Here is a 55086-nt window from a genome sequence, read left to right as displayed (position 1 = left end):
AAAACGATCCTCAGAGTGCCCCCGGTCATGTCCTCAGCCTGGCCGCCGCCGATAGCAGACAGATCAATGCCGGGTTGAAGGACGGCGGGAGAGCCGCCCGCCATGCCTCCACCTCCGATGATCAGCTCGAGAAACGCCTGATCAGGATCATCAGCCGGCGCTGGTGATCCTCGCGGCGGAGCCTGCCGTTGCGCATGAGCGTGAGGAGCCCGTGCAGCCCGCTCCAGAAGGTCTCGGTGAGCATCTCCAGATCGTCGTCCCCGGCGAGCGGCCGCATGGTCTCGCGCAGCTCGGCGAAGGCCTCGTGCAGCGCGGCCGGTGCCTGGGGACTGGCGAACGGCAGATCGACGGCGTGGGTGAACATCGCGTCGTACAGCGCCGGTCGTCGCTCGGCGAACGCGGCGTACGCCGCGCCGACGTCGGTGAGGGCCTGCCGCGGGCCGGTCGCCGAGGTGCGGACCGTGCGCAGCTCGGCGGCGAGGTCGGCGAAGCCTTCCACCGCGACCGCGGCCATGATGGCGTCCTTGCCCTTGAAATGGCTGTAAAGGACCGGCTGGCTGTATTCGATCTCCTCGGCGAGCCGCCGCGTGGTCACCGCGTCCCAGCCCTCCGATTCGGCCAGCTCCCGCGCGGCCGTGACGATCAACCGCTCCCGCTCCGCTCGCTCGCGCTCTCGGCGCGTCTGGATCGACATGACTCTGATTCTAGCCGCGCTAGCGTTCCTGTCGAGGCTATGTTAGTTTCGCTCTCGATTCTAGCGCTGCTAGCACAAGGAGAAGATCATGCTCACCGCCCTCGCCTACGGACTGGCTGTCCTGCTCAACCTCTTCATCATCTTCATCGGCGTCCGGTTCTTCCTGGTGCCCCGGGCCGCGGCCGCCGGCTACGGCGTCCCCGCCAAGAAGGGAGGGGACGCCGCCTACCTGACCATCAAGGGCCTGCGCGACTCCAGCTACGGCGTCCTCGGCCTCGCCCTGCTCGCCTTCGCGGGCGCCCACGCCGAGGCCTGGTACATGCTGGTCGTGGCCCTCGTCCCGCTCGGCGACACCGTCATCGTCCTGCGCCACGGCGGCACCAAGGCGGTCGCCTTCGGCATCCACTTCGCCACCGCCGTGGTCGTGCTCATCAGCGCCGCCCTCCTGTTCGCCGTCTGAGAGCTGGATGTACTCGGTCATGAGGTTGGTGACAGTCGGCTGATCGGTGGAAGACCGTCGAGTGCGCTGTGACGCCGTCGGGTGTTGTAGTAGTCCATCCACGGGCCCAGCGCCTGGGCACGCTCGGTGTTGCCGGTGAGGACCCGCTCGATCCGGTCGATACCGCGGACGGCGAAGAAAGCGGGGCGCGGTACGGGAACGCGGCGCAGGTGGCGTCTTTGTCGTCGGTGTGGATCTCGGTGTAGGCCAGGCGGGAGTGGTCGTCGACGGCGGCGTGGATGTAGTCGTACCGGTGGCGGACCGGGCCGGGCATCGCCGGTGTGTTTGTGTGCGATGCCCGCCCGCCGGGTCTCCGTCAGCCGTGCGAGTCGGCCCGCGAACCCGAGAAGGTGTTGTAGCAGGACGGGCCGTTCGGACCGCCGATGCGGACGGAATTGAAGAAGTCGCGGTAGGCGGTGAAGAAATTGCCCTTCCCGCCGGGGGTGGTCAGGGCCGAGCAGCCGCCGTAGTCGGCTTCGGAGTAAAGGTGGATGTAGGAATCTGTGCGATTCCAGTCCGACTTGGCCCGGCCGGCCATGTTGAGTGCGGCGAGATCCGGCGTATCACTCTGGATCTCGATTATGTCGCCCGTGCCGTCAAGGCCGGAGAACAGGCAGTAGTGGTCGTCATGGCATCTGTTGTAGCCATCGGCCGCCTGGGCGGGAGCGCTTGCCAGGGTGGCCAGCGTGACGGCCGCGATCGGTAGTGCCAGCATCTGAAGCTTCTTGCCCAATGTTCCTCCATTGGTGAAACTTTCTTTCGATGACCGGACAAACATACATGTCTCGATCTTGCTGAGGAAGGGGCGATCACCTCTGACTTCGACGCCGCGCCGACGCCCTCGCGCTCCACGGCGCCCCGGCCGGATCGGCCGGACGCCGCCGGGGAGGCGCCGCTCACGCGTCGCGCAGCCGTAGCAGCACCCCGCCGCCCAGCAGCGCCGCGGCGGTCCAGGCGGTGAGCACGCCGAGGCCCGCCCACGGGCTGAGGGGCAGCTTGGACAGACCGGTGGTCGCCTGGATGGCGAGCCCCGCGTTCATCGGTGAGATCCGCCACAGGAGCAGCTGCCAGTCCGGGTCGGAGATCACGAAGGGGAGCACCGAGAGGACGTAGAGCAGGCCGAACACGGCTCCGATGGCCGCCGCCGAGTCCCGCACGACGGTGGCGACGCCAAGGCTGAACAGGGCGATCAGCGCGAGATAGAGCACCGAACCGACGGCCGCGCGGAGCGTCGGCCCGTCGGCCAGGGACAGCGGCGGCTGGCCGTGCGCGGCGGTGAAGCCGTTGCCGGGCAGGATGAGCCGGCCGGCCAGCACGGACCCGAGCACGGCGACGGTCCCCGCGGCCGTCGTCAGGCCGGTGAGGACGGCCGCCTTGGCGGCCAGGACGGTGGTCCGGCGCGGCATCGCCGCCAGGGTGGTGCGGATCATGCCGGTGCCGTACTCGCCGCTGACCGCCAGCACGGCCAGGACGGCGACGGCCGCCTGGCCCAGCTGGACCCCGATGAGGCTCAGTTTGGGGACGTCGTAGCCGCATCCCGCCGGCGGGCAGGACACGGTGGCCGCCGCCGCCGCGCTCGCCGCCGTGGTCAGCGCGATGAGGGCGAGCAGCAGCCAGCCGGTGCCCGGCACGGTGCGTAGTTTCGTCCACTCCGCGTGCAGTTGTTGTCTCACGCGTCCCTCCGGCGGAACCGGAAGACGGCCAGGCCGAGGGCGAGCGCGGCGTAGCCGCAGAGCACGGCGAGACCGGCCCACGGCGCCAGCGGGTAGTAGCCGGCCTGCGGCACGTAGTTGCCGAGCACGTGCGAGTACTCGGGAATGCTCTGCTGGACCGCGAATCCGGCGGCGGGGGTGAGCCGCAGCAGCCACTGCGCCACGCCCGCGGGCAGCACGGAGGCGGTCGCCAGGATGTGGGGCAGCACGATCATCGCGATGGCGGCGGTGACCGCCGGGGCGCTGCGCCGGAACAGGGCACCGAGGGCGAGGGCGAAGACGGCGGCGGCGGCGAGCAGCGCCGCGAAACCGGCCACCACGCGCACCTCGGTGAGCGCGCTCACCGGAAGGACGTAGTTGCCGTTGGCGCGCAGGATCCGCGTGCCGATCGCGACCGACGCCGCGGCGGCGGCCAGCCCGGCGACGAAGGTCACCGCGGCGACCACGACGGCCTTGGCCGCCAGCGTCCGGCCGCGCCGGGGGCCGGCGAGCAGGGTGGTGCGGATCAGGCCCCGCCGGTACTCGGCGGTGATGAACAGCACCGCCACGACGATCACGACGATCAGCCCGGCCAGCGCGCCGGAGAAGGTGTTCTCGATGCGCTGGCCGTTCTCGTCCGGCCCTATGTCGCCGACCCCGGTCACGGTGAACCTGCCGCCGGACTGCTCGGACCTGCCCGGATGGTGGGGCGATCCGTCGAGCTCGGTGGTGACCCCGATGTCGTCGTGGCTCCACGCGCCGCCGGATGCCCGTCCCCCCAGGCTCACCTGGTCGAAGACGGCGGTGGCCTCGGCGAAACGCTCTTCCGCGATGGTCCCGCCGAAGTCGCCCTGGGTCACCGTCAGATCCCCCGGGGAGGCGGCGAACAGCCCGATGCGCACCGTGGAGGGCAGACCGGCCAGGCGGACCGCGCCGACTCTGGTCCACCGCCTGCCGTCGACCGATTCGTAGCCGGTGAACGTGTCACCCGAGCGGACCAGCCGCAGCCAGCGCGGGGACCGCGCCGAGACGCCGCCCGGGCGTCCCGCCGTGTCGTGGACGTAGTTGTGCTGCATCCGCACCCCGTGCTCGTCGGTGACCATCACCGCCGCGTACGGGGAGCCCTGCCGGGTGCTCTCCTTGATGATGACCCCGGCCTTCGCCCACGGCACGACCCCGGGGGCGACCCTCCTGACCCCCGGCGTGAGGTCGGCCAGCCGGATCTGGCCGGTCATGGAGGTCACGCGGACGGTGATGCCGCCGTCCCCCTCCAGCTGCCGGTGCACGAAGTAGAACTTGTCGCTCACCGCCTGGCCGTCCGGTCCCAGCGGGGGAGTGGGGCAGGCGACCTCGACCGGACCCTTGCTGCAGGAGGTGTGGCTGCCCGAGGCTGTGAGCAGCCCGAGCAGCACGATGACCAGCGCCGCGGCCACCATGCCGAGCACCCAGCCGCGGACCGTCCGGAACTTGGTCCACTCCGCGCGCACCAAGTGCGCCATGCCGTCGCGCCCGGCCCGCAGGCCCGAGCGGTAGGGGGTGGTGGTGCCGGCGGTCATCGTGCCGCCTCCTGCTCCGCGGCGGCGCGGAACTCCACCGCGTCCCGGGTCAGCTCCATGTAGGCCTCCTCCAGCGTCGCGCGATGGGCAGCCACCTCGGAGAACGGCACCGCGTTCTGGCCGAGCAGCGCCACGATGCGCTCGGCCGCCGGCCCGGAGACGGTGAGCGTGTCCCGGCCGTTGACGGCCACGGTGGCGCCGGCGCGGGCCAGCACCGCCATCGCCTCCGACCGCGCCGAGGTCCGCAGCGTGACCCGGCCGCGGGACGCGGTCGCGATCAGCTCGGCCACGCCCGTGTCCGCGACGACCCGTCCCCGCCCCACCACCACGAGATGACCGGCGGTGTCCTGCAGTTCGCTCATCAGGTGGCTGGAGACCAGGACGGCGCGCCCCTCGGCGGCCAGCGACCGCAGGAGACCGCGCATCCACACGATGCCCTCGGGGTCCAGGCCGTTGGTCGGCTCGTCGAGCATGAGCACCGGCGGGTCGCCGAGCAGCGCCGCGGCGATCCCGAGCCGCTGCCGCATGCCCAGGGAGTAGCCGCCCGCCCTGCGCCGGGCCACCGGACCCAGGCCGACCCGCTCGATCACCTCGTCGACCCGCTTCGCGCCCAGGCCCTGGGAGTGGGCCAGCCACAGCAGGTGGTTGCGGGCGGTACGGCTCGGCTGCAGCGCGGCGGCGTCCAGCAGCGCCCCGACATGGCACAGCGGCCGGCGCAGGCTCCGGTACGGCCGGCCGCCGACCAGCGCGCTGCCCTCATCGGCCGCGTCCAGGCCCAGGATCACCCGCATGGTGGTGGACTTTCCCGCACCGTTGGGGCCGACGAAGCCGGTGACCTGCCCCGGCGTCACGGTGAAGGACATCCCGTCCAGGGCCGTGGTCTGGCCGAAGCGCTTGCGCAGCCCGGCGACTTCGATGGTTGCTCGCATGCCAGGCAGATTAGGCAGCGGGCGGGGGCGCGGTCGTCCCGCCGCCGAGCCATCTTCGCCGTCACTGGGGTGAGGGACGTCCCGTCCCTCACGTGAGGGACGCCGGAACGCCGGACAGCCGGGACAATGGCCTCTGTGAACTCAGCGGACGACCGGCTCGGCGGATGGGCCGCCGGATGGCGGCGGATCGCCGCGGCTCCGCACGCGCCCGTCGTGGCCGGCGTGCTGCCGGCGCTGCTCGCGCTGGCCGAGTCGATCGCGCATGCCCGGGGCACACCGGCGGCGCATCCGTTCGGACACACCGTGAGCCGGCCGGTGAGCGAGACGGTCGTGCACCTCGGGAGCACGCCTCCGACCGGCAACACCGGCACCGCGCTGTACCTCGTGGTGTTCGGCCTGCTCGGCCTGGCCACCACGCTGCCGATCGCGCTGCTGTGGAGGCAGCCGGCCGCGGCCGCCGTGGCCGTCTCCGCGTCGGTCGTGCTGTCGCTCACGGCCTTCCAGACGCTGACCGTGGCGGGCCTGGGGGCACAGCTGATCGCCGGATACCGGCTCGGCCGCGGCGGACCGTGGCTGCCGGCCGTACTTCTCGCCGCGCCGTTCCCGGTGCTGGCACTGGCCGGCCCGGCAGGCGGCGAGGTGGGGGTCCGCACCCTGCTGCTGGCCTCTCTGGCGCCGGCGGCGGCCCTGGCCGGGATCGCCCGGCGCGCGCACGGCGAGGCCCTGGAGAACACGGCCGCCCGGCAGGTCATCGCCGACACCCTGCTGGAGCACACCGCGCGCGGCGAGCGCGCCCGCATCGCCCGCGAGCTGCACGACGTCGTCGCCCACCACATCTCCATGGTCGCGGTGCAGGCGGAGACGGCCCGGCTGGCCGTGCCCGGGATGCCGGCCGCCGGCGCGGAGCGGCTGTCCGCCATAGGCGACACCGCCCGGGCGGCGCTGACCGAGATGCGGCGGCTGCTCGGCGTGCTGCGCGAGGACGCGGCCGCGGACGCAGCCGACCGGCAGCCCCAGCCGGGCCTGCGCCTGGGGGAGCTCAACCAGCTGCTCGACGAGTCACGGGACGCCTCAGGGACGGGCATCCGCCTCATCCTCCACGGCGCGCCGGTCGTGCTCGACCCCGGCGTCGAGCTCGCCGCCTACCGCATCGTCCAGGAAGCTCTCACCAACGCCCGGCGGCACGCGCCGGGCGCCGCCGTCGACGTGGAGCTGCACTACACCGGCGACGCCCTGCGGCTGTCCGTCCGCGACAACGGACCCGGCCCGTCCACGGCGGCGCCCGCCGGCGGTCACGGCCTGTCCGGCATGCGAGAGCGTGCCGTGGCCGTCGGCGGCGAGCTGCGCACCGGCCCCGCCGCCGGCGGCGGCTTCCTCGTCGAGGCCCGCCTGCGGGGAAGGGCCGAGGCGGCCGGATGAGCGCTCAGTCTCCGGCGGTCCGGATCGTCGTCACCGACGATCATCCGGTGGTCCGCACCGGATTCGCCGAACTGCTCGGCACCCAGCCGGACTTCACCGTCGTCGGCACCGCCTCCGACGGGGCCGAGGCGGTGCGGATCTGCCACGAGCTGTCCCCCGACGTCGTCCTCATGGACGTCCGCATGCCGGGCATGGACGGCATCGAGGCCACCAGGCGGCTCGTCGGCTCCGCGGCCGCCGGTCCGCGCATCCTCATCCTGACCACCTTCGACCTGGACGAATACGTCTACGACGCGCTCCGCGCCGGGGCCAGCGGATTCCTGCTCAAGGATGTCACCGCCGAACGGCTCTTCGACGCGGTGCGCGTCATCGCCGCCGGCGAAGCGCTACTGGCCCCGGCGGTCACCCGCCGCCTCATCAGCGAGTTCGCCCAACTGCCCCGGAGGCCCGACACCGCCGCCGCCGCGCTCACCGCCCTCACCCCCCGCGAAACGCAGGTCCTGCGGCTCATCGCCGAGGGTCTGTCCAATCCGGAGATAGCAGGCCGGTTGACGGTCACGGAGGAGACGGTGAAGACGCACGTGAGCCGCGTGCTGGGCAAGCTCGGGCTGCGCGACAGGACGCAGGCGGTCGTCACCGCCTACGAGACAGGACTGGTCGTGCCGGGCTCCCGGACCCGGTGACCCTCCGGCCGGACGAGGTCGCGGCGTCCGAGCAGTCGGCGAGGGTCCTGGCGTCCACCGACTTCCAGCTCCCCTTCCCCCGCGGGCGCGGCAAGGCCGGCGCCTCCAGCTACGACAGCCCCTTCGAACACCGCGGATAGCCAGTCCGGCCATCCTGCGTTTAGGACGGTGCCATGGCCCTCCATCGGGGTGAACAGGCGCCGTCCTGGTGGGCGTTCGGCGCTCCGGACGTAGGGAGCTCCGGACGGACGTGGGGGAGAGGAGTCCATCACGCGGCTGAAGCGATGACTGTGCACACCCCCAGGAACGTCTCTCACGGCGGTGGCAGCTCTCCCGAGCCTCGGACGACGAGCTCCACCGGGACGGTCACCCGCTGCCGGGGGCGCCCCGGATCCCGCACCCGAGCGAGCAGCAGCTCCACCGCCATGCTGCCGAGGCGGGTGATGTCGTAGCGCACCACGGTGACTCCGGGCGTGAACACCCCCGCCATCTCGAAGTCGTCGAATCCGACGAAGGCCGGGCGCGGCCCCGGGTGGTTGCGCAGGGCCTGTATGAGCCCGATCGCGGCCCTGTTGTTGGTCATGAAGAACGCGGTCGGCGGGTCGGGCAGCGCGAGCAGCCGCAGCACCTCCTGCTCCACCTGCCAGGGGTCGAACACGCCGGTCAGGCACAGTGCCGGATCAACGGCGACTCCGGCGGCGCGCAGTGCCGTACGGTGTCCCTCGGCCCGGGCGCGTACCGAGCTCAACGGGTCGTTGTCCGAGATGAGGGCGATCCGCCGGTGACCGTAGGCGAGCAGATGCCGGGTGGCGAGCAGGCCACCCGCCTCGGCGTCGAGCAGCACGGCGTCCGTGTCGGGCAACCCCTCGGGCACGCGGTCGACGAACACCGCGGTGAGCCCGCTCGCGAGATATTCGGCCAGCCAGGTGTGATCCCCGGCGGTGGGGACGATGACCATGGCGTCGACGCCCCTGCCGTACATCGTGTTGATGAGCATGATCTCGCGGTCGGCCCGCTCTTCGTAGCTGCCGAACACCACCAGGGCCTCGTGGGCCGAGGCGGCCGTCTCGATGGCCTTGGCCAGGCGTGAGTAGAACTCGTTGGAGATGTTCTCGATCACCAGGCCCAGGGTGAGGACCGAATCGCCGCGTGCCAGTCGGCTGGCGGCCTCGTTGCGCCGGAAGCCCAGCGCAGTGATCGCGTCCTGGACGCGTCGCACCAGGTCCTGCCGCACGTGGGGCTCCTGATTCACCACCCGGGAGACCGTCTTGAGGCTGACCCCCGCGTGCTGGGCGACGTCAGCCATGGTGGTTCTTCGGCGGTTCATCCCCATCCTCTCCTGAATCGCCCGAGCGGGCTCCCCGGATCATGTTGTACCTTGCGCAGTCATGAACGGACACATCAACGACGACTGGATCTGCGGCCGGTACGGCGAGGACGGGCCCTGGATGCTGGGCGCGGTGAACCCGCCGGTCTTCGAGAACTCCCTGTTCACCTTTCCCACGGTGCAGGCGCTGTCGGAGAGCCTGGCGGACGAGGACGAGAAGTACGTCTACTCGCGCGGCACGAACCCCACCGTGGACCTGCTCCAGCGCAAACTCGCCGCGCTTGAACGGGGGGAGCGGGCCAAGTGTTTCGGGTCGGGGATGGGCGCCATCTCGGCGACGATCTCCTCGCTGGCCTCCGCGGGCGACCACGTGATCGTGGTGGGAGCGATCTACGGTCCGACCACCCAGTTCCTCCGCTACCTGGAGAAGTTCGGGGTATCGCATACGACGGTGCACACGGATAATCCTGACGTGCTTGACAGCGTTGTCAATCCGCGGACCAGAATGCTGTACCTGGAGTCGCCGTCGTACATGCGTTTCGGGATCATCGACCTCCGCGCCTTCACCGGGTGGGCGCGTGAGCGGGGCCTGACCACGGTGGTGGACAACACCTGGGCGACACCGATCTTCCAGAAACCGCTCACCATGGGCGCCGATCTGGTCGTGCACTCACTGTCGAAATACATCGGCGGCCACAGTGACCTGATCGGCGGTGTCGTGGTGGGCTCCACGCGGCTGATCCGGCCGATCGCGCTGACCGAATACCAGTTGTACGGCGCCGCCCTGTCGGCGCACGAGGCGGCGAAGGCGATCAAGGGGCTGCGTACCCTGCCCGTCCGCATGCAGGCGCACCAGGAGCGTGGCCTGCGGGTGGCGGAGTTCCTCGCCGAGCACCCGGCGGTCCGCGCGGTCAACCATCCTGGACTGCCGGGTCATCCGGGACACGAGCTCGCCCGTGCGCAGATGACCGGCTTCTCCGCTCTCTTCAGCATCGAACTGGACACCGAGGAGATCACGGAGGTGACCCGTTTCGTGGACGCCCTGCGACACTTCCGCGTCGGCGTCTCGTGGGGCGGATTCGAGAGCCTGGTCATCGCGCCCGCGCTCACCGTGCGGGAGTCCCTGCGGGCCACGATGGGCATTCCGCTGGGGTTGGTCCGACTCTCGGTGGGGCTGGAGGACGCCGACACGCTGATCGCCGACCTCGCCGAGGCGCTGAAGGCATCTTGACGGATCGCGGACGGTTCCATGTAGCATCCCCGTCATTCAGCGCTGTGACAGCGCTGTCAACGGACCATCTCTGGGGAGACCATGAGAAGACTCCACAGGCTCGCCATCCCGCTGGTCGGTGTGCTGACCATGACACCGGTCGGCTGCGGTTCCGACGACGACGCCGGCACGGTCCGGCTGCGCATGATCGAGAGCCTCACCAGCCCGGACCGCACCAAGCTGATCAGACAACTGCTCTCCGACTTCGAGCGGCAGAACCCGGGGATCAAGGTCGAGCTGGTCTCGCCGCCCCTGGAGAACGCCGACCGGAAGATCACCCAGGTGCTGCAGACCAAGAAGGACCTCGACGTGCTGGAGGTCCGCGACCACACCGCCAAGTCGTTCTCCAACAACGGCTGGCTGGCCGAGATCCCGGTGCAGGGCTGGCCCGGCTGGAGCGGGCTGACCGAACTCGCCAGGAAGAAGGCGGCCGAGGTGGGCGGCAAGCCGTACCTCATCCCCTACGGCTTCTACGAGAAGGTGCTCTTCTACCGGTCGGACTGGCTGCGCGAGGCCGGCGTCGCGCAGGCGCCCACCACGTGGCAGGAGGTCTACGACACCGCCAAGAACTTGACCGACAAGGGCAGGCGGCGCTACGGCTACTCCTTCCGAGGCGGCAAGGGCGGCTTCGACTACGCCGTCCTGATCGTCAGCGCGTTCAACGGCGACAAGGTGGACCCGGGCAGGTCGTTCTTTCTGAAGGACGGCAAGACGATCTGGTCCACGCCGGAGGCCGCGCAGGCCATGAACCTGTTCCTGAGCCTGTTCAAGGAGGCTTCCCCCGCCGACTCGGTCTCGTGGAGCTTCCCGGAGATGGTGCAGGGCTTCACCGCCAACGTCACCGGCATGCTCATCCAGGACCCCGAAGTGATCAAGACGGTCCAGGAGAGCGGCATCGCGAAGGACGGGTGGAGCACCGTCCCGATCCCCAAGGGGCCTGGCGGGTACGCGCTACAGCCCGTCGGATACGCCGGCTGGGGCGTGACGTCCTTCAGCGCGCACAAGGCCGAGGCGGTCAAACTCGTCGAGTTCCTCAGCGAGGACGCGCAGAGTACGAAGTTCGCCAAGGGCAACTCGCTCATCCCGATCGCCACGGCCGCCCAGCAGGATCCCCAGTTCTCGGGGGGAGCCTGGAAGGCGTATTTGGACGCCCAGCAGGACGACAAGCAGGTGATCACAGTTCGGCCGGTCGACTACCCGGGGTGGAGCGAGTGGCAGCAGGCCGCCGACAAGGACATCCAGTCCCTGCTGACCGGTGACAGGACGGTCGCGGACGTACTGAGCGCCTGGGACGCGTTCTGGACCGATCAGGCGAAGAAGAAGACGTCGTGACAGCGGTCAGGGAAATCGGCTCGCGCGGGCGGTCCGCCGCCCGCGCGGCCCGGCCGGCCTTCGACGGGCGGCGAGCCCGGTTCATCGCGCTCTGTCTGCTGCCCGGGGTCGTGTTCGTCGCCGCGTTCACGTACTACCCCATGATCCGGGGCGGTGTGATCGCGTTCCAGCGCTACAACCTGTTCGACCTGACGGCCACGCCGTTCGCCGGGCTGGAGAACTTCCGCGCGGTCCTCGCCGACGACCGGTTCTGGACCGCGCTCGGCAACACCGGGATCTGGGTGGCCGTGTCCCTGACCTTCCAGTTCGTGCTCGGCTTCGGCCTGGCCCTGCTGCTGCGGCGGCACTTCCGCGGTCGCGGGCTCTACCAGGCGTGGGTGTTCTTCCCCTGGGCCATGTCGGGCTTCCTCATCGGGTTGCTGTGGCGCTGGATGTTCAACGGCGAGTTCGGCGTCGTCAACGACCTGTTGATCAAGGCCGGCCTGGTCGACGAGCCGATCGGCTTCCTCTCCTCGCCGGGGTGGGCGATGACCTCGATCATCATCGCCAACGTCTGGTACGGCGTGACGTTCTTCGCCATCATGATCATCGCGGCCCTTCAGTCCGTGCCACGGGAACTGTATGAGGCGGCGGACGTCGACGGAGCCTCCCGGGTCAAGCAGTTCGTGCACGTGACGCTGCCGGCGATCCGGACCACCCTGGTGCTCATCGTGCTGCTGCGAATCATCTGGATCCTCAACTTCCCCGATCTCATCTACTCGATGACCGGCGGCGGCCCGGCCGGGAGCACGCACATCGCCACGACCTACCTCATCGAGCAGGTGCAGAACGGCGACTACGGGAAGGCGGGCGCGGTCGGCGTCTTCGTGCTCGGGCTGCTGCTGTCGTTCAGCGTCTTCTATCTCAACGCCACCCGATTCGAGAAGGCGAGGGACTGACCCGTGCACCGCCCGACCTCGCTGATCGCCCGGACCGCGAAGGCCGTCGTCCTCGGTATCTGGTTACTGATCACTGTCTTCCCGCTCTACTGGATCCTGGTCACCTCGCTGAAACCCACCTCGGAGATCTTCGCGGTGCCGTTGCGCTACCTGCCCGGCAGCGTCACGCTGGACCACTACCGCGAGCTGTTCTCCTTCTCCTCGTTCGGCACGTATCTCGTCAACAGCCTGATCGTCTCGCTGGTGTCGGGCGTCGTGGTCACCGTGATCGGCGTGCTCGGCGGCTACGTGCTGGCCCGTTTCCACTTCCCCGGGCGTGGCGCACTCATGCTCGCCTATCTGGTCACCCAGATGATCCCGCTGTTCATCGCGCTGGGCCCGCTGTATCTGATGATGTCCGGCCTCGGGCTGCTCAACCGGCTCAGCGGGCTGATGCTGGTCTACGTCGCCATGCTTGTGCCGTTCTCGACGATCATCATGCGCGGCTTCTACGAACGCGTTCCGACCGCGCTCGAAGAGGCCGCCATGGTCGACGGATGCTCGCGGCTGACGGCGATGGTGCGCGTGGTCGTGCCCGTCATGTTGCCCGGCATCGCCGCCACGTTCATCTTCGGCTCCGTGCAGTGCTGGAACGAGCTCTTCCTCGCCATCGCCTTCATCGACAGCGAGGAGACCAAGACCATCCCGGTCGCGATGAACTCGTTCATCACGCAGTACGACATCGACTGGGGTCCGATGGCGGCGGCCACGGTGATTTCGATCATCCCTACGCTGGTGCTTTTCTCGTTCGCCCGCCGCTACATCGTGGAGGGTCTCACATCCGGCGCGGTCAAGGGCTGAATGATCACCTGCCGGGGACGCCTTGGACGGTGACTCATTCGGTGAGTCGGCGGTGGCGAATGAGGGCGGATCCCGAGGTCACGGGGGCGTGGTGCGGTGGCCGCGGAAGGCGGCCTCCAGGGCGATACGCCAGTGGCGGTCGGCCTGATCGCCGTCGGCCAGGGCGCCCCGCAGCTCCAGGCTCGCCAGCCCGTGCACCAGGGCGTTGAAGTGGACGGCGACATCGTAGGGGTCGGACGGGACGAACCGGCCCGTGTCGATGCACCGCGCGACGGCGTGGACCAGGGTGTCGAACGTCCCCTGGATCTGCGCCAAGGCCGCGTCGTCGGGCCGGAAGTCCGCGATGGGACGTCCGAACATCAACTCGTACAGATGGGGGTTGGCCAGGGCGCAGGCCCGATAGGCGTGTCCGAGTGCCATCAGATCGGCCTCCGGATCGCCGTCGTGAGGCACCGTGGCGAACTCCTGGGCGAGGCGGGCGAACCCCTCCAGGAACATCGCCCGCAGCAGGCCGGCCTTGTCGCCGAAGAGGCTGTACACGGCGGTCGTCGAACTCCCCACCTCCTGGGCCACCCGCCTGGTGCTCAGCGCCTGCGGGCCTTCCTCGGCGAGCAGCCGCCCAGCGACGTCCAGCAGGTCTCGGCGCAGCTCTTCGTAGTCACGTGTGCGGGGGCGTCCCATTTGACAAGCCTATCGTAACACTGTTTTATAACGACGTTACGAAACGACTCCTCCTTCATGGACGCCGATGCGCCGTAGAGGGAACCACATCGGGAGGCCCTCGTGTCCGCTGCATCCGAACTGCACGTCGTCCTCGGCGCCGGAGGCGCCATCGGCAGCTCCGTGGTGCGCGAGCTGGTCTCCCGCGGACTCCGCGTCCGCGCGGTCAACCGCAGCGGCCGGGTTCCGGCGCTGCGCGGTGTCGAGGCCCACCGGGGGGACGTCACCTCGACCGTCGGCGCCAAGACCGCGTGCGAGGGCGCCGACGTCGTCTACCACTGCGCCACCCCCGCCTACGACCGGTGGACGCAGGAGTTCCCCCGCATGACCGACGCGGTGCGCAAGGGCGCGGCCGCCTCGGGCGCCAAACTGGTCTTCGCCGACAACCTGTACATGTACGGCCCGGTCGGCATGCCCATGACCGAGGACATGCCGTACGCCGCCCGCAATCCCAAGGGCCGCGTCCGCGCGGAGATGGCCGAGGCGCTCCTGGCGGCACACCGCTCCGGCGACCTGCGCGTCGCCATCGGCAGGGCGTCCGACTACTACGGTCCCGGTGGTGTCAACACCATCGTCGGCGCGGCGGTGTTCGGTGCCGCGCTCCGCGGGAAGGTCGCCCGCTGGGTCGGGCCGCTCGACCAGCCCCACTCCTTCAGCTACCTGCCCGACATCGCCAGAGGACTCGTGACGCTCGGTGGCGACGCGCGGGCGGACGGCCAGGCATGGCACCTTCCGGCGGCAGAACCCCTGACGGGCGAGCAGTTCCTCGACCTGGTGTTCGCGGAACTCGGCCGCCCCGGCAGGTCCGCGTCCGTCGGGCGCCTCATGCAGCGCGCCATCGGACTGGTGAATCCCACCGTCCGCGCCCTCGGTGAGACCTGGTACCAGCGCGACCGCCCCTTCGTGACCGATGCCTCGAAGTTCATGCACACCTTCGGCCCGTTCGACACCACGTCGCACCCCGACGCCGTCGCCGCCACCCTCGACTGGTACCGCGCGGCCGCCACGCCGTGACCGGGACGCCCTCCGGGCGGCCGTGGCCGGAGACGGCTCCGCCTGGGGTCCCCTGTCCCGGGTGCGGGCCGGTGGCCTCGGACGCCGGGCGCCGGGCATCGCGCCCGCCCGGTCCGGGCGGGCGCGAAGGGCTCACTTACGGCCGCTGCTGACCGCGTTGTACTGCAGGTCCTGCACGGAGAAGCTGCTCTTGACCTCCCACGGCGACGCGACCGTCACCGCGCCCACGGACGCCTTGTTCAGCCCGTAGGCCAGGGGGAAGAGCTGTGCCTGGACCCCGGCCTTGGCGGCGTAGCTCTGCTCCTTGCCGCCCACGGTCGCCTTCACCGTGGCCGCCTTGGTGAGGAACGACAGCACCTCCACCTTGTCGCGCGGCGTGGACGTGCCACCGCGCGGGTTCATGAACTTGGTCTGCGAACCCGAGGTCGGCCTGGCCGCGACGTACTGCGAGCGGTGCGTCAGATAGAGCGTGTCACGCACGATCGCCGGGGCCTTGCCGGTCTTCAGCCAGGTCAGGTAGTAGGACGAGATGTCCAGGTACGCCGAGCCGTTGTGCACGGAGGGGACGAACTGGGTGCCCTCGGAGAAGTCGTTCCAGGTGGTGAGCTGGATCCAGTCGGCGTCGCCCGAGATGGACTTCTCCCACGTCGTGCGCAGGTTCTCGGTGTTGTTGGCCTCGTCGTAGATGCCCTGGTTGGGCCGCTCGTCCTGGACCGAGACCGGCTGCATCCAGATCTTGTTCAGGCTGTGCGCCTTGGAGATGTTGGACTCGATGCCGCTCTGCTGGGCCGGGCTGCGGTTGCCCCAGTTGGAGAAGCCGTAGCTGATCGGCGCGAAGGCCGAGGCGTTGGAGGAGAAGTTCAGGAAGACCGGGACCAGCGCGACGTTGATGCCGTGGGAGCTCTTCATGATGTTCATGAAGTCCTTCCACCAGGTGGCGCTCTGCTGCTCGGCCTTGAACGGCGAGATCACCAGTCGGTTGTCGCCCAGGCGGTAGACCGACTTGGACGCGGCCAGGCCGGCCATGGCCGAGGCGAGCGTGCCGGCGTCGGTCTTCAGCGACGTCATGTCCGGCATCAGCACGATCTTGAAGCCGGGGTCGACCGCCTCCGCGGCCCTGATCAGGGTCCTGAGCCGGTCCCAGTGGGCGCTGGTGAGGGAGAGCACGTCCACGGTGAAGCCGTCCAGCCCGGCCTTGGCCGCGATCTGCACCTCCTTCTTCATGTCGGCCAGCTGCCAGTCGCCGGACAGCACCTCCCGGGGGAAGGGCCGGTCACGCAGCAGCCCGCCGTACGCCGCGTGCTTGCCGCTCTCGCCGGCGGGGTTCAGGTAGTTCTTGGTGTAGTAGTCGTCGGCCCCGGCCTTGTTGTTCAGCGAGATCGGGTACGGCGTGAAGTAGTGCGCGAACACCTTGTGGGAGGACGCGCGCAGCGTCGAGGTCGACGGCAGCTCGAACGGCAGCGGACCGGCCGGAACCGTCGGGGCCGCCTTGCCGTACGTCACCGTGAGCTTGGGCCCCTCGCCGTTGGTGGCCTGCGAGGAGTGCAGCACGCTCTGGACGTTCGAGGGGGAGGTGATGGCGAACGAATAGTCGCCGTCGCCGGTGAAAGCGGAAGACACCTCCAGCTTGACCGTCTGCCCAGCGGTCAAGCCCCTGGCGGTGGCCAGCACCGCCCCGGTGGCCGGCTGGTTGTTCCAGTTCAGGGTGGACTCAGACCATGCTCCGGTGACCGGACGCACCTCCAGGACGGTGTCGGTCGTCCTGACCGACTGCAGCTCCAGCGTCAGCTTGACGTCGGAGGCGTCCTCGGGCAGGTCCTTGAGGGTGAAACGGATGTAGGAGCGGCGCTCGGTGTCGGTCGCACCGTCGGAGGTGGCCGCGTTGGCCGAGAGCCAGGTGTGGGTGCCGTGCGGTTTCGTGGGGCCGGCCTGGCTGACGTAGGTGTCTTCGGCCGCCTCGACGGTCACCGTCTGGCCGGTGGGGGCCGCCGCGGCGGCGGGTGCGGTCACCGCCACCAGGTTGGTGGTGGTGGTCAGAGTCGCTATCAACAGCGCCATCGCACCTAAGCGGGATCGCATGGCGTCCTCCAGGAGTGACATGTTATGACATATCGACAAATCGCGATCATCATAGACAACGGAGGACGTCTTTCATCCCGATTTGCATATTCGAAGGGCGATGATGGCTCTGACCAGCCGATCTCCGCGAAGAAGGGTGGATGGGAGCCGGAGCCGTCGGGTGCCGGCGGCCGGAGGGTTTCGGACATCGGCCGTGACCGGAAGTCGGACGGGTCGGGGCGCGTGGTCGGCGAATCCGGCCCGGGCATGGGCGGGGCCGTTGCAGGCCGTCCTACAACTTTGACTGAATGATCTTGTCTGGATCGGTGATCGGTATCCGCCGCGGCCTAGACGGAGGATCGAGGCATGGAACTGTTGACCACGCTGGTGGACAAGGGGCTGCGCGGGCAGTCATCGACGAGACAGGAGGCGCTGGCCGTACTGGCGACCTCCGACGACGAACTGCTCGATGTGGTGGCCGCGGCCGGGAAGGTACGGCAGAAGTGGTTCGGCCGCCGGGTCAAGCTCAACTACCTCGTCAACCTGAAGTCGGGCCTGTGCCCTGAGGACTGCTCGTACTGCTCGCAGCGACTGGGGTCGAAAGCCGAGATCCTCGCCTACAGCTGGCTCAAACCACACGAGGCCGCCGCCGCGGCCGAGGCGGGGACGGAGGGCGGCGCCAAGCGCGTGTGCCTGGTGGCCAGCGGGCGCGGCCCCACCGACCGGGACGTCGAGCGGGTCGTCAGCACCATCGAGGCGATCAAGGAACGCAGTCCCGACGTGGAGATCTGCGCCTGCCTGGGCCTGCTGTCGGAACGGCAGGCCGCGCGGCTGCGCGAGGCCGGCGTCCACGCCTACAACCACAACCTCAACACCTCCGAGGACGAATACGGCAAAATCTGCACCACACACGGATTCGCCGACCGGGTGGACACGGTCCGGCGTTCACGCGGGGCGGGCATGTCGGCCTGCTCCGGCCTGATCGCCGGGATGGGAGAGAGCGACGCCGACCTGGTGGACGTGGTCTTCACGCTGCGGGAGCTCGATGTGGACTCGGTGCCGGTGAACTTCCTGATCCCCTTCCAGGGGACCCCGCTGTCGCAGACGTGGGAGCTCACCCCGCAGCGGTGCCTGCGGATCCTGGCGATGGTGCGATTCGTCTGCCCGGACGTGGAGGTCCGCCTCGCCGGGGGCAGGGAGATCCACCTGCGCAGCCTGCAGCCCCTGGCCCTGCACATCGTCAACTCGATCTTCCTCGGCGACTACCTGACCAGCGAGGGGCAGCCGGGCAGTGCCGACCTGGAGATGATCAAGGACGCGGGCTTCGTGGTGGAGGGGCCCGGATCCGCTACGCTGCCCGAGCACCGCGGCGCAGCCGCGCCCGCCCAGCCCGAGCAGCCCGCCCAGCCCGCCCAGCCCGAGCAGCCCGCCCAGCCCGGAGACGCGCCGGCCGCCGGGCCCGCACGTACCGACCTGGTGGCGCTGCGCCGCCGCGGCGCCGGTACCGACCTTGCGCCCAATGCCTGACCCGCGGCGATTCCTGGAGCTGGACCGGGCCCACGTGTGGCATCCGTACGCGCCGATGCCGGGCCGCGAAGTCCCGCTGCTGGTGGAATCGGCCTCCGGGGTACGGTTGCGCCTGGCAGAACCGGTCGAGGGCCAAGTGGAGCTGGTGGACGCGATGTCCTCCTGGTGGGCCGCCATCCACGGCTACGGGCACCCCGTACTGGACGCCGCGGTACGCGACCAGCTGGGCCGGATGAGCCACGTGATGTTCGGCGGGCTCACCCACGAGCCCGCGATCCGCCTCGCCACTCGCCTCGCCGAGATCGCCCCGGAGCCGCTGGAGCACGTCTTCCTCGTCGACTCGGGATCGGTCGCGGTCGAGGTCGCGGTCAAGATGTGCCTGCAGTACTGGCGGTCGCTCGGCCGGCCGGGCAAACACCGCCTGCTGACCTGGCGTGGCGGCTATCACGGCGACACCTTCCAGCCGATGTCCGTGTGTGACCCCGAGGGGGGCATGCACTCCCTGTGGACCGGTGTGCTGCCGCGACAGGTCTTCGCCGACGCCCCGCCCGCAGGCTTCGACGCCGGACCCGATCCCGCCTACACCGCGCACCTGGCCGGGCTGATCGAACAGCACGCGCACGAGGTGGCGGCCGTCATCGTCGAGCCGGTGGTACAGAACGCGGGCGGCATGCGTTTTCTCTCCCCCGGTTACCTGCGGGTGCTGCGCGAGCTGTGCGACGCGCATGGGGTCCTGCTCGTGTTCGACGAGATCGCCACCGGCTTCGGCAGGACCGGCGCGCTGTTCGCCGCGGACCATGCGGGTGTCACACCGGACGTGATGTGCGTGGGCAAGGCGCTCACCGGCGGCTATCTCAGCATGGCGGCCACCCTGTGCACGCCCCGGGTGGCGCACGGCATCGGCCGCGGTGACTTCCCGGTGCTCGCCCACGGCCCCACTTTCATGGGAAACCCGCTCGCCGCCGCCGTGGCGGTCGCCTCGCTCGACCTCCTGGCGGACGGGGCCTGGGAGGACCAGGTCAGACGCATCGAGGCGGGACTGCGGTCCGGGCTGGCCTGCGCGCGTGGGCTGAACGGGGTGCGCGATGTCCGCGTGCTCGGCGCCATCGGCGTCGTCCAGCTCGACCACGAAGTCGACAAGGCCGCCGCCACCCGCGCCGCCGTACAACACGGCGTGTGGATACGCCCCTTCAGGGATCTCGTCTACACCATGCCGCCCTACGTCGTCGACGACGCCGACCTCGGCCGCATCACCACCGCGATCGTCGCGGCGACCGCGGCCGGCTGACACCCCCGGCGAGACTTCTTCATGGCCCGTCCTGCGGGACTGGGTGGTGTGCCTGGACTGCGGCGTTCCGGCGGGTTCCGGCAGCCGACCGGTCGTGAGGGAGGCTCGGGGGCTAGACATGCCGGTGGGCCCATGGGGCCCACCTGGATTCGAACCAGGTAAGAAGGAAGCCCTCGAATGGCCTCACGACCGGCATGCGAGGAGAGCGGGAAGGCTGGATTTCAAAAGGAGTTTGAGAAGGAAGCCCTCCCATGGCCTCGCGGTCCCAACCGTATCAGGCGGGGATCAGTTCGTGCAGCGTCCCTGGCGTGTACACCCGCGACCCCGACGGCAGGCCGGCCGGAGCCTCCAGCCCGATGTAGGTGGTGTGCCTGCCCGAAGAGCTTTTCGTACGCAACAGGTCGGCCAGGTATCGCACGCGTAGGTAGTCGCGTTCCACGATCGAGCGCACCAGCAGGGAGGCGGTGACCCGGTTGCCCTCCACCCGGTTGAAGCCGGGATGCCCCTTCAAGTAGAGATGCAGCCATTTCACCCGCCAGGCGCCGTCGTCGCCGCGCAGGAAGACCAGGGGCAGGGCGATCCGGCCGGAGCCGCGCAGGTCGGACTTCATGCGTACGGTGCGTGGCTCGAACGGCCGGCCTCCCTGCCCGGCCTCTCTGGTCATGTAGCCGAAGAACGCCTCGGCGGCCTCGTCGAACCGCTCCCCGGCGTAGATGTTGACCTGGGGAATGATGATCGGCTGGGCCGCGTCGGCGAGACGGATGTTGATGAACTCCGACGCGCCATGAGGCGCCGGCGCCTCGGTGAGGTCGCCGGAGTACTCGGCGGAGCCGTTGGCGTAGTTCGTCCACGAGATGTGCGTCGGGTTGTCGTAGGAGGCGTCGAGCATGAGCGCCGACAGGTCGTAGTCGGTGCGCCGCTCGGCCTGGCGCCAGTGGACGAAGAACCTGAGCAGCTCACCGTCGACGGTCGAAAGCGAGCCGCGGGGCAGCATGCCGAGCCCGGGAGAGACGGCCTTGCCCGACAACGGCAGCGCGACGTCGAGCACGTCGGGATCGACGATCAGCTCGCCGACCTCGGGGAGGCGACGGGTGATCTCCTCATCCAGGATGGCCACCGCCCGCGACAGGACCTCCTGCTCAAGCGGCAAGCGGGAATCGGATGTCGTCCACGCCCTGCCGTACCGGTTGGTGAAGATGCGCCTGGCGGCGGGGGCGAGCCGGTTCTGCAGGTGCTCGCGCAGGGACAGCAGGACGCGACCAGAGGCGCCCGTCACGGCTTTTTCCGCGGCGTCCAGCACGGCCGACGCGGACAGGCCGGTCCGCAGCAGGTGGTCCAGGCGGCGCAGCAACGCGCCGGGCGCGTTCCCCAGCAGCTCAACGGCGTCGGCGGTACGGCCCGCCGACAGGGCGGCCTCGACGCGGCTGTCGAAGCCGGTGGCCTGGCGCGTGCCCCTGGCCACCTCGAAGACGCGGGCGGCCCGTGGGAACTGCGGGTACTCGTGAGGATGCAGCCGCTCGCCGAGCCGCTTCCACTGCTCCCGGTGGCGCGGCACGTCGCCGAGCTTGGCCGGGGTGGCGACGCCGTCCAGGGCCTGCAGCAGGGCGCGGCGCTCGGCGCGGCGCAACGAGCGGAACCTGGTGGGGGTGGCCAGGGTGACGTCGCCGCCGGAGCAGCCGCAGGCGAGCCGGAGCACATCCGTCACCGTGTCGACGAGCAGTGGTCGGCCGGCGGCCAGCCGTATCTCGTTGACGACGGCGCGGTTCTCGCGCACGGGGACGTGCTCCGGTTGATCGGCGCAGAACGACGCCAGGGATCGCAGGGCCGTCAGGTCCTCGGCGGCCAGTGGCGTCTCGGAGCCCGCCAGGGAGAAGTAGAGCTCGCGCGCCTCGGACTCCAGGCTCCCGCCGAGTTCCAGCACGGTTACGCGGTCGGCGGCCAGCGGGATCAGCTCGGCGTGCGCGGCCAGCAGGTCGGCGTAGGTGTGCTGGTAGCGGCCGTAGCCCGGCAGGGACAGCAGGTTGAGCGTCAGCGGCTGGAGGCGGGTGGCGGCGACCGGGTCGAGCAGGGTCTCACGTAGCAGGCCGGCCCAGAACTCCAGGGTGTCGGGCACGTTCTCGGGGAAGTCGATGAAGTAGGCGTTGTGCTGGACGTGGTCGCCCACCAGGCCGCGGACGGCGGCCAGGACCCGCACGCCGAGATCGACCACGCTCTCACCGCGCAGCCGCGTCAGGCGTTCGAGCAGGGCCGGCGAGCACGTGAAGCCGACGCTCAGCAGCGCGGCGTCGAGCTGGCGGGCGGCCACCTCGCCCCAGCCCGGCGCCGAGTCGATGGGGGCGTCGATGGGAACTCGTAGCCGTCGGGCGATGACGAGGCTTTCCAGACTGTCCACGAACGCACCTTATAGCCGAAACATGCCCGCACGCTGCGGGTTTTCCGAGCATGTGATCGCCGGCCGCACCCGCTCGCCAGCGGGCGGGTGCGGCCGGACGGTCCGGGCTACGTGATCGCCGATGACCGCCCGCCGTACGAGCATCGCGAAGTCCGCGCCTGGGCGGCCGGGCGACGGCACGTGATCGCGGAGGTGCCCTTCCCGCGTGGATCAGGCCCGGAGCTGGCGGGTGATGGAGGGATCGGTGATGGCGGTGTCGTCCGCCAGCAGGAAAGCCTTGCTGAGGATGAGCGCCAACCGGCCGTCCTCCTCGAACGGGAGGAACAGTCCGGCGTGGGGGTCGCGTGCGGAGACGATGCACAGGTAGGCGTCGTTGGGTTCCATCAGGATGTTCGCCGACCCCAGGTGGATCCTGTAGGTGCGTATGTCGCCCCGCACCACCAGGAAGCGGTCGGTCACGGTGCACCGGTCGGCGATGGCCGTCCGCCCGATCAGCCGGGACAGCGCGTCGCGGCGCACCTCGGCGGAGGGCGGCAGCGCCGCGAACGAGCCGGTCCGCCAGTAGTCCCGCAGCCGGTCCGGTCCGTGGTCGGCCCACCGGGGATCGGCCGTGATCGAGGTGACGGCCACGAACAGGTCGACGTCCCGCATGGCCTCGCTGAACACCAGCGCCGGGACCTCCGTCAACGGCGCCTGGTGCCACCTGCCCCCGGACAGCCGGTGGAAGCGGACCTGGCCGGTGACCGCGTGGCCCTCGTCGTACAGGCCGTGGTCAAGTGTCGCCCGCCACCGTCCGCCCGCCATCACCCGCTGGGCCTTCCCCTCGTGGCCGCCGTCCCACTGCCCCAGGAAGTCGGAGTGCCAGCCTCGCTGTTTGAACAGCGCGCGGAGCTTGCCGTAGTCCACCACGTGCCCGGCGAACCGGTTGGAGCAGGTCCCGGCCGCCTCCTCGGCGGGGGTGAGCAGGTAGACCTCGCGGAAGGCCTGCTTGTACGGCTGGCGCAGTTCCTTGCCCTGCACCACCTCCCGCCAGGCGCGCACCTCCTCCAGGGACGCGCGGGCCGGATGCCACAGCCGCACCGGCACCTCCGGCACGGTCAATCCCAGCTCGCTGCGCCACACGCCGGGCGAGACCTCGAACTCCCAGATCAGCCGATCGGTGACCGAGTGCCCCTCCAACTGCCGGTACGGCGGAGCCGTCTCGCTGGTGTACGCCGCTTCCAGCGCCCTGATCAGGGTGGCCTGCTGCTGCAGGGTCCGCTTGGCCAGCTCGCGCAGCCGCTTGACCTCGTCGGGGTGCTCCCGCCTGACCGCCGCCGGGACCGCCTTCAGCTTCTTGTCCCCGTGCCACCACGACAGCTCGACCCCGCCGTCGGTCGAGATCACCGCCGTGTGCTCGCCGACGGCCTGCCGTACCCGCCCGTCGGGCAGCCGGAACGCCACCTCCAGCCGGTTGCCCAGGGCGGGCTCGATGCGCTTGAACATGCGGTCCAACTGCTTGGGCACCCCGGCGTGCCGGGTGGCCCGGCGGGCGGCGCGCAGCGCGGAGATCGCCTCGGGAGTCGGGTGCTCCTCCACCGCGCGGGCGATCGCGAACAGCACTCCCTGGGAGGGCAGGGTCCTGGCCTGGGTGGGCGCCACCGCGATCCCGCGCAGCAGGCTGTCCAGCAGATCGGGCAGCCAGGGCTCGTCCCGCAGGAGCGCCAGCCGTACGGCCCGGCCGATGCTCGCCTTCTCCCCGTCCTCGAACGCCTTCTCCGGTCTGTACGGGATCTCGCCGGCGTGGATCGCCGAGACCCGGGCCTCGGCCGCCTCCAGGGCCGCCCGGGCGAAATCCAGGTAGCCGGGCTGGCCGCCGAGCCATTCGAGCACACCGGACGGCGGCGGGACGGCAGGGTTCGACCGCTCCCGCATCGCCTCGACGAACAGCGCCCGCCGCTCCACGTCCCAGCTGAGCAGCACCTCCATCTCGGCGACCGCGATCGGCCCGTGCCCCTCGGCGGACCGGGCGCCCACTTCGGCGTCCATGCCCGCCAGCCCCGCCGCCACCAGCACGGAGAAGGGATGGCCGCCTCGCCTCCAGTCCGGCAGCAGGAATCCGACCAGCTCGCGGGCTGACGCGGTCAGCCGCTGCTCGTCGACCGCGTACCGTGCCGATGTCGAGCCGCCGTCGCGGGTCCGGACCGGCGCGCCCAGCCCGGTGCCCAGCTGGGAGACCTCGGGCCAGTACGTGGGGTCCTTCGCGGTCCCGGTGATCAGATCGAGCAGGCGCTGCGCGAGGGGGGAGAGGTGCATGCCGGTGGTTCCTGTCAGAGGTGGATCTGGCGGGTGACGGACGGGGCGACGATGGTGGCGTCGGCGGCCAGGAGGATGCTGCCCGAGCCAAGCCGGATCCCGCAGGTGCGCGGCTCGCCGCGGGCGGGCAGGGAGGGCTCCTCCAACGTCCGGCCCGTCGCGATCTCATCGCGAAACATCACTGATGCCATCGAAAACCGTATTTCCGTGAAATGTCAGGTGGTGCCGCAATCTATAGCAGCAGCGAATGACAGAACGTCGATGGCGGCGGGCATCCATGCCAGGCAGGGGCGTCGTCCGTCGTTGAGGAGCCGCGCCCTGCCGGCCCGCCCGGGGAGACCGGCCCCGGCCGTCAACCGGCCGGCAGCGCCACGACGGCGGGGCCGAACGCTGTCCCCAGCAGATAGCACAGGTTGAACAGGCCGATCGCGGCCGGCCTGTGCTCCTCGGGGGCCGCCGAGACGGCGCGGACCGCCAGCACTCCCTGGCCCGAGGCCGCCGCGATCGAGGCGGCGGCCTGGGCGACCAGCAGGCCGGGCGCCCACGCGGTGAAGGCCGCGGCCAGGGCCGCCGCGACGCCGGTGACGGCCAGTGCCGCGATCATCAGGCGGGGCCGCACCCGGGCGGACGCCGCCACCACGGACCACGACAGCATGCCGCCGAACAGCAGCGGCCACACCATGGCCAGACCGATCTGCGCGGACGACCAGGTCGTCAGCTGCGAAAGCCGGACCGGGAGCGCGTAGATCAGCCCGAAGTTGCCGACGGCCAGGGCGAAGGCCAGCCCGGCGGCTCCCAGGAACCGGGGCGCGCGGACCAGGACGGCCGGGACGAAACCCGCCGGCCGGGCCCGCAGGTGCAGTCCGAGCGCCGCCGCCGCGGCGACCGCGCACAGTCCGGCGGCCACGGGCTGGTGCGGCACGGACACCAGCGCGGTGACCAGCCCGGTCAGCACCACCGCGCCGATCACGTCGAACCGGCCGGGTGACGGCGTGGGCAGGACCGTCTGCCGTGACGCCGTCTGCCGTAACACGGCGGGTACGGCCAGCACGGCCACGGCCGGCAGGGCGAGCACGACCCGCCAGGACAGCAGGTCGCTGACCAGCGAACCGGCCAGCGGGGAGACCGATCCGACCACGGCGAGCGAGGCCGTGGCCACGCCCATCCGGCGAGGGGAGTCGGCCAGCTGCATGGCGATCGCCGTCAGCCCCGCGGCGCCCAGCGCCTGCGCGGCGCCGGCGAGCAGGAGGACGGGCAGGCCGGGGGCGAGGAGCACGAGGCCCGCCCCGGCGAGGGCGAGCAGGGCGCACGCCGTCACCGTGGCACGCATGCCGCGGTGACCGACCAGCCCCGACATCAGCGGCGTCCCCACCGCGATGCCCCACCCGAACACCGTCACCAGCCAGGCCGCCGATCCCGGCGGGCCTCCGAGGTCGCCGGCCACCTCGCCCAGGATGAGCGCCGGCCCCGCGATCCCGAACGACATCGGCCCGGCCAGTACCGCCAGTGAGAACGCGGACACCCCGGCATGCCGCGCCGTACCCGCGGCCGGAGCGCTCACCGGGTCTCCAGCGTCGGGTAGTCGGTGTAGCCGCGGTGGTCGCCGCCGTAGAAGGTGGCGGGGTCGGCCTCGTTGTATGGGCCTGCGGCCCTGACGCGCTCGGGCAGGTCGGGATTCGCCAGCCACAGGGAGCCGAGGCTGACCGCGTCGCACAGGCCCGCGCGGAGCGCCTCCACCGCCGAGCCGATCTTCTCCTCGGCGGCGCCGCGCGGGTTGAGGATCAGCGTGCCCGGCCACGCGGCCCGGACCAGCTTGGTGATCTCCCGGTCGAACTCCATGATGTGCACGTACGCCGGCCTGAACGGCGCCAGCGCGCGCATCAGGGCCGGATACACCTCGGCCGAGTCATGTTCCCGGATGCCGTTGTTGGGGTTGGCGGGGGAGATGCGGATGCCGACCCGTTCCGGCCCGATCGCGTCGGTGACCGCCATGGCGACCTCGACCGCGAAGCGGATCCGGTTCTCCACCGGACCGCCGTAGGCGTCGGAGCGGATGTTGGCGCTGCCGCACAGGAACTGATGGATCAGGTAGCCGTTCGCGGCGTGCAGCTCCACCCCGTCGAATCCGGCCGCCGTCGCGTTCCTCGCGGCGGTGACGAAGTCCGCGACCGTCGAGGCGATGTCCGTCGGCGTCATCGCACGCGGGGTGGGGTGGTCGAGCATGCCCGCACCGGTGAAGATCTGCCCGCCGGAGGCGATCGCCGAAGGGGCCACGGGCAGGGCCCCGTCCGGGTAGAGACAGGGGTGGCCGATCCGGCCGGAGTGCATGAGCTGCGCGAAGATCCGGCCGTCCCGGCCGTGGACGGCATCGGTGACCCGGCGCCACGCCTCCACCTGCTCCGGCGAGTGCAGCCCCGGGGTGTCGATGTATCCCTGGCCGATCACCGAGGGCTGGGTGCCCTCGGTGATGATCAGACCGGCGGCGGCCCGCTGCGCGTAATACTCGGCCGTCAGGCCGGTCACCAGCCCGCCGCTCGCCCGGCTGCGCGTCATCGGCGCCATCACCAGACGGTTGGGGAGGGTCAGCTTGCCCACGGTGACCTGCTCAAATAGCTCGTTCATGGAGATGAAGGTATGAGCGCTGACATGCATGACGAATCAGTAGGATTTACTGTTTCCGGGTACTTGGAGGTTGCGTGCTGTACGGGCGGTCCACTGAGCAGACGGAGCTCGAAACCCTGGTCGCCGCAGCGCGGGAGGGGCGCAGCGGCGCCCTCGTGGTGCGCGGCGAGGCGGGCATCGGCAAGACCGCGCTGCTGGAGTGGACGGCCCGGACGGCGGCCGGGCACGGGATGCGGGTGGTGCGGGTAACCGGCATCGAGCCCGAGGCCGACCTGGCGTTCGGCGGGCTGACACAGCTGCTGTGGCCGCTGCGGGACCATCTCGACGCGCTGCCGGGACCGCAGGCCGCCGTGCTGAAGGCCGTGCTCGGGGCTGAGCCGGCAGCCGGGCGGGACCGCTTCCTCACCGGGCTCGCCGTACTCACGCTCCTGGCCGACCTGGCGGAGGACGTCCCGGTGCTCTGCCTGGTCGACGACGCTCAGTGGCTCGACCAGGCCAGCGCGGAGCCCCTGCTGTTCGCCGCCCGGCGGCTCGCGGCCGAGGGGGTGGCGGTGGTGTTCGCCACCCGGGAGGACGGCTTCGCCGCGCCCGGGCTGAGCGAGCTGCGGCCGTCCCGGCTGGACGGTCAGGACGCGGCCCGCCTGCTGGCCGAGCACGAGGTGGCGCCGGTCCTGCGGGAGGAGATCATCGCCGAGTCCGCGGGCAACCCCCTGGCGCTGATCGAGTTCGCCGCGGGGCAGCGCGGCCGACCGGCCGGGCCGCTGTACTCGCAGATCGCCGACCGGGTGCTGGCGTCGTTCCGGGCCCAGATCGGGCGGCTGCCCGAGCGGACCCGGTTGATGATGCTGATGGCGGCCGCCGAGGGGAGGGGCGACCTGGCGCTGTTGCTGCGGGCGGCGCACCTGATGGGCGTCGGCCTCGACGACCTCGAAGAGGCGGAACGGGCCGGGCTGATCCAGGTGACCGGATCGGCCGTCGTCTTCCGGCATCCGCTGATCGCCACCGCCGCCTACCAGGGGGCCGCGCTGGCCCGGCGTGTCGCCGTGCACCGGGCTCTCGTCGAGATGGCCGAGAGCCCGGACTGCCGCGCGCACCACCTGGCCGCCGCGACGATGGAGCCCGACGCGGGCGTCGCCCTCGAACTCGTGGCCGCGGCCGAGCGGGCCGGTGCCCGCACCGCCTACGCGGCCGCCGCCCGCCTGTACGGACAGGCCGCCCGGCTCGCCACCGCCGGACAGGACCAGGTCGGCTGGCTCGCCCGGGCGGCGGCCGCGGCCCTGTCGGGCGGCCATCCCGGCCAGGCCGCCGAACTGGCGGCAAGGGCCGAAGAGCTCGCCGCGGAGGAGTCCGCCCAGCCGGGCCGTCCTTCCGGAGGGGAGCGCCACGACGTCGTGGCGGAGCTGACCTCGGTGCGCGCGGCCGCGATGTTCGAGCTCGGCGAGGAGGAGAAGGCCGTCGGACTGCTCCTGGACCGCGCCGATCGGGTGGCTCCGCACCAGGGCGCCGCCATGCTCCGCACCGGTGTGACCTACGCCTGGTTCACCGGCGACGAGACCTCCGTGCGCGCCGCCTCCCGGAAGCTGGCGGCCCTCGGCCACTCCGACCGGATGGCCGAGGGGCTGGCCCGCCTCATGGGCGCCGACTACGCCCGCGGCCTCCCGCTGCTGGTGGACTCCCTGGCCCGGAGTCCCGGAACCGAGCGCGCCCTGTTCACCGCGATGATCATAGGTGACGACGTCTCGGCCATGGCGCTGGCCGCCGCCGAGGTGGCCCGCTGCCGCGAGCAGGGCCTCATCGGCGCCCTGCCCCAGGCGCTGCAGGTGCTGGCCCAGACACAGGTCTGGGCCGGCCTGCACCGCGAGGCCGAGGCCGCCGTGGCCGAGGCCGTCGGGATCGCCTGCGACGCCGGCCTGCAGCAGCGCATCGCCTGGCTCAACGGCGTCCCCGCCCGGATCGCCGCGATCGAGGGCGACGAGTCCCGCTGCCGCCACCTGGCCGGCGCGACCCCCCCACCTCTACCGGCCGACCGGCGACGCCGTCCTGGGCCTGCTGGAGCTGTCCATGGGCGACTACGAGTCGGCCCTGAACCGCCTGGAGAGCGCCTGGTCCAGCCCGGGCCGCAACGCCGCGGTGCTCCTGCCCTCCGCCCCCGACCAGATCGAGGCGGCGGTACGGCTGGCCCAGCCACACCGCGCCGAGGAACCGCTGCGCCGCCTCCAGTCATGGGCCCGGGCCTCCGCGCAACCGTGGGCCCAGGCCGTCGCCCTGCGCTGCCAGGCCCTCACCGGCGACGACGAGACCTCCTTCCAGGAGGCGCTCACCCTCCACGAGCAGGGCGGCCGCCCCTTCGAGCAGGCGCGCACCCAGCTCCTCTACGGCGAATGGCTCCGCCGCGCCCGCCGCCCCGGCGACGCCCGCGCTCCCCTGCACGCGGCCATGGAGACCTTCGCCCGCCTGGAGGCCGCCCCCTGGACCGCCCGCGCCCGGTCCGAGCTCCACGCGACCGGCGGATCCCCCAGGACCGTTCACCCCGCCCCGGCCACCCCGCTCACCCCGCAAGAACTCCACGTGGCGCGGCTGGCCGCGGCCGGCCACAGCAGCCGGGAGATCGCCGCCCAGCTCTTCCTGAGCCCCCGTACGGTCGAGTACCACCTGTACAAGGCCTATCCGAAGCTGGGCGTCACCTCCCGCCGCGAACTCAGCCGCCTCAATCTCACCTGACCGCGTCCGCCCGGACGGCGCGCCGTCAGGAGCCGGAGAGCGTGCCCTCCGCGGGGCCGAGCGGCTCCGCGCCGGGGCGCCGGCCGGCCGCTGAGCGCCCTCGTCACCGCGGCCACCGGCGGGGGCGGGCCGGGTTCACGCCGTGAGCACGATCTTGCCGCGGGCGTGCTCCGCCTCGAGGAAGCCGATGGCGTCGGCGGTCTCGCTCAGGGGGAACGTCCGTTCGATCACCGGGGTGATCTTTCCCTCCGCGACGAGTCCGGCCAGGAGGATCAGGTCCTCGACGCTGCGCCTGGCGGCCAGCCCGCGGAGCTTCTGGCTCAGGAACGGCGTGGTCACGGCGGCGGCGACCAGCCGTGGCAGGGGGCCGAGCAGCGCACCGCCGGCACCGCTGGAGGAGACGTAGACGCCCTTCGGCGCGAGCACCCGGCGGAACCCGGAGAGCCGGTGGTTGCCCACGAGGTCCACGATGACGTCGAAGCGGCCCGCGCCCCGGGTGAGGTCCTCGCGGGTGTAGTCGATCACATGGTGGGCGCCGATCGAGCGCACCAGATCCGCGTTGCGGGTGCTGCAGACGCCGGTCACCTCCGCGCCGAGCGTCCTGGCGAGCTGCACGGCGAAGGTGCCCACCCCGCCGGAGGCCCCGTTGACGAGCACCGTCCGGCCGGGCCCGGCCCCGCCGAGCCGCAGCGCCTGCAGCGCGGTCGTCGCCGCCACCGGCAGGGTAGCCGCCTGCTCGAACGTCACCTCCGCGGGTTTCGGGGCCAGATGCGCCTCCGGCGCCGCCACGTACTCGGCGAAACCCCGCTGGTTCATCTCGCCGAACACCTCGTCGCCGACCTGGAGGCCCGTCACCTTCGGCCCGACCGCCTCCACCGTCCCGGCGACGTCGCGGCCCAGGACCGTCTCCTTCGGGCGCCGGAGTCCGAAGGCCAGGCGCAGGACGCCGGGGGAGCCGTGCATGGCGGCCCGGTCGCCGTGGTTGATCGAAGCGGCGCGGACCCGCACGAGCACCTCGCCGTCGCCGACGGCGGGCCTGTCGACATCGGTGTAGCGCAGGACCTCGGCGGGGCCGTACTCCTGGTAGACGATCGCTTTCACAGCTGTTCCTCATCTCGGCGGCGGAGCGGGGCGGGCTCCGGGCAGGGGGCGGCACACCGGCGACGTCCGCCTGGCGTGGGTGTTCGGGGGGATCGGTGACCCTCAGCGGTGGCGCGCCCGGGTGATCCCTTCGACGACGGTGTGGATGAGCGTGCCGGCGGAGATCACGATGAGCCCTGTGTGGATCCACCGCGGTACGCTCGGCGGCCACCCGGCCGCCGTGACGAAGACCGGGTTGAGCAGCCTGTCGTCCGCGGCGAGCCAGATCAGCGCGACCGGGCAGGCGATGCCGACGAGCGTCCCGGCGACGGCGAGGGGAACGCTCCAACGCGCGTAGTGCTTGGCGAAGGAGAATCCGAGGTCGGCGATCACCAGGGCGATGAAGAGGTGGATGACGCCGGTCTCCCACAGCCGGGGCGAGAGCACGCCGATGGGGGCGCCGCCGGCGTCCGTCTCGGTGCTCACCAGCGGTGAGAGCAGTATGAAGGTCGTGAAGAGGACCAGCAGCACGGTCTCGGTGACCAGCTCGCCGTACCGGGCGCGGCGGCTGGGCGGCTCCGGGAGCGCGGCGGGGCTCCAGGGCCGCGCCGCCGTCCGGCGCAGGAGGGCGACGCGTTCGATGATCACGAAGACGAGCGTCGTCCAGAAGGCGATGTGGACGGCGGCCGTGAGCGCCGCGCCGAGGGTGTCGCCGATCACGCGGAGGGCGGTGCCGCCCTGGAGGCCTCGCACGAGTCCGACGGCCGCGGCGACGGCGGGCACGACCGTCACGAGCAGGGCCGTCAGCAGCCGCGTGTAGTCGAGGTAGAGCGCGGGGCCGATGAGCTGGAGCGGGCGGTCCGCGTAGCCGGCGGCCAGCCGCGCCGGGTCGCCGAGTTCGGTGAGCACCGCGAGCTCCGCTCCGGCGGGGTCGCTTCCGGCGTTGAGGCGATCGTCGACGGCGTCCGCGATCGAGGCCCGGAGCTCCTTCTCGATGTCGGGGCGCTGTCTTTCGGGCAGGCGGCGCAGGGTCGCCTCGACGTAGCGGTCGGTGAGGGCGCTCGTGGTGGTCATGACTGGCCTTTCAGGGCACGGAATGCGGTGTCGAGCTCGTCCCATCCGCGGCTCAGGGTCTCGGCGAGTGCCAGGCCCTTGCCGCTCGTGCGGTAGAACTTGCGCGGCCGGGACTCCTCGGTGTTCCAGTCGCTGGTCAGGAGCTCCTGCTTCTCCAGGCGGCGCAGGAGCGGGTAGAGGGTGTTGGCGTCGACGGCGAAGCCCCGCCGGTCGAGCAGGTCGAGCAGGGCGTACCCGTAGTTGGGCTGCTCCAGGATGAGCAGGCAGGCGAGCACGACGGTTCCCCGTCGCAGTTCCTGCAGGTGCGTGGAGAGCAGCTCATCGTCCAGCATGAGGGCACAATATTGTGTGCCACACAGTAATGCAACGGGGTCCGTGGAGTCCGGGCTCCGACGTCCGGGATTCATTGATCTACATTGTAAAGATTCCTGGTCGGCGACCACCGGATGAGGAAGATCGAAACGACGGCGTTACTGTTGGAGTCACGGGTGATTCCGAAACGGCGCCGCCGGACGACACGGTGGCTCCACATGGTTCGCGGCAGGAGACAGAGCCGACAGGGCCGCCGCGTGCCGTACATCTCGACAATGCCCAGGTCCCCTGCCACCAGGGAAAAGCCTCGCGCGAGGAGAGGGCCGCCCGGGGACCGCCCACCGTTCCGGAGGGAGCAGCCGATGCCGATCAAGGTCGAGACACTCTCGGGCGAGAGCGCCACACTGGACGACGACAAGCTCGAAGAGCTCCGGATGACCTTCCGGGGCCCGCTGATCACGCAGCAGGACGATGACTACGACGCGGCGCGGACCGTGCAGAACGGGCTGATCGATCGCCGGCCCGCCCTCATCATCAGGTGTTCGGGCACCGCCGACGTCATCGACGCCGTCAACCTGGCCCGTGAGCACGGCCTGCTGGCGGCGGTGCGCGGGGGCGGGCACAGCGTCGCGGGCCACTCCGTCCGCGACCGTGGCCTGCTGATCGACCTGTCCGGGATGCGCGGGGTCTGGGTCGACCCCGAGGCCCGGCTGGTCCGGGTCCAGGGCGGCGCGACATGGGGCGATGTCGACCGCGAGGCCCAGGCGTTCGGTCTCGCGGTCCCGGGCGGGATAGTGTCGACGACCGGCGTCGCCGGGCTGACCCTGGGCGGCGGGCTCGGCTGGCTGCACCGCAAGTACGGGCTGTCCTGCGACAACCTGCGGGCCGTCGAGATCGTCACCGCCGACGGGCGGCTGCTGCGGGCCGACCGGTCCGAGAACGAGGACCTGTTCTGGGCGCTGCGGGGCGGGGGCGGCAACTTCGGGGTGGTCACCTCCTTCGAGTTCACGGCCCATCCTGTCGGACCGACCGTGATGTGCGCGGTGCCGATGTACGCCGAGGATCCTGGCGAGGTCTTCCGGGCGTGGAGCGACTGGGCGGAGACGGTGCCGGACGAGGTCACCACCAGAGCCGTCTTCTGGACGATCCCGCAGGACCCGCACATGCCCCCGGAGGTCCACGGCAGGCAGGTGCTCATCACCGGCGCCCTCTACGCGGGGCCGCCGGAGGAGGGCGAGAGGATTCTCCGACCGGTCCGGCGGCTCGGCACCCCGCTGGCCGATCTGAGCGCCCCGATGCCGTATCGGATGTTCCAGTCGGCCTTCGACTTCTTCTTCGTCAAGGGCGCCCTGGCCAGTTACTGGAAGTCGCTGTTCATGAGCGGGCCGCCCGGCCGGGCGGCGGACCTGATCGTGCGGTACGGGTTCGAGCGGAGCGCGCCGCAGTCCATGGTCCACGTGCCGCTGCTCGGCGGGGCGGTCAGCCGTGTGGGCCCGAGCGAGACGGCGTACGGCGACCGCGACGCGACCAGCATGCTGAGCGTGGACGGCAACTGGGTCGACGGCGACCCGGCCGACCATGTCGCCTGGGTGCGCCGTGTCATCAGCCAGGCCGAGGAGTTCTCGACCGGCGGGACCTATCTCAACTTCGACGGTGACGGCCCGGGGGAGGGGCCCGAGCTGGTCCAGGCGGCGTTCGGTGACAACCTCCGGCGGCTGACCGAGATCAAGCGGCGCTACGATCCGCAGAATCTGTTCCGGCTCAACGCCAACATCCCACCCGCGTAGCCGGCCGCCTGTCCACCGGCACATCGGCCCGGCCGCCGTCAACGCGCTGCACGGCGGCCGTCCGAGGTTTGTGATCCGTCACAGGTTTGACAGCTCAGATTTACTGCCTTTTCCAATTCCCAGAAGACCGCCGCCAGCCCATGGTTTGGGAGGGAGAAATGTAGGCGATCACTGGAGCCCCTATGCAGCGCCGCACCTTCATCGTGTCCCTCTCCGCCGTCGCTCTGTCCGGCACCCTGTGGCAGGACGCCGCGCTCGCCTCCTCGGTGGTCGCGGGCGAGAGCCCGTACGGCCCGCTCGGTGGGCCCGACGCCAACGGCGTCGCGCTGCCGGCCGGGTTCAGCAGCAGGGTGGTGGCCAGATCGGGCCACTCCGTCGGCGGCGTCCTCTGGCATCCGGCCCCGGACGGCGGTGCCTGCTTCGCCGACGGCGCCGGCTGGATCTACGTGTCCAACTCCGAGGTTCCGCTGGTCGGGGGCGCTTCGGCGATCAGGTTCAGGGCCGACGGCTCGATCGAGCGGGCCTACCGGATCCTGTCGGGCACCAACCTCAACTGCGCGGGCGGGCGCACGCCGTGGAACACCTGGCTGTCGTGTGAGGAGATCTTCCGCGGCAAGGTCTACGAGACCGATCCGTACGGCGCGCGCGAGGCCCAGCAGCGTCCGGCGATGGGCAAGTTCAAGCACGAGGCCGCCGCCTGTGACCCCGATCACAGGGTCGTCTACCTGACCGAGGACGAGGAGGACGGTTGCTTCTACCGCTTCGTCCCGAACGTCTGGGGCGAGCTGTCCAGCGGCCGTCTCGAGGTCTTCTGCGCCGACAACCTCTGGCGGCCGGTGCCCGAGCCGGCGCCCGGTGTCTTCCAGAAGCAGACCAGGCACCAGGTGAGCGCGGCCAGGCACTTCGACGGCGGCGAGGGCTGCCACTACGCGGACGGGATCTGCTACTTCACCGCCAAGGGCGACCGGAAGGTGTGGGCCTATGACGCCGTCCGCCAGACGGTGACGGCGATCTATGACGGCGCCGGCACGCTCGACGGCGTCGACAACATCACCGGCACCCAGGGCGGTGATCTCTACGTGGCCGAGGACGGCGGCAACATGGAGATCAACATCATCACCCCGGACCGGGTGGTCGCGCCGGTCCTGCGGCTCGACGGCCAGGGCGGATCCGAGATCACCGGCCCCGCCTTCTCTCCCGACGGCACCCGCCTGTACTTCTCCTCCCAGCGCGGCACCAGCGGCGAACGGGCGGGAACGGGCGGCATCACCTACGAGATCAGCGGCCCCTTCCGCCGCTGATCCGAAGGGGCGCCCATGGCTGCGGCGTGCTGACGTTCTTCACCGCCGCGCGGACCGTGCTCCTGCTCAGATCCCGTACCGCAGAGCCGACGCTTTTCGAAGGGAGTTCAGCGTGATCCGATCAGTGATCGCCGCCCTCGTCCTGGTGGTCGCCCTCGCCCCGCCCGTCCACGCCTCGGCCGGTGAGGTGTATGTGGCCCTGGGCGACTCGGCCGCCTCCGGGCCGCTGGTGCCCGACCAGGTGGTGCCCGACCTCGGGTGCTGGCGCTCCGACCGCAACTACGCCCACCTCACCGCGCAGGCCATCGGGGCCGCCAAGTTCCGTGACGTCACCTGCTCGGGCGCCGACACCAAGGACATGTACAGCGCGCAGGGCACCGACCTCGGTTCGGTGCCGCCGCAGCTGGAGGCGCTCAGCCAGGACACCACGCTGGTCACCGTACAGATCGGCGCCAACGACGTGGGGCTGACCGGGTTCATCGAGGACTGCCTGAACCTTCTGCCGCCGCCCGTCGGCGACGCCTGCAACGACGACTACATCGAGAACGGGCAGGACACCTGGCGGGTCAAGACCGACGCGCTGCGTCCGAAGCTGACCACTTTGGTCGCCGACATCCGTGCCCGCTCGCCGCAGGCCAGGATCTTCGTGGTGGGCTACGGGACCTACGCCCCGCTCAACGGCTGCTACCCGAGGGTGCCGATCATCAAGCAGGACGCCAACTACATCCGGGCCACCCTGCAGTACTTCAACCAGGCGTTGGCGGAGCAGGCGGCGGCGGCGGGCGTCGCCTTCATCGACCTGCAGACGCCGAGCGTGGGCCACGATCCGTGCGCCTCGGCGGGGACGCGGTGGATCGAGCCCTACGTCCCCGCTTCGCCGGCGGCGCCCTTCCACCCCAACGCGCGCGGGATGCGCGGTTTCGCGGACGCGGTGATCCCCGCTGTCAGCGGGGCGTGATCCTTCTGGCCGCCAGCGCGGCTCCGATCTGCTGGAGCTGCGCTGGGTCGGCCGGGTCGAGCCCGGTCAGGCTCACCACCCGCCGTAACCGGTAGTCGACGGTGTTCGGGTGCACGTGCAGCAGCTCGGCCGTGCGGCGGCGGTCGAGCCCGGTCTCCAGATAGACCTTGAGCGTCCTGAGCAGGTCGGGGTTTTCCAGCAGCGGGTCGAGGAGACCCGCGAGCCGGGCGGTGGCCCTGCTCGGCCGGGTGAGCTGGTATTCCAGGAGCACGTCGGCCAGCCGGTAGGCGCCCGGCGGGTGTCCGAAGATCCGCGCCACCTCCAGGATCTCCTCGGCCACCCCCGCGGCGGCCGGGACCTCGGCGGGCGTCGCCTGCTCGGCCGCCGCCCAGATCGGCACCCCGGCCGCCCTGGTCATCGCCTCGACGACCTCGGCCGGGGCCGGTGGCTCGCCGCCGCACGGCAGCAGCACGAGCCCGCCCGCCGGGTCGAGCACGGACAGGACCTGCTCGGTGGCGTAACGCTGCACGGCGGCCCTGATCCTGGCCAGCTTGCGCCGCGCGGCGATCGATCCGCCGGGCTCATCCTGTTTCTCGTCGGGGTGGGCGTCCACCGCGATCGCCATGACCAGGTATCCGGGTGCCAGCCGTACCGCGGCCAGGGCCGTGTGGTCGCCGCCGAGCAGCGCGGAGACGGCGGCGTGCATGGTGTGTTGCTCGTGGCTGAGCATGCCCTCGCGCTCCCCGAGGTAGGCGGTGCACACCGCGGAGGTCACCGCCTCGATGTAGACGAGGATGAGGCGGTTCATGTCGAGTACGGCCGCGAAGTCGGCCGGTGTGGCGGTGGCGATCAGGCGGTCCCAGACCCAGCGGGCGCCCAGGTGGTAGGCGGCCAGCAGGGCTTCGAGCGGGACCCGTTCCTGCGCGCGGCGCGCGGCCGAGGCGCGCAACGGAGCCAGCTCGGCGGAGGCGGGCGGGCGCCCGTGGCGGAACATCTCGCAGATCATCCGCAGGTTGTGCTCGGTGATCCTGGTGATGTCGCCGTCGAGCTCCTCCCTGGGCAGTCGCCGGTAGATGGGGATCTCTTCGACGAAGACGTGCACGAGCTGCCTGGCCAGGCTGGTCGCCTGGCGTCCCAGCAGCTCGTGCACGGGGCATCCAGCCAGGATGAGCACGTCTGCCACTGTCTCACACCAGGTTGTGATCTACCCGTCAAGTGGGACAGCGGGCAGGAAATGCCGCCGTCGCCTGCCGCCGCCGGGCCGGATGTGCCGCCTGGCGGGGTTCCCGGACCCGTGGCGGTCGGCCGTACGCGCTACGTCAGTGCCGCTTCAGTACGCCGATCAAGCTCGTGAGGCTGTTCTGGCCATGGCCGGCGGTGACGCCCTGGCGGAAGATCTTCAGGACGGCGGCCGGAAGCGAGCCGTCCACGCCGGACGCCTGTGCGGTGCGCAGCACGTGTTCCATGCTGGCCACGCCCATGGAGATCCGGTCGACGTCCCCCTCGTGGTCGCCCGCGGTGATCCGGGGCGCGTAGAACTCCAGGAAGTAGCGCAGGTCCATGGTCCTCACCGCGTGCGGCAGGAAATCCTCGGCCGAGATCCCGTTGGCCTCCGCCACCGCCTGACCGTGCAGGTAGCCGGTCAGCGCCGTCCAGAACATGTCGATCCCGATCTGGTAGTACAGCGCCGCCAGCCCCTGGTCCTCGCCGAGGTATTCGATCCCGGTCAGCACCTCAAGGGCGGGCCTGTGCGCCTCGATCACCTCCTCGGGGCCGCTGTAATACGTCATGGCGTCCGGCGTGCCGATGCCCGGAGGCGGCACCTGCACGCCGCCGGTGACCTGTACGGCTCCGCGCTCGGCCAGCCACGCGGCCGCCTGACGTGCCCTTTCCGGAGTGTCGGAGGTGAGGTTGGCCAGGGTGCGGCCGGCCAGGGCGGTCTCCGGGGCCTGGGCCAGGGTGGCGTCCATCGCGTCGTAGTCGATCAGGCTCAGGACCACCAGCTCGTTGGCGGTGAGCGCCTCCTCGACGGATCCCGCCCTCCTCGCGCCCCGCGCCACCAGCTCCTCCGCCCTGGCCGGCGTGCGGTTCCACACGGTCACCTCGTAGCCGCTGCCGAGGTAGGCGCCGGCCATGGCCTGTCCCATGGGGCCCAATCCGATCACGGTCACGGACTTCATCCAGCTCTCCTCATCACTAGAACGAACGCTCTATCTAGAGAGCAACGGTAGCACGCGACTAGAACGAACGCTCTACCAAGTACGATGAGAGCCATGCGGACCCAGCACGAGATCGGCACCCGGGAGCGGATCATCCGGACGACCTCCCGCCTGATGCAGCGGCAGGGATACGAGGCGACGGGCCTCAAGCAGATCTCCCAGGAGGCCCAGGCCACACTGGGCTCGGTCTACCACTTCTTCCCCGGCGGGAAGCGGGAGCTGGCGGTCGAGGCGGTCCGCCACGGGGACCGGGACTTCGCGGAGTTCCTGCGCGCCGCCTTCGACCAGGAGGACGATCCGGCCGCGGCGGTTCTCGCCTGCACCCGCGAACTGGCCAAGGGGCTGCGCGAGTCCGGCTGGCTGGACGGCTGTCCCGTCACCACCACGGCGTTGGAGAGCGTGGGCCGGGAGCCCGAGATCCAGCAGGCCGCGGAGGAGGCCTACGAGAACTGGCGCACGCTGGTCCGCGACAGGCTCAGGCGCTCCGGCTTCGCCGACGAGGTGGCGCACGACCTCGCCCACAGCGTGATCAACCTGCTGGAGGGCGCGGAGCTGTCGGCGCAGGTGTCCCAGCGCGAGGCTCCGCTGGAGATCGCCGGCAGGCACCTCGCACGGCTCATCGACTCCTACCGATGAGCCGGCCCGGCCGGCCCGGCCCGGCCGGGCCGTCGGGGCGCGGCGTCGGCGGAGGCGCCGTCCGGCCCGCCCCCGTCGGGCTCATGACTGTCACGCCGGCTTCCTGAGCACCTCGGTGAGGGCCGAGATGCTGTGGTCGCCGTGGCCTGCCTCGGCCGCCCGCCTCACCAGGTCGTACAGGGGGGCCAGCCAGGCCGTGTCGACATCCGTCTCCCTGGCCAGGTCCGCGTCGTAGGCCTCTCCGGCGAGGAAGAGGTTCACGGAGGAGGCGGCGTCGGTGTAGTCACCGCTGTCGATCTCCTTGGCGTAGGTCGGCAGCAAAGACTTGATCATGTCCAGCCACTTGCCGGCGAACCGCACGATGGAGGCTGCCTCGAGCCCGCGCGCCTGGACGGCGGCGGCGCCCTGGAAGAAGCCGACGAGTGCGGGCAGCAGCATGGCGCCCACCGCCATCTCGTACAGGGCGGCGAGGTCGCTCTCGTCGCCGAGGTGGACGGTGTCGCCGCCCAGCACCTTCAGGGCCGTCTCGAACTCCTCGAAGACCGTCTTGTCGCCGCTGTAGTAGAGCAGGGTGTCCGGCAGCCCCACGGCCGAGGGCACGTTCTTGACCGCCCCGGCCAGGAACCGGGCGCCATGACAGACGGCCCAGGCGGCCGTCTCGCGGGCGCCGGCCGGGGAACCGCTGTTCAGGGTGACCAGGGCCCGCCCGCGCAGCGACGTGGCGGCGGGCCGCAGCGCCGACCGGGTGTCGTCGAAGGTGGTCAGGCAGGTGATGACCAGGGGACTCGCCGCCACCGCGTCCTCGATGGCCTCCGCGTGCTCGGCGCCCATGGCGACGAGGGGCGCGGCCTTGGCGGCGGTCCTGTTCCAGACGGTGGTCGGGTGTCCGGCCTCGACGAAGGCCTCGGCCAGTGCCCTGCCCATCGAGCCCAGGCCGATGACGGTCACCGGTGTCGCGTTCTTCTCGGTCATATGCATACTCCAGCCACAGAGATAGAGATAGGGACAAGGACGCGGGCGCGCTGCATTGGAGACCCGTCATGGTCGTGGCGCGGCGTCCGGTCCATGCTGGCTGGAGCGCCAACATTTCTTCAAGTACCTACAATTTTGCCGGGTACTGACAGAAATGTAAGTATAGGTCGATGAAGGAGACCAAGAAACGGACGTTCACCTGCGGTCTCGACGCCGCCATCGCCGTCATGGGAGGCAAGTGGAAGGGACTGATCCTGTTCGCGCTCCAGGACGGTCCCCTGCGCTTCGGGGAGTTGCGGCGCGCGGTCCCCGGCATCAGCGAGCGGGTGCTGATCCTGCAACTGCGGGAGATGGAGGCCACCGGGCTGCTCCATCGCGAGGTGTATCACCAGGTCCCGCCGAAGGTGGAATACTCGCTCACCGGATTCGGTCATTCGCTCAACACCGCGATGGCGCCGCTCGGGGAGTGGGGCGAGGAGCACATCGGGCGCATCGAGGCCATCCCCTGGGACCAGGTCGGGTGAACCGGCGCGGCGGCCCGGGGAGTCGAGGTGGTCGCACCGGACCGGTGACGGCCGGGCGCACAGGTCGCCGGTGACCCGGGAACCCCTGTTCACGTGGCCGTTTTACCGCGGCGTCCGGGTGCGGGGTGTTCCACCTACGCCGAGCAGCTCGTCGGCGCGCTCGAGCAGTGCGCGGCGTTCGGCTCCGGAACGGAGGGCGGCGGCGGCCTGCCGGAACAGGGCGGCGGCCCGGTCGCGGTCGCCGTGGCGGGCCGTGAGATCGGCTTCTGCGGCGACGGCCAGCGGGTAGCCGTCCAACGCGCCGCCGGCGCGGGCCCGGGCGAGCAGGGACAGCCCGGCCGCCGGCCCGTGCGCGTAGCCGTGCGCCACGGCACGGTTCAGCTCGATCACCGGTGAGGGCTGGATCCGGGCGAGCCGGTCGTACCACGTGGCGATCGCCGGCCAGTCGGTGGTGTCGGCGGAGACGGCGGTGGCGTGGCAGGCGGCGATCCGGGCCTGCAGCGCGTACGGGCCGTCCTGCGGCGTCCCGGCGAGGACGCGCAGGCCCTCGGCGATCGCGGCGTGGTCCCAGCGGAGCCGGTCCTGCCTGTCCAGGGCGAGCAGGTTGCCGTGCCGGTCGCGGCGGGTCTCACGCCGGGAGTGCTGGAACAGGAACAGCGCCAGCAGCGCGGACACCTCGCCCTGATCGGGCATGAGCCGCTGGAGGAGCCGGGCCAGGCGGATCGCCTCGTCGGCGAACGCGGGCCGGCCGTCGGCGTTGTAGCCGTGGGTGAACAGCAGATACAGCACCGCCAGGACGCCGGGGAGCCGCTCGGTGAGCGCCGGGCCGGTCGGCACCCGGTACGGGATGCCGGCATCGGCGATCTTCGTTCTGGCCCGGGTCAGCCGCCGGGTCATGGCCGGCTCGCTGACCAGGAAGGCCCGCGCGATGTCGGAGGTGGGCACCCCGCCGACCGTCCGCAGTGTCAGCGCCACGCGCGCCTCGAGGGCGAGTGCGGGATGGCAGCAGGTGAAGATGAGCCGCAACCGATCGTCCACGACCTCCTCCGCCGGGGCGGGGCCCGGATCGGTGAGCGTCTGCAGCGCCAGCTCGGCCAGCTTGCGGCGTTCGACCGACGCGCGGCGCAGCACGTCGATCGCGCGGTTGCGGGCCACCGTCATCAGCCAGCCGCCCGGATTGCCCGGCACGCCCTCCCGGGGCCACCGCTGCAGGGCGAGCGTCAGTGCCTCCTGGGCGCAGTCCTCGGCCAGCGTCCAGTCTCCGGTGAGGCGGATCAGCGTGGCGACGATCCGCGCGTACGCGTCCGCGCTCGCGGCCGCGACGGCGTCGGCCGTCGCGGCCGCGGGCACCTCAGCCATGTGTCCTCAGCCGTCCAGGTCGACCAGCGGGCGCAGCTCCAGCCGTCCCCGCCGGGCCATCGGGTGGGCGCGGGCCACCTCGATCGCCTCGTCCAGATCGGCGCACTCCAGCAGGTCGTAGCCCACGATCACCTCCTTGGTCTCGGCGAACGGGCCGTCCGAGACCAGCAGCCGGCCGTCGCGGACCCGGACCGTCGTGGCCGCGGACGTCGACGCCAGCGCGCTGCCCTCCAGGCGGCGGCCGCGTGCGTCGTTCTCCGACACCCACACGTCGATGTCGGGCTCGTCGGCCCTGTCGGTGTCGGGCTCGGCGTCGGTGCACACGAACATCATGTATTTCATCTTCGCTCCTCGGCGCTGTGAACTCACCACTATGACGAACGAGCGGCCCGGTTCCGGACACAGCCGCGTCCGAAACATTCCAGGTCCTCAACCGGTCGAGCGGCCATCCGTGTCAGCGGTCGAGGACGGGTCCGTCGAAGATGTGGACGCGCTGCCCGAGGACATCGGAGGCGGGGCGCCGCGGCCTGCGGAAGGTCCCCAACGGCACGCCACCGCCGGCGCGGGGCCGGAGCGTGATCACCATTTTGCAGGCCTTCCCTCCGCCCGGCCTGCCCGCCGGCGTCCTGGTGGTCGGCCGCGTCCGTGCCGGCCCGGCCGCCGGGCACTCCGTGCGTCCTGCTCACGCCGCTGACCGCCGTCTCGGGGGCCGGCGGCCGCGGCTCCGGGGACCCGGTGGCCGATGTGCAATGCTGCACTTTATCGACCTTTTTTGAGCATGTCTACGCTCTTGACAGCGGAGTTCCCGCTCGATTTACTCCGATGCACGCCAGGTCGAGCACCCGGCGTCAGAGGTACGCCTAGCCGGTATGTGGCCCGCGCCATGAGCCCGGACTAAGTCGCCAGGATCGCCGTCGGCGTCCGAGGCGGGGACGTACCCTCTATCATCTGGAGCGCGACGATGACAACGAATCGTCTCCTCACCCGTGGATCTCTCGGCGCCGTCGTGGCCCTCACGGCCGCGTTGACCGCACCGCTCCTCGCCTCGCCCGCCGCTTCGGCCGGCACGGTCGCGCCTCCCCCCGCGCACGCCGGGTTCGACTACCAGATCGGCGGCGCCTACACCCCGCCCCCAGGGGTCAGGGTGGTCAGCCGCGACCGCGGGGCGAGCCCGGCGGCCGGCCTGTACAACATCTGCTACGTCAACGCCTTCCAGGTCCAGACCGGCGCCGAGGGCGAGTGGGACGCCGACCTGCTGCTGCGCGACGCCGACGGCGACGTGGTGGTCGACGAGGACTGGGACGAGGCGCTGCTGGACCTGCGCACCGCGGCCAAACGGCAGCGTATCGCCGCGAAGGTGAACGGCTGGACGGACGGTTGCAAGGCCAAGGGGTTCCAGGCGGTCGAGCCCGACAACTACGACAGCTATGACCGTTCGCGCGGCCTGGTGAGCAAGGCCGACGCCCAGGCGTACATCCGCCTGCTCTCCTCGCACGCCCACGCCCGGGGCCTGGCGATCGCCCAGAAGAACACGGTGGAACTGGCCGGCGCGCGCCGGCAGAACGGGCTGGATTCGCGATCGCCGAGGAGTGCGGCGCCTACCGCGAATGCGGGGACTACACCGCGGCGTTCGGCGACGACGTGATCGTGATCGAGTACACCGCGCGGGGCCTGTCGACGGCCTGCTCGGGCTGGGGCGGCCGGCTGAGCATCGTCCGGCGCGATGTGGACGTCTCTCCCCGGGGGAACGGCGGATACGTCCGGCAGACCTGCCCGTAGCGTCAGATTCCACTGTTATACGGAGGTAGAGATGGACACGATCCATCGCGCCGCCCCCATGCCCTCACGTCGCGAAGTCCTGCGCGGCGCACGCGCCCTGGCCCTGTCCGCGGTCGGGAGCGTGGCCGCCGCAGGGTGCGCCGAGGGCGCTGACGGCGGCGTCGGCGCCGATGGGCGGGTCACGATCGAACTGTGGCACGGGCAGACCGACACGGGCAGGAAGGCCATCGAGCATCTGGTGGCCGACTTCCAGCGCACCCATCCCGGCATCCGGGTCGACATGGGCGGGGGAGTGCTGGCCGACGCGATGCTGCAGAAGGTCACCGCCGCGCTCGCGTCGGGCTCCTATCCCGACATCGCCTACATCTTCGGATCGGACCTGGCGAGCATCGCGCGCAGTCCGCAGGTGGTGGACCTGACCGGCACCGTCGACGCCGGTTCCACGCCGTGGAACGACTACTGGGCGCCGGCACGGGCGGCCGTCACCGTCAACGGCCAGGTCCGGGCCACTCCCGCGGTCGTCGACTCGCTGGCCGTGGTCTGCAACAAGAAGCTGTTCCGCGAGGCCGGGCTGCCCCTGCCGCAGCCGGGCTGGAAGTGGCCGGAGTTCGTCGAGACGGCCCGGCGGCTCACCGACGCCGGACGTGGCACGTTCGGCACGGGATGGCCGGGCGTGGGTGACGAGGACACGGTGTGGCGGCTGTGGCCGCTGGTGTGGGACCTGGGCGGCGACGTGATCGCCCGCGACGGGCGCGGCATCGGGTTCGCCGACGTGGGCGTCCAGGCCCTGCAGGTGGTGGAGGCGCTCGCGCAGGCGTCGAGCGTCTACATCGATCCCCAGCCCGGCAGCGAGAAGATGTACCAGGTGTTCGCGTCCGGCCGGATGGGGATGGTGGTCACCGGCCCATGGCAGCTGCCCGACATCGAGGAAGCCGGGATCGACTACCACGTGGTGCCGCTGCCCAGCTTCAGCGGCCGGCCGATGACGATCTCGGGGCCCGACACGTGGACCATGTTCGACAACGGCGGCCCGCGCGTCCGGGCGGCCCGCACCTTCCTGAGCTGGCTGATGCAGCCGGCTCAGGACGTGCGCTGGGACGTCGAGGCGGGCAGCCTGCCGCTGAGCAGGCCCACCCGGGCACTGCCCGCCTGGCGGGACCACTCCGCCCGGACCGAGGGTCTCGAGGTGTTCACCCGGGCACTGGAGTCGGCGCGGGCACGGCCGGCGCACCCGGCCTACCCGAAGGTCTCGCAAGCGCTCGGGCAGGCCGTCGTCGCCGTGCTGCTCCGCAGGAGCACCCCCGCCGAAGCGCTCCGCAGCTGCGCCGATGCGGCCGATGCCGCCCTGCTCATACCGCGTTGAGGAGTTCTTCCATGCCAGGTCCCCCCACACCGTTCACCCTCTCCGACCACGAACTGCGTCAACGTGCCCGGCGCCGGGTCCGCCGCCGGGAGTCGAGGACCGCCTGGGCGTTCGTCTCCCCCTCCATCCTGGTCATCCTCGGGCTCAGCGTGGTGCCCGTGATCTGGTCGCTGCTGCTGTCCTTGCGGGCCGATGACCTGGTCACGCCGGGCCGCTGGGTGGGGCTGGACAACTACTACGCGCTGAGCAGGGATCCGAACTTCGGTCAGGCGGTACGTAACACGCTGATCTACACGGCGCTGTACGTCCCGCTCAGCATCGTCCTGGGACTGGCGCTCGCCCTCGTCCTGAACCGGCGCATCAGGCTGGTCGGCCTGTACCGCACGCTGATCTTCGTGCCGTTCGTCGTCTCGGCCACGGCGCAGGGCACGCTGTTCTCCTTCATCCTCGACCCGCAGTTCGGCGCGGCCAACTCGGTGCTGCACGCGCTCGGCGTCTCCCCGCAGGGCTTCTTCACCGACCCCGCCCAGGCGCTGTTCCTCCTGGTGGCCATCACGTTGTGGAGCGGCCTGGGGTTCTGCGTGGTGGTGTATCTCGCGGCCCTCCAGGACGTGCCGCGGCCCCTGATCGAGGCGGCGCGGCTGGACGGCGCCGGGCGCTGGCACCTGCTGCGCCACGTCACCCTGCCCACGCTCACCCCGGTCAGCGTGTTCCTGGTGCTGTGGCAGACCATCAACGCCCTGCAGGTCTTCGACCTGGTGTATGTGACGACCAAGGGCGGCCCGCTGGGCGCGACCACCCTGATCGTCTACTTCATCTGGGAGCAGGCGTTCAAGAACTTCACCGCCGGCTACGGCGCCGCGGCCGCCTACGTCCTCGCCGTGGCCCTGTTCGTGATCGCCGCCGGCCTGCGCGTGGTCCGGGGGCGCGAGAGCCGGCGTCTCGAAGGAGCGACCCGATGACGGCGACCGTGACCACCCCTCGACAGGCCGCGCAGGCCGGCGTGGCCCGGCGGGGCCGCGCGGGGCTGCCGTTCAGCGCCTGGCACCTGCTGCTCGCCCCGCTCGCGCTGATCTTCGCGATCCCGCTGGTCTGGCTGCTGCTCAGCTCCGTGATGAGCAACGCGGAGATCAACCGGTTCCCTCCGGCGCTGTGGCCGTCCCGCATCGACCTGGGGGGATACCGGTACGTCCTGGGCAACGCCCTGTTCCCCCGCTGGTTCGCCAACTCGCTGATCGTCTCCACCGTCGCGGTCGCGTCCAACCTGCTGTTCGGCGCGTTCGGCGGCTACGCCTTCGCCCGCATGCGCTTCCTCGGCTCCCGGAGCCTGCTGGTGCTGATGCTGGCCACGATGGCCATCCCCTTCCAGCTGACGATGATCCCGACGTTCCTCGTCATGAAGCGCCTGGGACTCATCGACACGCTGGGCGCGCTGATCGTGCCTTCGCTGGTCACGCCGTTCGCGGTGTTCCTCCTGCGGCAGTTCTTCCTCTCGCTGCCCAGGGAGCTGGAGGAAGCCGCCTGGATCGACGGATGTTCGCGGCTGCGGGTGCTGTTCCGCGTCGTGCTGCCGCTGTCGCGTCCCGCGCTGAGCACCGTGGCGATCCTGACGTTCCTGTCGACCTGGAACGACCTGACCTGGCCGCTGATCGCCATCAACCACGACACCCAGTACACCCTGCAGCTGGGGCTGGCGACCTTCCAGGGGCAGCACCACACCCAGTGGGCAGCGGTCATGGCCGGCAACGTGATCACGGTCCTGCCGGTGCTGCTCGCCTTCGTCGGCGCGCAGAAGGCGTTCATCCAGTCCATCATCTCCAGCGGCCTCAAGGGCTGACTGCCGACCGACCTACGGATACCGATGCCGCACACTTTCGACCTGCTCGTCATCGGGGACGCCAACCCCGACGTCATCCTCGGCCCGCTGGAGGCTCCGCTCGCCTTCCACCAGCGTGAACAGCTCGTCGGCGCCGGCGCGCTCACCCTCGGCGGGTCCGCCGCGATCATGGCCTGCGGCGCCGCGCGCCTCGGCCTCAAGGTCGCCTTCGCCGGGCGGGTCGGCGACGACGACGCCGGCCACTACGTCCGCGACGCCCTGACCGCCCGTGGAGTCGACACCCGGGCCCTGCGCCTGGACGCGGAGCTGCCCACCCCCCTCACCGTGGTGGTGACCCGCGGGGACGACCGCGCGATCCTCACCGCCCCCGGCACCCTGGCGGCCACCACCGGCGACGACGTCCCCGAGTCGTTGCTCGCCGGCAGCAGGCACGTGCACGCCGCCTCCTACTTCCTGATGCCCGCACTCGCGCGGGCGCTGCCGCTCCTGCTGCGCACCGCGCGCGCCCACGGCGCCACGACCTCGCTCGACACCAACGACGACCCGGCCGGCGAGTGGGACCCCCTCGGCCTGCCCGCCGTCCTCGCCGAAACCGACATCCTGCTCCCCAACGCCCACGAGGCCCGCCACCTCGCCGGGCCCGCCGCGGACTCGCCGCAGGCGGCAGCCGCTCTCCTGGCCGCGCGCGGACCGCTGGTGGCCGTCAAGAACGGCGCCGAGGGCGCCCTCTGTCACGACGGCCGCACCCTCACCACCACCGGCGGCGTCACCGTGACGCCCGTCGACACCGTCGGCGCCGGAGACAGCTTCGACGCCGGCTTCGTCGCCGCGCTCCTCGCCGGCCTGCCCCCCGCCGACGCCCTCGGCGTCGCCGCCGCCTGCGGAGCCCTGTCCACCCGTGCCCACGGCGGCACCACTGCCCAGGCCACCTGGGACGAGGCCGTCTCGCACGTCACCCGTACCGGAAAGAACCTGTCATGAGCACTCCCAAGATCGCGTTCATCGGCGCCGGGAGCGTCGTCTTCACCCAGGGTCTGCTCGCGGATCTGTTCGCCTTCGCCGAACTGAAGGACATCCACGTCGCCCTGCACGACATCGACGCCGAACGCCTGGCCACCGCCGAGCAGGCCGCCCGGCACATCGCCGCCCAGCGCGGGGCCCGCCCCCGCGTCACCGCCCACGCCGACAGGCGGGCGGTGCTCGACGGCGCCGACTTCGTCATCAACATCGTCCAGGTCGGCATGGGCGAGGCGACCCGCACCGACTTCGAGGTCCCCGCCCGGTACGGCCTGCGCCAGACCATCGGCGACACCCTCGGCGTCGGCGGCATCTTCCGCGCCCTGCGCACCTTTCCCCTGCTGAGATCCCTGGGCGAGGACATCACCGAGCTCTGCCCTCAGGCGTGGCTGCTCAACTACACCAACCCGATGGCGATGAACGTCCAGTACCTCGCCCAGGCCACCGGGCTGACGCGGGTGGTCGGCCTGTGCCATTCGGTGTACTGGACGATGCGCGACCTGTCCGATCTCCTGAACGTCCCCTACGAGGAGGTGACCTACCACGCCGCGGGCGTCAACCACCAGGCGTGGGTGCTGCGGTTCGAACACGACGGAGCCGACCTCTATCCCCGCCTGGACGCCATGATCGAGGCCGACGGGCAGCTGCGCCGCCGGGTCCGCGTCGACATGTACCGGCGCCTCGGCTACTACCCGACCGAGACCAGCGAGCACTCCTCCGAGTACGTGCCCTGGTACCTGCGCCACGACAGCGAGATCGAGCGGCTGCGGCTGCCCGTGGGCGCCTACCTGGGCATCGTCGAGCAGAACGTGGCCGCCTACGAGAAGACGCGCGACGCCCTGGCCGCCGGGGACCCGCTGCCGGTGGAGGGGACCATGGAGTACGCCCCCCAGATCATTCACAGCATGACCACGGGCACGCCCCGCACCGTCTACGGCAACGTCCCCAACCACGGTCTGATCGACAACCTTCCCGCACACGGCGTGGTCGAGGTGCCCTGCCTGGTCGACGCGCTGGGCGTACAGCCCACCCGGGTCGGCGCGCTGCCCGCCCAGCTGGCCGCGCTCAACCGGACCTACCTGAGCGTCAACGACCTCGTCGTACGGGCCGCGGTGGAAGACGAGCCGCGCCACATCCGCCACGCCGCCATGACTGACCCGGCGACCGCCGCGACGCTGACGGTCGAACGCATCTGGGAGCTGTGCGACGACATGGTGCGGGTCCACGCCGGCCGCCTGCAGCCCTCGCTGCGCGCCACCCTCGGCACCTGAACGGCCCGGCCGCGGGCACCGCCCGCGCGGCGCGTCCGTCCCGGCGCCGCAGGCGGTCTCCGCGGAGATCTTGAGATCCGGAAAACCAGAGAGGTTCTCTAGAGGATCTCTCTGGATTTCCTCTAGACTCCCGGCCATGGACAACGCGGAGACGCACCATCCGACCCCTGCCCGGACTGCCGTGGTGACAGGTGGCAACCGTGGCATCGGATACGCCGTCGCCGCGCGGCTGCTTCAGGACGGGTGCGACGTGGTGCTGGTCGCGCGTGACAGACAACGGGGGGAGGCCGCGCGGGCGTCGCTCGCCGGGTCCGACGGGACCCGGGTGCGCCTCGTCGTCGGCGACCTGTCCAGCGTCCGGAGGACGCGCGCGGTCGCCGAGGCGCTCAGTGAGACCTGCCCGCGAATCGATGTGCTGGTCCACAACGCCGGTCTGTGGCCGAGCCGGCGGGTGCTGGGCGAGGACGGGCTGGAGCAGGCATTCGTCACCAACCATCTCGCTCCGTTCCTGCTCAATCACGAGCTGGAGCCACTGCTGACCGCCTCCGGGGCACGGGTCGTGCAGGTCAGCGCCGGGCTGTACGTCAAGGGGCAGGCCGATCCGGAGCGCACCCCCACCGGCCTGGACTTCCACCCGATGCGGACCTACGCCGACACCAAGCTGTGCAACCTGCTGCTGGTGCCGCGGTACGCCGAACGGTGGAAGGATGCCGGGGTGACCATCAACGCCGTTCACCCCGGAGTGATCCGCACCGGGCTGGGGGACCGTGGCGGGCCCCTGGGCTACCTGCTCAAGGCGGTGAAACTGCTGTGGAAGAGTCCGGAGGTGGGCGCCCGGCCCGTCGCCAGGCTCGCGCTGGCCGCGGAGGCGGCCGGGCTGACCGGCCGTTACTTCCACATCGAGGCCGAGCAGCCGCTGGCCCCGGTCGCCGCCGACGCCGCGCTCGCCGACCGGCTCTGGACACAGGCGCTGGAGCTCACCGGCCTTGAGCGGACCCCGCCGCCGGTCCGGCGCGATGTCACCTAAGCAGCGGCGAGGCGAGGCGACCGCCGACAGGGTCCTGGCGGCGGCGCTCGATCTCTACGCGGCCGAGGGGTCCGGCGGGCTGACCATGACCGCGTTGATCGCCGCGACCGGTGTCAGCAGCGGCAGCCTCTACCACCACTTCGGCAGTTTCGACGGACTCACCGCGGCCCTCTACAGCCACTGCATGTCCGAACTGCTCGACACGCTCATCGCCGCGCTCGAGCGCTCCAGGACGGCCCGCACCGGCGTGCGGGCCTTCGTGGGAGCGTATCTGCGGTTCGTCCAGGACAACCGGCCGGCGGCGCACTTCATCCACGCCTCGTCCTACGCCGACTTCCTGCCGGCCCACGCGGGGCGCATCGCGGAGGCGAAGGCGCCCAGGATGCGCCGGATCGCCGAGTGGCTCCGTCCCCACGTGGAGGCCGGGCATGTCATCGCCCTGCCCGATCCCCTCACCGAGATGCTCGTGATCGGCCCCGTGGCGGAGACCTCCCGCCGCTGGCTCGCCGGAGCGCCCGACGTCGACTTGACGGTCGCGGCGCGCCTGCTGCCCGAACGGATCTGGCAGTCGGTCCGCGGTGAACGTCCCCTGTCTGCCGGCACGGACCTGTGACACGCCTTCCCGGATGAGCGGGCCGGGCCGCCGCGGGGACGGCCGACAGGGGCCGGCGGCTTGGGCGTGCCGGCAGGGGCGCGGACCGCGCCGGCCGCCGCCGGTCCCGCGCGGCCCGCGCGGGTCTCACGACACGCGGATGTCGTCGACGGCCCAGTACCAGTTGTTGGCGGCGTCGAAGTAACGGAAGCGGACGGCCATCGTGGTGGCGCCGGGCGGCACGGAGACGGCCAGCGCCTCCACCGCGGAGACCGCGTCGGAGCCGTAGGCCTTCACGGTGGTGAACGCGCCGCCGTCGAAGGAGACCTGGACGTACGCTTTCTGGTTGCCCTCCGGCCGGTAGAGGGTGGTGTAGTCGATCACGGCCGAGGTGCGGCCGGCGACGTCGTAGGCAGGTGAGATCAGGCTGGAGGCGTAGGTGCCACCGCCGTGGGAGCGGTCGTCCCACTCGTCGGAGTCGGCGACGGCGAAGACGCCGCGGCTGCGGACGAACAGCTCGCGCCATTGGTCACGCTCGGCGCGCGACCAGAACTCGTCGGTGGTGAAGGACCAGCCGCGCCACTCCTCCACGCCACCGGAGGGCAGAGCGGTGCTGTCGACGGCCCAGCCGCCCGGCGGGAGGTGGGTGAAGCCGGTCACCCCGGCCGGGATGCCGGTCTCGTGGACGCGGGGCGACAGGGCCACGGTCTCGAACGGGTCGGCCGAGCGGACCGTGACGGAGGTGCCGTCCAGGCCGGCCGGGCGCGGCAGGCCGAGCCGGGCGAAGACGGTGGCGGCGACGTCGACCAGGCGGGTGTCGGCCGGCCTGGCCCCCGCCGGGATGCCGGGGCCGCTGGCCAGTACGAAGGTGCGACGCTCCTCGATGGTGGAGCCGCCGTGGCCGCCGATGCCGGTGTGGCCGTGGTCGGTGGCGACCACGACGGTCCACCGCTCGCTCGCGTAGGTCGGCCGGGCGCGTACAGCGGTCAGGAGGCGGCCGATCTGGGCGTCGTTGGCCTTGACGGCGTTCAGGTAGGCCTGGCTGCCGGCGCCGCTGTTGTGCCCGGCGATGTCGATCTGGCCCAGGTAGACGAAGGCGACGTCGGGATTGCGGTCGCGCAGGACCTGCTCGGAGACCTGTGTGATCCGCTCGTCCTCGGCCGGGTAGCCGGCGCTGTCGCCGTCGAGCACGACCCGGGCGTCGATGCCCGCGCCGAAGGTGCCCTGCTCGCCCAGTGGCTTCCAGTCGACGGCGGCGTAGGTCGAGTAGGCCGGGTTGACCCCCTCGATCCGGGTCAGGAAGTCGGGGTAGAGGTCGTAGCGCTTGCCGGTGAAGCTGTTGTCCTTGACCTTGTGCCTGTCCGGCCAGACACCGGTGGCGATCGTGGACCAGCCGGGGCCGCTGGAGGTGGCGGCCATCGGGTTGGTGTACAGGAGGCTGGTGCCGAGCGTGCCGCCGGAGATCAGCGCGTCGAGGTTGGGGGCGTCGGCAGGGGCGATCCGGTCGTGGCGCAGGCCGTCCAGGCCGATGACCAGGACCTTGTCGGCGCTGATGCCGTTGGGTACGGCCGGGACCGGCACCGGGGCGGCGGCCGCCGCCCGGCTGTTCGGGATCTTGTGCTCGGCCGGGGGACCGGAGTCGGGGTCGGCGGCGGCCGCCGTCAGGGGGATCAGCGCGGTGATCACGGTCAGGGCGATGCGTAATCGCATGGACGTCCTCCTCGCTCGTGCCGGTTGTCCGGCTCCTGCGCGAGGATCTCCGCTGGAGATGATCCGGTATAGATCCGAAAGTGAACAGCCGCGCCACGGGCCATCGCGTTTTTCGATGACCGCCACAGCCGCCCGCCGACTCCGGCGAGGCGGTCCGGATCTGAGGACTGTCCTGCGGACCGGCTGTCCCGTACCGGCATAATGCGTCCGGTGCGTCTGTGGACAGTCCAGCATCGAGCGGTTCTCGGACCGCTGGAGGACATCGGTGAACTGGTCGGGGACTGGGCCAGGACGATGAGCCCCTCATTCCGCCCTGCCTACGAGGAAATGGTGGCGGAGATGGCGCGGCGCGGCATCGACTGCGCGGGCCGGCCGCCGCTGTGGGCATGGCCGGGACCGGACACCCGCGATGACCGGGTGGCGTTGACGGCCGAACTGCTCCTCAATCCTGAGGGGCCGGAGGAGTACGACCGCTACGTCGTCCTTGACCTGGATGTGCCCGACGAGTCCGTGGTGCTCAGCTCGTACAGGCGCTGGAACGACTTCCTGGAAGCGGTCTTCATGGGCGGGAGTCGGCCGAACATGGACTGGTCGATCGACCAGGACGAGCTCGACAGACCGGACTACGCCCGCGTCCAGGCGTGCTTCCCGCGCCTGGCGGGCCCGTGGGTGCTGGGCGTCCGCCCGTTGGAGCCGTCATCGGATGAGCCCGAGGAAGCGCCGTGCGCGGTCGAAGCCGGTGAGTAGGCGGTGCTCGGCCCTCCCGCGACCGGATGGCGGAGCCAGGCCCTGACCGAGGCACGGCCGATGGTCAGGGGATACGGGAGAGCCGGACGAGGACACTGGCGTGGTCGATGACGAGGCCGAGGTCGAGACCGTGATGGAGCAGGACGGCGCCGTGGTGGAGGCCGCCGCTGTCGTCGTCGCGGCAGACGGCGGTGCGGCCGGCCTGGGCGCCGAGCCGATACTGCACTCCGTGCTGGACGGTTTCGCGGATCTCCTTGTGATCGACTACAAAACTGTCCAACAGGTCTGGTCCAGCGCCTCCCGGTAGGTCGGCGGCGCGCCTTCCCGGCCGGCGACGGCCGTCGCCGGTTCAGGGGGAGTCGCCCGGTGCTCCCTCTCGGAGGGGAGGCGCCTCCCTCGCTATGGGGAGGGGGGCCGGGTGTGCGGTCTCTACGGTTGCGGCCATGGTTGATTCCGCTTCTCCACGCCGCTGGCCGGCGTACGCGCTGGCGGTGCTGTTCCTCGGTTACGCCGGGGGGAAGGCCGCCTTCGCCCTGCAGGCCCGGCTCGGCTTCCCGGGCGGCCCGCCCGTGCCGGCCGCCGAGGCCGGAAGCTACTTCATGGACGCGGCCCCGGCGCAGTGGCTCGCGACCGCGTCCGGCGTGCTGGGCGCGTGCGTTGCCGTCGCCACGGTCACAGAGCTGGGCCGCAGGGTGCCGAGAACGCTGATGCTGCTGATACTGGCGGGGATGCTGTTGGCCGTCGGCGGCGGCGCGGGAATCATGATCGTGGACGGGATCATCGGCATCGGCGTGGGCTGGCGGTGGTACCACGGGATGCTTGGGGCGGTCGTGATCTGGCTGTCGGTGGAGATGGCCCGGTCCTACATGACGGCGACCAGCGGCCGGGCAGGCGCGGCCGGCCAGGCCGCTGCGGTTTCTGGGCCGGACCCAAGGGCGGCCCGTCCCTCAAGACGACGGGCTGGATCAGGCGGCGCGGCCGGCCTTGAGTGAGGCGGCGGTGCCGACGACGCGGCGGGCCTGGTGGCGGGCCGCTTCCAAGGACACGTCGTTGGGCGGGCCGTCGCCGACCACGTGGGAGGTGCCGTATGGATTGCCTGACTGGAACTGGATGGGGTCGGTGTAGCCCGGGGGCACGATGACGCCGCCCCAGTGGTAGAAGGTGTTCCCCAGCGCCAGGAGGGTGGATTCCTGTCCGCCGTGGGCGGTGTTGGAGGCGGTGAAAGCCGAATACACCTTGTCCGCGAGCTTGCCGTGATACCACAGGCCACCGGTGGTGTCGATGAACGCCCTGAGCTGGCTGGCCGGGTTGCCGAAGCGGGTGGGAGTACCGAACAGCACTGCGTCGGCCCAGGCCAGGTCGTCGAGGCCGGCCTCGGCGACGTCGGCGGTGTCCTGGAGGTGCTGGACCCAGGCAGGATTGGCGCTGATCGCCTCCGGTGGGGCCAGTTCGGCGACCTTGCGCAGTCGCACGTGTGCGCCGGCCTTCTCCGCGCCCTCTGCGGCGGCCTGCGCCAAGGCGTGCACGGTGCCCGTGGCACTGTAGTAAATGATCGCGACGTTAACGGGTTCCATGATCGGTTTCCTTCCTTCGCGTCCGTCTGAGCAGTCTGACGACACAGCCCGTCGGATTGTGAGGCGGCGCGTCGACCTCACAATCCGGGGCGCTGTCTCGTCGGACCGGGTGAGGACAGATACGACCGAGGG

The 55086-nt window shown here is 71.2% G+C and carries 54 protein-coding genes and 2 pseudogenes (1 of these 56 only partly in view); 30 read left to right on the top strand and 26 right to left on the bottom strand.

The window, feature by feature from the left end; genetic code table 11:
• A protein-coding gene (locus ACZ6R6_RS08905) for an ArsR/SmtB family transcription factor (protein WP_470091463.1) crosses the window boundary here: on the bottom strand, positions 1-29 show its start. Its footprint begins 985 nt before the window's first position; 29 of the gene's 1014 nt are visible here — the first part of the coding sequence; its start codon is at positions 27-29; the stop codon falls past the left edge of the window.
• Between the two features lie 92 nt (positions 30-121).
• Positions 122-694 (bottom strand): TetR/AcrR family transcriptional regulator, encoded by a 573-nt coding sequence (locus tag ACZ6R6_RS08900; RefSeq protein WP_470091461.1) that lies wholly within the window; start codon positions 692-694, stop codon positions 122-124.
• Positions 695-782: 88 nt separating this feature from the next.
• Here ACZ6R6_RS08900 and ACZ6R6_RS08895 point away from each other — a divergent pair, with 88 nt between their 5' ends.
• Entirely contained in the window at positions 783-1154 is a 372-nt protein-coding gene (locus tag ACZ6R6_RS08895) for a DUF4267 domain-containing protein (RefSeq protein WP_470091459.1), read from the top strand.
• A 17-nt stretch (positions 1155-1171) separates the two neighbouring features.
• On the opposite strand, the pseudogene ACZ6R6_RS08890 reads toward ACZ6R6_RS08895, so the two are convergent.
• From ACZ6R6_RS08890 to ACZ6R6_RS08870, 5 genes and pseudogenes are all read right to left on the bottom strand, one after another.
• Positions 1172-1443, bottom strand: a pseudogene (locus ACZ6R6_RS08890) (integrase core domain-containing protein); the annotation flags it as partial.
• A gap of 66 nt (positions 1444-1509) precedes the next feature.
• The gene (locus ACZ6R6_RS08885; protein ID WP_470091457.1) at positions 1510-1926 is read right to left on the bottom strand and encodes a peptidase inhibitor family I36 protein; all 417 of its coding nucleotides are present in this window, start codon (positions 1924-1926) and stop codon (positions 1510-1512) included.
• A 163-nt stretch (positions 1927-2089) separates the two neighbouring features.
• Positions 2090-2866, bottom strand: a complete 777-nt coding sequence (locus ACZ6R6_RS08880; protein WP_470091456.1) for an ABC transporter permease — start codon at positions 2864-2866, stop codon at positions 2090-2092.
• Complete coding sequence (locus tag ACZ6R6_RS08875) at positions 2863-4440, bottom strand: ABC transporter permease subunit (protein ID WP_470091454.1); 1578 nt, start codon at positions 4438-4440, stop codon at positions 2863-2865. The genes ACZ6R6_RS08880 and ACZ6R6_RS08875 overlap by 4 nt, the downstream gene beginning before the upstream one ends.
• Positions 4437-5369: an ATP-binding cassette domain-containing protein gene (locus ACZ6R6_RS08870; protein ID WP_470091452.1), complete on the bottom strand. Its 933-nt coding sequence runs from the start codon at positions 5367-5369 to the stop codon at positions 4437-4439. The genes ACZ6R6_RS08875 and ACZ6R6_RS08870 overlap by 4 nt, the downstream gene beginning before the upstream one ends.
• A 135-nt stretch (positions 5370-5504) precedes the next feature.
• Between ACZ6R6_RS08870 and ACZ6R6_RS08865 the strand changes: the two genes are divergently transcribed.
• Genes ACZ6R6_RS08865 through ACZ6R6_RS08855 form a run of 3 tightly spaced genes read left to right on the top strand, consistent with a single transcriptional unit; the run spans position 5505 to position 7611 of the window.
• On the top strand, positions 5505-6788 hold the full coding sequence (locus ACZ6R6_RS08865; protein ID WP_470091450.1) for a sensor histidine kinase: 1284 nt from the start codon (positions 5505-5507) through the stop codon (positions 6786-6788).
• Positions 6785-7471, top strand: coding sequence for a response regulator (locus tag ACZ6R6_RS08860; protein ID WP_470091448.1), 687 nt, complete (start codon positions 6785-6787; stop codon positions 7469-7471). The genes ACZ6R6_RS08865 and ACZ6R6_RS08860 overlap by 4 nt, the downstream gene beginning before the upstream one ends.
• Positions 7468-7611: a hypothetical protein gene (locus ACZ6R6_RS08855; protein WP_470091446.1), complete on the top strand. Its 144-nt coding sequence runs from the start codon at positions 7468-7470 to the stop codon at positions 7609-7611. The genes ACZ6R6_RS08860 and ACZ6R6_RS08855 overlap by 4 nt, the downstream gene beginning before the upstream one ends.
• A 173-nt stretch (positions 7612-7784) precedes the next feature.
• Here ACZ6R6_RS08855 and ACZ6R6_RS08850 read toward each other — a convergent pair whose 3' ends face one another.
• On the bottom strand, positions 7785-8798 hold the full coding sequence (locus tag ACZ6R6_RS08850) for a LacI family DNA-binding transcriptional regulator (protein WP_470091444.1): 1014 nt from the start codon (positions 8796-8798) through the stop codon (positions 7785-7787).
• 61 nt (positions 8799-8859) lie between these two features.
• Here ACZ6R6_RS08850 and ACZ6R6_RS08845 point away from each other — a divergent pair, with 61 nt between their 5' ends.
• From ACZ6R6_RS08845 to ACZ6R6_RS08830, 4 genes are all read left to right on the top strand, one after another.
• Positions 8860-10029 (top strand): trans-sulfuration enzyme family protein, encoded by a 1170-nt coding sequence (locus tag ACZ6R6_RS08845; protein ID WP_470091442.1) that lies wholly within the window; start codon positions 8860-8862, stop codon positions 10027-10029.
• A gap of 81 nt (positions 10030-10110) precedes the next feature.
• Positions 10111-11400: an ABC transporter substrate-binding protein gene (locus ACZ6R6_RS08840; protein WP_470091440.1), complete on the top strand. Its 1290-nt coding sequence runs from the start codon at positions 10111-10113 to the stop codon at positions 11398-11400.
• Positions 11397-12338, top strand: a complete 942-nt coding sequence (locus tag ACZ6R6_RS08835; RefSeq protein ID WP_470091438.1) for a carbohydrate ABC transporter permease — start codon at positions 11397-11399, stop codon at positions 12336-12338. The genes ACZ6R6_RS08840 and ACZ6R6_RS08835 overlap by 4 nt, the downstream gene beginning before the upstream one ends.
• A gap of 3 nt (positions 12339-12341) precedes the next feature.
• On the top strand, positions 12342-13178 hold the full coding sequence (locus tag ACZ6R6_RS08830; RefSeq protein WP_470091436.1) for a carbohydrate ABC transporter permease: 837 nt from the start codon (positions 12342-12344) through the stop codon (positions 13176-13178).
• A 78-nt stretch (positions 13179-13256) separates the two neighbouring features.
• Here ACZ6R6_RS08830 and ACZ6R6_RS08825 read toward each other — a convergent pair whose 3' ends face one another.
• Positions 13257-13859 (bottom strand): TetR/AcrR family transcriptional regulator, encoded by a 603-nt coding sequence (locus ACZ6R6_RS08825; RefSeq protein ID WP_470091434.1) that lies wholly within the window; start codon positions 13857-13859, stop codon positions 13257-13259.
• A gap of 102 nt (positions 13860-13961) precedes the next feature.
• On the opposite strand from ACZ6R6_RS08825, the gene ACZ6R6_RS08820 reads away from it, so the two are divergent.
• Complete coding sequence (locus ACZ6R6_RS08820) at positions 13962-14912, top strand: NAD-dependent epimerase/dehydratase family protein (protein ID WP_470091432.1); 951 nt, start codon at positions 13962-13964, stop codon at positions 14910-14912.
• A 132-nt stretch (positions 14913-15044) separates the two neighbouring features.
• Here ACZ6R6_RS08820 and ACZ6R6_RS08815 read toward each other — a convergent pair whose 3' ends face one another.
• Positions 15045-16970, bottom strand: coding sequence for a glycoside hydrolase family 71 protein (locus ACZ6R6_RS08815; protein ID WP_470091430.1), 1926 nt, complete (start codon positions 16968-16970; stop codon positions 15045-15047).
• Between the two features lie 366 nt (positions 16971-17336).
• Here ACZ6R6_RS08815 and bioB point away from each other — a divergent pair, with 366 nt between their 5' ends.
• Positions 17337-18497, top strand: coding sequence for a biotin synthase BioB (bioB, locus tag ACZ6R6_RS08810; RefSeq protein WP_470091428.1), 1161 nt, complete (start codon positions 17337-17339; stop codon positions 18495-18497).
• Positions 18490-19785 (top strand): adenosylmethionine--8-amino-7-oxononanoate transaminase, encoded by a 1296-nt coding sequence (locus tag ACZ6R6_RS08805; RefSeq protein ID WP_470091426.1) that lies wholly within the window; start codon positions 18490-18492, stop codon positions 19783-19785. Before bioB ends, ACZ6R6_RS08805 begins: the two co-directional genes overlap by 8 nt.
• Positions 19786-20059: 274 nt before the next feature.
• Here ACZ6R6_RS08805 and ACZ6R6_RS08800 read toward each other — a convergent pair whose 3' ends face one another.
• From ACZ6R6_RS08800 to ACZ6R6_RS08780, 5 genes are all read right to left on the bottom strand, one after another.
• Positions 20060-22177 carry a TerD family protein gene (locus ACZ6R6_RS08800; protein ID WP_470091425.1) on the bottom strand — a complete coding sequence of 706 codons (2118 nt, stop codon included), beginning with the start codon at positions 22175-22177 and terminating at the stop codon, positions 20060-20062.
• Between the two features lie 210 nt (positions 22178-22387).
• Positions 22388-24472, bottom strand: a complete 2085-nt coding sequence (locus ACZ6R6_RS08795; protein ID WP_470091423.1) for a DUF4132 domain-containing protein — start codon at positions 24470-24472, stop codon at positions 22388-22390.
• A 14-nt stretch (positions 24473-24486) separates the two neighbouring features.
• Positions 24487-24654, bottom strand: a complete 168-nt coding sequence (locus ACZ6R6_RS08790) for a hypothetical protein (protein ID WP_470091421.1) — start codon at positions 24652-24654, stop codon at positions 24487-24489.
• A gap of 170 nt (positions 24655-24824) precedes the next feature.
• Positions 24825-26033: an MFS transporter gene (locus tag ACZ6R6_RS08785; protein ID WP_470091419.1), complete on the bottom strand. Its 1209-nt coding sequence runs from the start codon at positions 26031-26033 to the stop codon at positions 24825-24827.
• Positions 26030-27094 carry an alkene reductase gene (locus ACZ6R6_RS08780; protein WP_470091417.1) on the bottom strand — a complete coding sequence of 355 codons (1065 nt, stop codon included), beginning with the start codon at positions 27092-27094 and terminating at the stop codon, positions 26030-26032. The genes ACZ6R6_RS08785 and ACZ6R6_RS08780 overlap by 4 nt, the downstream gene beginning before the upstream one ends.
• 74 nt (positions 27095-27168) lie before the next feature.
• Here ACZ6R6_RS08780 and ACZ6R6_RS08775 point away from each other — a divergent pair.
• A pseudogene (locus ACZ6R6_RS08775) lies at positions 27169-27588 on the top strand (AAA family ATPase); the annotation flags it as partial.
• Positions 27589-29155: 1567 nt separating this feature from the next.
• Positions 29156-29815 carry a helix-turn-helix transcriptional regulator gene (locus ACZ6R6_RS08770; RefSeq protein ID WP_470091884.1) on the top strand — a complete coding sequence of 220 codons (660 nt, stop codon included), beginning with the start codon at positions 29156-29158 and terminating at the stop codon, positions 29813-29815.
• Positions 29816-29950: 135 nt separating this feature from the next.
• Here ACZ6R6_RS08770 and ACZ6R6_RS08765 read toward each other — a convergent pair whose 3' ends face one another.
• From ACZ6R6_RS08765 to ACZ6R6_RS08755, 3 genes are all read right to left on the bottom strand, one after another.
• Positions 29951-30916 carry an NAD(P)-dependent alcohol dehydrogenase gene (locus tag ACZ6R6_RS08765; protein ID WP_470091415.1) on the bottom strand — a complete coding sequence of 322 codons (966 nt, stop codon included), beginning with the start codon at positions 30914-30916 and terminating at the stop codon, positions 29951-29953.
• Between the two features lie 102 nt (positions 30917-31018).
• Positions 31019-31969 (bottom strand): permease prefix domain 1-containing protein, encoded by a 951-nt coding sequence (locus ACZ6R6_RS08760; protein WP_470091413.1) that lies wholly within the window; start codon positions 31967-31969, stop codon positions 31019-31021.
• Positions 31966-32301, bottom strand: coding sequence for a PadR family transcriptional regulator (locus ACZ6R6_RS08755; RefSeq protein ID WP_470091411.1), 336 nt, complete (start codon positions 32299-32301; stop codon positions 31966-31968). The genes ACZ6R6_RS08760 and ACZ6R6_RS08755 overlap by 4 nt, the downstream gene beginning before the upstream one ends.
• A gap of 342 nt (positions 32302-32643) precedes the next feature.
• On the opposite strand from ACZ6R6_RS08755, the gene ACZ6R6_RS08750 reads away from it, so the two are divergent.
• The 3 genes from ACZ6R6_RS08750 to ACZ6R6_RS08740 all read left to right on the top strand — a co-directional run bounded on the left by ACZ6R6_RS08750 (position 32644) and on the right by ACZ6R6_RS08740 (position 36327).
• The gene (locus ACZ6R6_RS08750) at positions 32644-34068 is read left to right on the top strand and encodes an FAD-binding oxidoreductase (RefSeq protein ID WP_470091410.1); all 1425 of its coding nucleotides are present in this window, start codon (positions 32644-32646) and stop codon (positions 34066-34068) included.
• 182 nt (positions 34069-34250) lie between these two features.
• The gene (locus tag ACZ6R6_RS08745) at positions 34251-35369 is read left to right on the top strand and encodes an alkaline phosphatase PhoX (RefSeq protein ID WP_470091408.1); all 1119 of its coding nucleotides are present in this window, start codon (positions 34251-34253) and stop codon (positions 35367-35369) included.
• 112 nt (positions 35370-35481) lie between these two features.
• The gene (locus ACZ6R6_RS08740) at positions 35482-36327 is read left to right on the top strand and encodes an SGNH/GDSL hydrolase family protein (protein ID WP_470091406.1); all 846 of its coding nucleotides are present in this window, start codon (positions 35482-35484) and stop codon (positions 36325-36327) included.
• Here the strand turns inward: ACZ6R6_RS08740 and ACZ6R6_RS08735 are convergent.
• Both ACZ6R6_RS08735 and ACZ6R6_RS08730 read right to left on the bottom strand, forming a co-directional pair.
• The gene (locus ACZ6R6_RS08735) at positions 36314-37501 is read right to left on the bottom strand and encodes a PucR family transcriptional regulator (RefSeq protein WP_470091404.1); all 1188 of its coding nucleotides are present in this window, start codon (positions 37499-37501) and stop codon (positions 36314-36316) included. The genes ACZ6R6_RS08740 and ACZ6R6_RS08735 overlap by 14 nt on opposite strands.
• Before the next feature lie 145 nt (positions 37502-37646).
• Entirely contained in the window at positions 37647-38507 is an 861-nt protein-coding gene (locus ACZ6R6_RS08730; RefSeq protein ID WP_470091402.1) for an NAD(P)-dependent oxidoreductase, read from the bottom strand.
• Positions 38508-38600: 93 nt separating this feature from the next.
• Here ACZ6R6_RS08730 and ACZ6R6_RS08725 point away from each other — a divergent pair, with 93 nt between their 5' ends.
• On the top strand, positions 38601-39182 hold the full coding sequence (locus tag ACZ6R6_RS08725; RefSeq protein WP_470091400.1) for a TetR/AcrR family transcriptional regulator: 582 nt from the start codon (positions 38601-38603) through the stop codon (positions 39180-39182).
• A gap of 90 nt (positions 39183-39272) precedes the next feature.
• Here the strand turns inward: ACZ6R6_RS08725 and ACZ6R6_RS08720 are convergent, their stop codons facing one another.
• Positions 39273-40154: an NAD(P)-dependent oxidoreductase gene (locus tag ACZ6R6_RS08720; protein WP_470091398.1), complete on the bottom strand. Its 882-nt coding sequence runs from the start codon at positions 40152-40154 to the stop codon at positions 39273-39275.
• Positions 40155-40324: 170 nt separating this feature from the next.
• Here ACZ6R6_RS08720 and ACZ6R6_RS08715 point away from each other — a divergent pair, with 170 nt between their 5' ends.
• Positions 40325-40678: a winged helix-turn-helix transcriptional regulator gene (locus ACZ6R6_RS08715; protein ID WP_470091396.1), complete on the top strand. Its 354-nt coding sequence runs from the start codon at positions 40325-40327 to the stop codon at positions 40676-40678.
• Positions 40679-40780: 102 nt separating this feature from the next.
• Here ACZ6R6_RS08715 and ACZ6R6_RS08710 read toward each other — a convergent pair whose 3' ends face one another.
• From ACZ6R6_RS08710 to ACZ6R6_RS08700, 3 genes are all read right to left on the bottom strand, one after another.
• Positions 40781-42037: an RNA polymerase sigma factor gene (locus ACZ6R6_RS08710; RefSeq protein WP_470091394.1), complete on the bottom strand. Its 1257-nt coding sequence runs from the start codon at positions 42035-42037 to the stop codon at positions 40781-40783.
• 6 nt (positions 42038-42043) lie between these two features.
• On the bottom strand, positions 42044-42379 hold the full coding sequence (locus tag ACZ6R6_RS08705) for a YciI family protein (protein WP_470091392.1): 336 nt from the start codon (positions 42377-42379) through the stop codon (positions 42044-42046).
• A gap of 112 nt (positions 42380-42491) precedes the next feature.
• A complete protein-coding gene (locus ACZ6R6_RS08700) occupies positions 42492-42623 on the bottom strand; it encodes a hypothetical protein (protein WP_470091390.1) in 132 nt (43 codons plus the stop codon).
• A gap of 375 nt (positions 42624-42998) precedes the next feature.
• Here ACZ6R6_RS08700 and ACZ6R6_RS08695 point away from each other — a divergent pair, with 375 nt between their 5' ends.
• The 9 genes from ACZ6R6_RS08695 to ACZ6R6_RS08655 all read left to right on the top strand — a co-directional run bounded on the left by ACZ6R6_RS08695 (position 42999) and on the right by ACZ6R6_RS08655 (position 50944).
• Entirely contained in the window at positions 42999-43682 is a 684-nt protein-coding gene (locus tag ACZ6R6_RS08695) for an endo alpha-1,4 polygalactosaminidase (RefSeq protein ID WP_470091388.1), read from the top strand.
• A complete protein-coding gene (locus ACZ6R6_RS08690; protein ID WP_470091882.1) occupies positions 43616-43816 on the top strand; it encodes a hypothetical protein in 201 nt (66 codons plus the stop codon). The genes ACZ6R6_RS08695 and ACZ6R6_RS08690 overlap by 67 nt, the downstream gene beginning before the upstream one ends.
• Positions 43817-43847: 31 nt before the next feature.
• Complete coding sequence (locus ACZ6R6_RS08685) at positions 43848-45179, top strand: ABC transporter substrate-binding protein (protein WP_470091386.1); 1332 nt, start codon at positions 43848-43850, stop codon at positions 45177-45179.
• An 11-nt stretch (positions 45180-45190) separates the two neighbouring features.
• Positions 45191-46141: a carbohydrate ABC transporter permease gene (locus ACZ6R6_RS08680; protein ID WP_470091385.1), complete on the top strand. Its 951-nt coding sequence runs from the start codon at positions 45191-45193 to the stop codon at positions 46139-46141.
• A complete protein-coding gene (locus tag ACZ6R6_RS08675) occupies positions 46138-47016 on the top strand; it encodes a carbohydrate ABC transporter permease (RefSeq protein ID WP_470091383.1) in 879 nt (292 codons plus the stop codon). The genes ACZ6R6_RS08680 and ACZ6R6_RS08675 overlap by 4 nt, the downstream gene beginning before the upstream one ends.
• Positions 47017-47040: 24 nt before the next feature.
• Positions 47041-47997, top strand: a complete 957-nt coding sequence (locus ACZ6R6_RS08670; RefSeq protein WP_470091381.1) for a carbohydrate kinase family protein — start codon at positions 47041-47043, stop codon at positions 47995-47997.
• Positions 47994-49304, top strand: coding sequence for an alpha-galactosidase (gene melA / locus ACZ6R6_RS08665; RefSeq protein ID WP_470091379.1), 1311 nt, complete (start codon positions 47994-47996; stop codon positions 49302-49304). The genes ACZ6R6_RS08670 and melA overlap by 4 nt, the downstream gene beginning before the upstream one ends.
• A gap of 136 nt (positions 49305-49440) precedes the next feature.
• Complete coding sequence (locus ACZ6R6_RS08660) at positions 49441-50331, top strand: SDR family NAD(P)-dependent oxidoreductase (RefSeq protein ID WP_470091377.1); 891 nt, start codon at positions 49441-49443, stop codon at positions 50329-50331.
• Positions 50321-50944 carry a TetR/AcrR family transcriptional regulator gene (locus ACZ6R6_RS08655; protein ID WP_470091375.1) on the top strand — a complete coding sequence of 208 codons (624 nt, stop codon included), beginning with the start codon at positions 50321-50323 and terminating at the stop codon, positions 50942-50944. The genes ACZ6R6_RS08660 and ACZ6R6_RS08655 overlap by 11 nt, the downstream gene beginning before the upstream one ends.
• Before the next feature lie 126 nt (positions 50945-51070).
• On the opposite strand, the gene ACZ6R6_RS08650 is transcribed toward ACZ6R6_RS08655, so the two are convergent.
• Complete coding sequence (locus ACZ6R6_RS08650) at positions 51071-52633, bottom strand: alkaline phosphatase family protein (protein ID WP_470091373.1); 1563 nt, start codon at positions 52631-52633, stop codon at positions 51071-51073.
• Between the two features lie 210 nt (positions 52634-52843).
• Here ACZ6R6_RS08650 and ACZ6R6_RS08645 point away from each other — a divergent pair, with 210 nt between their 5' ends.
• The 3 genes from ACZ6R6_RS08645 to ACZ6R6_RS08635 all read left to right on the top strand — a co-directional run bounded on the left by ACZ6R6_RS08645 (position 52844) and on the right by ACZ6R6_RS08635 (position 54372).
• Positions 52844-53380, top strand: coding sequence for a hypothetical protein (locus tag ACZ6R6_RS08645; protein WP_470091371.1), 537 nt, complete (start codon positions 52844-52846; stop codon positions 53378-53380).
• A 100-nt stretch (positions 53381-53480) separates the two neighbouring features.
• Positions 53481-53687 (top strand): hypothetical protein, encoded by a 207-nt coding sequence (locus tag ACZ6R6_RS08640; RefSeq protein ID WP_470091369.1) that lies wholly within the window; start codon positions 53481-53483, stop codon positions 53685-53687.
• 136 nt (positions 53688-53823) lie between these two features.
• Entirely contained in the window at positions 53824-54372 is a 549-nt protein-coding gene (locus ACZ6R6_RS08635; protein WP_470091367.1) for a hypothetical protein, read from the top strand.
• Here the strand turns inward: ACZ6R6_RS08635 and wrbA are convergent.
• A complete protein-coding gene (wrbA, locus tag ACZ6R6_RS08630) occupies positions 54346-54954 on the bottom strand; it encodes an NAD(P)H:quinone oxidoreductase (protein WP_470091365.1) in 609 nt (202 codons plus the stop codon). The genes ACZ6R6_RS08635 and wrbA overlap by 27 nt on opposite strands.
• Positions 54955-55086: the final 132 nt, after the last annotated feature.

The sequence above is a fragment of the Streptosporangium sp. NPDC048886 genome (genome assembly GCF_055586905.1).
The sequence above is the reverse complement of the archived record's forward strand: the minus strand, read 5'-3'. Positions and strand labels throughout refer to the sequence as shown.

Bases quoted from the DNA above. Each gene is read 5' to 3' on its own strand.
- ACZ6R6_RS08900 (WP_470091461.1), bottom strand. From the start codon at position 694: ATGTCGATCCAGACGCGCCGAGAGCGCGAGCGAGCGGAGCGGGAGCGG.
- ACZ6R6_RS08895 (WP_470091459.1), top strand. From the start codon at position 783: ATGCTCACCGCCCTCGCCTACGGACTGGCTGTCCTGCTCAACCTCTTC.
- ACZ6R6_RS08875 (WP_470091454.1), bottom strand. From the start codon at position 4,440: ATGACCGCCGGCACCACCACCCCCTACCGCTCGGGCCTGCGGGCCGGG.
- ACZ6R6_RS08870 (WP_470091452.1), bottom strand. From the start codon at position 5,369: ATGCGAGCAACCATCGAAGTCGCCGGGCTGCGCAAGCGCTTCGGCCAG.
- ACZ6R6_RS08860 (WP_470091448.1), top strand. From the start codon at position 6,785: ATGAGCGCTCAGTCTCCGGCGGTCCGGATCGTCGTCACCGACGATCAT.
- ACZ6R6_RS08850 (WP_470091444.1), bottom strand. From the start codon at position 8,798: ATGAACCGCCGAAGAACCACCATGGCTGACGTCGCCCAGCACGCGGGG.
- ACZ6R6_RS08845 (WP_470091442.1), top strand. From the start codon at position 8,860: ATGAACGGACACATCAACGACGACTGGATCTGCGGCCGGTACGGCGAG.
- ACZ6R6_RS08840 (WP_470091440.1), top strand. From the start codon at position 10,111: ATGAGAAGACTCCACAGGCTCGCCATCCCGCTGGTCGGTGTGCTGACC.
- ACZ6R6_RS08825 (WP_470091434.1), bottom strand. From the start codon at position 13,859: ATGGGACGCCCCCGCACACGTGACTACGAAGAGCTGCGCCGAGACCTG.
- ACZ6R6_RS08815 (WP_470091430.1), bottom strand. From the start codon at position 16,970: ATGGCGCTGTTGATAGCGACTCTGACCACCACCACCAACCTGGTGGCG.
- bioB (WP_470091428.1), top strand. From the start codon at position 17,337: ATGGAACTGTTGACCACGCTGGTGGACAAGGGGCTGCGCGGGCAGTCA.
- ACZ6R6_RS08805 (WP_470091426.1), top strand. From the start codon at position 18,490: ATGCCTGACCCGCGGCGATTCCTGGAGCTGGACCGGGCCCACGTGTGG.
- ACZ6R6_RS08795 (WP_470091423.1), bottom strand. From the start codon at position 24,472: ATGCACCTCTCCCCCCTCGCGCAGCGCCTGCTCGATCTGATCACCGGG.
- ACZ6R6_RS08780 (WP_470091417.1), bottom strand. From the start codon at position 27,094: ATGAACGAGCTATTTGAGCAGGTCACCGTGGGCAAGCTGACCCTCCCC.
- ACZ6R6_RS08770 (WP_470091884.1), top strand. From the start codon at position 29,156: ATGGGCGACTACGAGTCGGCCCTGAACCGCCTGGAGAGCGCCTGGTCC.
- ACZ6R6_RS08760 (WP_470091413.1), bottom strand. From the start codon at position 31,969: ATGACCACCACGAGCGCCCTCACCGACCGCTACGTCGAGGCGACCCTG.
- ACZ6R6_RS08755 (WP_470091411.1), bottom strand. From the start codon at position 32,301: ATGCTGGACGATGAGCTGCTCTCCACGCACCTGCAGGAACTGCGACGG.
- ACZ6R6_RS08750 (WP_470091410.1), top strand. From the start codon at position 32,644: ATGCCGATCAAGGTCGAGACACTCTCGGGCGAGAGCGCCACACTGGAC.
- ACZ6R6_RS08745 (WP_470091408.1), top strand. From the start codon at position 34,251: ATGCAGCGCCGCACCTTCATCGTGTCCCTCTCCGCCGTCGCTCTGTCC.
- ACZ6R6_RS08730 (WP_470091402.1), bottom strand. From the start codon at position 38,507: ATGAAGTCCGTGACCGTGATCGGATTGGGCCCCATGGGACAGGCCATG.
- ACZ6R6_RS08725 (WP_470091400.1), top strand. From the start codon at position 38,601: ATGCGGACCCAGCACGAGATCGGCACCCGGGAGCGGATCATCCGGACG.
- ACZ6R6_RS08720 (WP_470091398.1), bottom strand. From the start codon at position 40,154: ATGACCGAGAAGAACGCGACACCGGTGACCGTCATCGGCCTGGGCTCG.
- ACZ6R6_RS08715 (WP_470091396.1), top strand. From the start codon at position 40,325: ATGAAGGAGACCAAGAAACGGACGTTCACCTGCGGTCTCGACGCCGCC.
- ACZ6R6_RS08710 (WP_470091394.1), bottom strand. From the start codon at position 42,037: ATGGCTGAGGTGCCCGCGGCCGCGACGGCCGACGCCGTCGCGGCCGCG.
- ACZ6R6_RS08705 (WP_470091392.1), bottom strand. From the start codon at position 42,379: ATGAAATACATGATGTTCGTGTGCACCGACGCCGAGCCCGACACCGAC.
- ACZ6R6_RS08700 (WP_470091390.1), bottom strand. From the start codon at position 42,623: ATGGTGATCACGCTCCGGCCCCGCGCCGGCGGTGGCGTGCCGTTGGGG.
- ACZ6R6_RS08695 (WP_470091388.1), top strand. From the start codon at position 42,999: ATGACAACGAATCGTCTCCTCACCCGTGGATCTCTCGGCGCCGTCGTG.
- ACZ6R6_RS08685 (WP_470091386.1), top strand. From the start codon at position 43,848: ATGGACACGATCCATCGCGCCGCCCCCATGCCCTCACGTCGCGAAGTC.
- ACZ6R6_RS08680 (WP_470091385.1), top strand. From the start codon at position 45,191: ATGCCAGGTCCCCCCACACCGTTCACCCTCTCCGACCACGAACTGCGT.
- ACZ6R6_RS08675 (WP_470091383.1), top strand. From the start codon at position 46,138: ATGACGGCGACCGTGACCACCCCTCGACAGGCCGCGCAGGCCGGCGTG.
- ACZ6R6_RS08670 (WP_470091381.1), top strand. From the start codon at position 47,041: ATGCCGCACACTTTCGACCTGCTCGTCATCGGGGACGCCAACCCCGAC.
- melA (WP_470091379.1), top strand. From the start codon at position 47,994: ATGAGCACTCCCAAGATCGCGTTCATCGGCGCCGGGAGCGTCGTCTTC.
- ACZ6R6_RS08660 (WP_470091377.1), top strand. From the start codon at position 49,441: ATGGACAACGCGGAGACGCACCATCCGACCCCTGCCCGGACTGCCGTG.
- ACZ6R6_RS08655 (WP_470091375.1), top strand. From the start codon at position 50,321: ATGTCACCTAAGCAGCGGCGAGGCGAGGCGACCGCCGACAGGGTCCTG.
- ACZ6R6_RS08650 (WP_470091373.1), bottom strand. From the start codon at position 52,633: ATGCGATTACGCATCGCCCTGACCGTGATCACCGCGCTGATCCCCCTG.
- ACZ6R6_RS08635 (WP_470091367.1), top strand. From the start codon at position 53,824: ATGGTTGATTCCGCTTCTCCACGCCGCTGGCCGGCGTACGCGCTGGCG.
- wrbA (WP_470091365.1), bottom strand. From the start codon at position 54,954: ATGGAACCCGTTAACGTCGCGATCATTTACTACAGTGCCACGGGCACC.